Origin of the sequence: Soonwooa sp., assembly GCF_030151385.1 — a bacterium.
Classification (GTDB): Bacteria; Bacteroidota; Bacteroidia; order Flavobacteriales; family Weeksellaceae; genus Soonwooa.
The window spans coordinates 1-57,671 of sequence record NZ_JASLDS010000010.1; the positions used below are offsets into that span (position 1 = coordinate 1).

General features: G+C 34.4%; 56 protein-coding genes and 1 tRNA gene (1 of these 57 running past the window's edge). 34 read left to right on the forward strand and 23 right to left on the reverse strand.

Features of this window, described 5'->3' with window-relative positions:
- Positions 1–4: 4 nt before the first annotated feature.
- From pdhA to Q1V95_RS01460, 3 genes are all read left to right on the forward strand, one after another.
- Positions 5–1,009, forward strand: a complete 1,005-nt coding sequence (gene pdhA, locus Q1V95_RS01450) for a pyruvate dehydrogenase (acetyl-transferring) E1 component subunit alpha (protein ID WP_300669613.1) — start codon at positions 5–7, stop codon at positions 1,007–1,009.
- Positions 1,010–1,089: 80 nt separating this feature from the next.
- Positions 1,090–2,712: a 2-oxo acid dehydrogenase subunit E2 gene (locus Q1V95_RS01455; RefSeq protein WP_300669485.1), complete on the forward strand. Its 1,623-nt coding sequence runs from the start codon at positions 1,090–1,092 to the stop codon at positions 2,710–2,712.
- A gap of 132 nt (positions 2,713–2,844) precedes the next feature.
- Entirely contained in the window at positions 2,845–3,561 is a 717-nt protein-coding gene (locus tag Q1V95_RS01460) for a DUF2490 domain-containing protein (protein ID WP_300669486.1), read from the forward strand.
- Here Q1V95_RS01460 and Q1V95_RS01465 read toward each other — a convergent pair.
- The 3 genes from Q1V95_RS01465 to Q1V95_RS01475 all read right to left on the reverse strand — a co-directional run bounded on the left by Q1V95_RS01465 (position 3,558) and on the right by Q1V95_RS01475 (position 6,080).
- A complete protein-coding gene (locus tag Q1V95_RS01465; protein WP_300669488.1) occupies positions 3,558–4,016 on the reverse strand; it encodes a phosphohydrolase in 459 nt (152 codons plus the stop codon). The two genes, Q1V95_RS01460 and Q1V95_RS01465, sit on opposite strands and share 4 nt — an antisense overlap.
- A 12-nt stretch (positions 4,017–4,028) precedes the next feature.
- The gene (locus tag Q1V95_RS01470; protein ID WP_300669490.1) at positions 4,029–4,325 is read right to left on the reverse strand and encodes a hypothetical protein; all 297 of its coding nucleotides are present in this window, start codon (positions 4,323–4,325) and stop codon (positions 4,029–4,031) included.
- A 141-nt stretch (positions 4,326–4,466) separates the two neighbouring features.
- Positions 4,467–6,080 (reverse strand): M1 family metallopeptidase, encoded by a 1,614-nt coding sequence (locus Q1V95_RS01475; protein ID WP_300669491.1) that lies wholly within the window; start codon positions 6,078–6,080, stop codon positions 4,467–4,469.
- A gap of 169 nt (positions 6,081–6,249) precedes the next feature.
- Between Q1V95_RS01475 and Q1V95_RS01480 the strand changes: the two genes are divergently transcribed.
- The 13 genes from Q1V95_RS01480 to Q1V95_RS01540 all read left to right on the forward strand — a co-directional run bounded on the left by Q1V95_RS01480 (position 6,250) and on the right by Q1V95_RS01540 (position 19,231).
- On the forward strand, positions 6,250–6,666 hold the full coding sequence (locus tag Q1V95_RS01480) for an SRPBCC family protein (RefSeq protein ID WP_300669492.1): 417 nt from the start codon (positions 6,250–6,252) through the stop codon (positions 6,664–6,666).
- A 10-nt stretch (positions 6,667–6,676) separates the two neighbouring features.
- Complete coding sequence (locus Q1V95_RS01485; protein WP_300669494.1) at positions 6,677–7,531, forward strand: VOC family protein; 855 nt, start codon at positions 6,677–6,679, stop codon at positions 7,529–7,531.
- Between the two features lie 140 nt (positions 7,532–7,671).
- A complete protein-coding gene (locus Q1V95_RS01490; protein WP_300669495.1) occupies positions 7,672–8,082 on the forward strand; it encodes a VOC family protein in 411 nt (136 codons plus the stop codon).
- A gap of 45 nt (positions 8,083–8,127) precedes the next feature.
- Positions 8,128–8,535, forward strand: a complete 408-nt coding sequence (locus Q1V95_RS01495) for a VOC family protein (RefSeq protein ID WP_300669497.1) — start codon at positions 8,128–8,130, stop codon at positions 8,533–8,535.
- Between the two features lie 70 nt (positions 8,536–8,605).
- Positions 8,606–8,917, forward strand: coding sequence for an EthD family reductase (locus Q1V95_RS01500; RefSeq protein ID WP_300669498.1), 312 nt, complete (start codon positions 8,606–8,608; stop codon positions 8,915–8,917).
- A gap of 45 nt (positions 8,918–8,962) precedes the next feature.
- Positions 8,963–9,487: a DinB family protein gene (locus Q1V95_RS01505; RefSeq protein ID WP_300669500.1), complete on the forward strand. Its 525-nt coding sequence runs from the start codon at positions 8,963–8,965 to the stop codon at positions 9,485–9,487.
- A gap of 60 nt (positions 9,488–9,547) precedes the next feature.
- Positions 9,548–9,985 carry a VOC family protein gene (locus Q1V95_RS01510; RefSeq protein ID WP_300669502.1) on the forward strand — a complete coding sequence of 146 codons (438 nt, stop codon included), beginning with the start codon at positions 9,548–9,550 and terminating at the stop codon, positions 9,983–9,985.
- A 79-nt stretch (positions 9,986–10,064) separates the two neighbouring features.
- On the forward strand, positions 10,065–10,751 hold the full coding sequence (locus Q1V95_RS01515; RefSeq protein ID WP_300669505.1) for a DnaJ domain-containing protein: 687 nt from the start codon (positions 10,065–10,067) through the stop codon (positions 10,749–10,751).
- Positions 10,752–11,429: 678 nt separating this feature from the next.
- Complete coding sequence (locus Q1V95_RS01520) at positions 11,430–13,148, forward strand: sensor histidine kinase (protein WP_300669508.1); 1,719 nt, start codon at positions 11,430–11,432, stop codon at positions 13,146–13,148.
- Positions 13,141–13,788 carry a response regulator transcription factor gene (locus Q1V95_RS01525; RefSeq protein WP_300669511.1) on the forward strand — a complete coding sequence of 216 codons (648 nt, stop codon included), beginning with the start codon at positions 13,141–13,143 and terminating at the stop codon, positions 13,786–13,788. The genes Q1V95_RS01520 and Q1V95_RS01525 overlap by 8 nt, the downstream gene beginning before the upstream one ends.
- Positions 13,789–13,936: 148 nt before the next feature.
- Entirely contained in the window at positions 13,937–16,795 is a 2,859-nt protein-coding gene (gene gcvP / locus Q1V95_RS01530; protein ID WP_300669513.1) for an aminomethyl-transferring glycine dehydrogenase, read from the forward strand.
- A gap of 576 nt (positions 16,796–17,371) precedes the next feature.
- Complete coding sequence (locus Q1V95_RS01535; protein WP_300669516.1) at positions 17,372–18,349, forward strand: IS110 family transposase; 978 nt, start codon at positions 17,372–17,374, stop codon at positions 18,347–18,349.
- 222 nt (positions 18,350–18,571) lie between these two features.
- Complete coding sequence (locus Q1V95_RS01540; protein ID WP_300669519.1) at positions 18,572–19,231, forward strand: hypothetical protein; 660 nt, start codon at positions 18,572–18,574, stop codon at positions 19,229–19,231.
- A gap of 2 nt (positions 19,232–19,233) precedes the next feature.
- Here Q1V95_RS01540 and Q1V95_RS01545 read toward each other — a convergent pair whose 3' ends face one another.
- Together Q1V95_RS01545 and Q1V95_RS01550 are read right to left on the reverse strand one after the other, a co-directional pair.
- A complete protein-coding gene (locus tag Q1V95_RS01545) occupies positions 19,234–19,899 on the reverse strand; it encodes a DUF2461 domain-containing protein (protein WP_300669522.1) in 666 nt (221 codons plus the stop codon).
- Between the two features lie 74 nt (positions 19,900–19,973).
- Positions 19,974–21,281: a DEAD/DEAH box helicase gene (locus tag Q1V95_RS01550; RefSeq protein ID WP_300669525.1), complete on the reverse strand. Its 1,308-nt coding sequence runs from the start codon at positions 21,279–21,281 to the stop codon at positions 19,974–19,976.
- Positions 21,282–21,449: 168 nt separating this feature from the next.
- Here Q1V95_RS01550 and Q1V95_RS01555 point away from each other — a divergent pair, with 168 nt between their 5' ends.
- A complete protein-coding gene (locus Q1V95_RS01555; protein WP_300669528.1) occupies positions 21,450–22,889 on the forward strand; it encodes an amino acid permease in 1,440 nt (479 codons plus the stop codon).
- A 152-nt stretch (positions 22,890–23,041) separates the two neighbouring features.
- Positions 23,042–23,539 (forward strand): ecotin family protein, encoded by a 498-nt coding sequence (locus tag Q1V95_RS01560; protein ID WP_300669531.1) that lies wholly within the window; start codon positions 23,042–23,044, stop codon positions 23,537–23,539.
- A gap of 150 nt (positions 23,540–23,689) precedes the next feature.
- Here Q1V95_RS01560 and Q1V95_RS01565 read toward each other — a convergent pair whose 3' ends face one another.
- Entirely contained in the window at positions 23,690–24,109 is a 420-nt protein-coding gene (locus Q1V95_RS01565) for a PaaI family thioesterase (RefSeq protein WP_300669532.1), read from the reverse strand.
- Positions 24,110–24,220: 111 nt separating this feature from the next.
- Here Q1V95_RS01565 and Q1V95_RS01570 point away from each other — a divergent pair, with 111 nt between their 5' ends.
- Both Q1V95_RS01570 and Q1V95_RS01575 read left to right on the forward strand, forming a co-directional pair.
- The gene (locus Q1V95_RS01570; RefSeq protein WP_300669534.1) at positions 24,221–26,332 is read left to right on the forward strand and encodes a type IA DNA topoisomerase; all 2,112 of its coding nucleotides are present in this window, start codon (positions 24,221–24,223) and stop codon (positions 26,330–26,332) included.
- Positions 26,333–26,334: 2 nt separating this feature from the next.
- Positions 26,335–26,745: a hypothetical protein gene (locus Q1V95_RS01575; protein WP_300669535.1), complete on the forward strand. Its 411-nt coding sequence runs from the start codon at positions 26,335–26,337 to the stop codon at positions 26,743–26,745.
- A 286-nt stretch (positions 26,746–27,031) separates the two neighbouring features.
- Here the strand turns inward: Q1V95_RS01575 and Q1V95_RS01580 are convergent, their stop codons facing one another.
- The 7 genes from Q1V95_RS01580 to Q1V95_RS01610 form a co-directional block, all read right to left on the reverse strand.
- Positions 27,032–28,432 carry a T9SS type A sorting domain-containing protein gene (locus Q1V95_RS01580; protein WP_300669537.1) on the reverse strand — a complete coding sequence of 467 codons (1,401 nt, stop codon included), beginning with the start codon at positions 28,430–28,432 and terminating at the stop codon, positions 27,032–27,034.
- 272 nt (positions 28,433–28,704) lie between these two features.
- Positions 28,705–30,171: a class A beta-lactamase-related serine hydrolase gene (locus Q1V95_RS01585; protein WP_300669539.1), complete on the reverse strand. Its 1,467-nt coding sequence runs from the start codon at positions 30,169–30,171 to the stop codon at positions 28,705–28,707.
- An 86-nt stretch (positions 30,172–30,257) separates the two neighbouring features.
- Positions 30,258–30,839, reverse strand: coding sequence for a helix-turn-helix domain-containing protein (locus tag Q1V95_RS01590; RefSeq protein ID WP_300669542.1), 582 nt, complete (start codon positions 30,837–30,839; stop codon positions 30,258–30,260).
- A gap of 15 nt (positions 30,840–30,854) precedes the next feature.
- The gene (gene cobC, locus Q1V95_RS01595) at positions 30,855–31,409 is read right to left on the reverse strand and encodes an alpha-ribazole phosphatase (protein ID WP_300669544.1); all 555 of its coding nucleotides are present in this window, start codon (positions 31,407–31,409) and stop codon (positions 30,855–30,857) included.
- Complete coding sequence (locus Q1V95_RS01600) at positions 31,394–32,179, reverse strand: adenosylcobinamide-GDP ribazoletransferase (protein ID WP_300669546.1); 786 nt, start codon at positions 32,177–32,179, stop codon at positions 31,394–31,396. Before Q1V95_RS01600 ends, cobC begins: the two co-directional genes overlap by 16 nt.
- Before the next feature lie 78 nt (positions 32,180–32,257).
- Positions 32,258–33,262 carry a nicotinate-nucleotide--dimethylbenzimidazole phosphoribosyltransferase gene (cobT, locus tag Q1V95_RS01605; protein WP_300669549.1) on the reverse strand — a complete coding sequence of 335 codons (1,005 nt, stop codon included), beginning with the start codon at positions 33,260–33,262 and terminating at the stop codon, positions 32,258–32,260.
- A 141-nt stretch (positions 33,263–33,403) separates the two neighbouring features.
- Positions 33,404–33,850, reverse strand: coding sequence for an effector binding domain-containing protein (locus Q1V95_RS01610; RefSeq protein WP_300669552.1), 447 nt, complete (start codon positions 33,848–33,850; stop codon positions 33,404–33,406).
- A gap of 91 nt (positions 33,851–33,941) precedes the next feature.
- On the opposite strand from Q1V95_RS01610, the gene Q1V95_RS01615 reads away from it, so the two are divergent.
- A complete protein-coding gene (locus Q1V95_RS01615; RefSeq protein WP_300669554.1) occupies positions 33,942–34,463 on the forward strand; it encodes a hypothetical protein in 522 nt (173 codons plus the stop codon).
- A gap of 26 nt (positions 34,464–34,489) precedes the next feature.
- Here Q1V95_RS01615 and Q1V95_RS01620 read toward each other — a convergent pair whose 3' ends face one another.
- Positions 34,490–34,864 carry a RidA family protein gene (locus tag Q1V95_RS01620; protein WP_300669557.1) on the reverse strand — a complete coding sequence of 125 codons (375 nt, stop codon included), beginning with the start codon at positions 34,862–34,864 and terminating at the stop codon, positions 34,490–34,492.
- A gap of 144 nt (positions 34,865–35,008) precedes the next feature.
- Here Q1V95_RS01620 and Q1V95_RS01625 point away from each other — a divergent pair, with 144 nt between their 5' ends.
- The 6 genes from Q1V95_RS01625 (at position 35,009) to Q1V95_RS01650 (ending at position 40,721) form a co-directional block, all read left to right on the forward strand.
- On the forward strand, positions 35,009–35,560 hold the full coding sequence (locus tag Q1V95_RS01625; RefSeq protein ID WP_300669560.1) for an NAD(P)H-dependent oxidoreductase: 552 nt from the start codon (positions 35,009–35,011) through the stop codon (positions 35,558–35,560).
- Between the two features lie 387 nt (positions 35,561–35,947).
- On the forward strand, positions 35,948–36,937 hold the full coding sequence (gene purM, locus Q1V95_RS01630; RefSeq protein WP_300669562.1) for a phosphoribosylformylglycinamidine cyclo-ligase: 990 nt from the start codon (positions 35,948–35,950) through the stop codon (positions 36,935–36,937).
- 76 nt (positions 36,938–37,013) lie between these two features.
- Complete coding sequence (gene purN / locus Q1V95_RS01635) at positions 37,014–37,577, forward strand: phosphoribosylglycinamide formyltransferase (protein WP_300669565.1); 564 nt, start codon at positions 37,014–37,016, stop codon at positions 37,575–37,577.
- 189 nt (positions 37,578–37,766) lie between these two features.
- Positions 37,767–39,281, forward strand: a complete 1,515-nt coding sequence (gene purH, locus Q1V95_RS01640) for a bifunctional phosphoribosylaminoimidazolecarboxamide formyltransferase/IMP cyclohydrolase (RefSeq protein WP_300669568.1) — start codon at positions 37,767–37,769, stop codon at positions 39,279–39,281.
- Positions 39,282–39,392: 111 nt separating this feature from the next.
- Positions 39,393–39,818: a GNAT family N-acetyltransferase gene (locus Q1V95_RS01645; protein ID WP_300669571.1), complete on the forward strand. Its 426-nt coding sequence runs from the start codon at positions 39,393–39,395 to the stop codon at positions 39,816–39,818.
- Positions 39,819–39,890: 72 nt separating this feature from the next.
- Positions 39,891–40,721: a 5'-nucleotidase, lipoprotein e(P4) family gene (locus tag Q1V95_RS01650; protein WP_300669574.1), complete on the forward strand. Its 831-nt coding sequence runs from the start codon at positions 39,891–39,893 to the stop codon at positions 40,719–40,721.
- A gap of 270 nt (positions 40,722–40,991) precedes the next feature.
- On the opposite strand, the gene Q1V95_RS01655 is transcribed toward Q1V95_RS01650, so the two are convergent.
- The 4 genes from Q1V95_RS01655 to Q1V95_RS01665 all read right to left on the reverse strand — a co-directional run bounded on the left by Q1V95_RS01655 (position 40,992) and on the right by Q1V95_RS01665 (position 43,163).
- On the reverse strand, positions 40,992–41,645 hold the full coding sequence (locus tag Q1V95_RS01655) for a hypothetical protein (RefSeq protein ID WP_300669577.1): 654 nt from the start codon (positions 41,643–41,645) through the stop codon (positions 40,992–40,994).
- 233 nt (positions 41,646–41,878) lie between these two features.
- The gene (locus Q1V95_RS01660) at positions 41,879–42,082 is read right to left on the reverse strand and encodes a hypothetical protein (RefSeq protein ID WP_300669580.1); all 204 of its coding nucleotides are present in this window, start codon (positions 42,080–42,082) and stop codon (positions 41,879–41,881) included.
- A gap of 51 nt (positions 42,083–42,133) precedes the next feature.
- On the reverse strand, positions 42,134–42,460 hold the full coding sequence (locus tag Q1V95_RS16260; protein WP_366143262.1) for a DUF2752 domain-containing protein: 327 nt from the start codon (positions 42,458–42,460) through the stop codon (positions 42,134–42,136).
- 124 nt (positions 42,461–42,584) lie between these two features.
- Positions 42,585–43,163, reverse strand: a complete 579-nt coding sequence (locus Q1V95_RS01665) for a hypothetical protein (protein ID WP_300669582.1) — start codon at positions 43,161–43,163, stop codon at positions 42,585–42,587.
- Between the two features lie 493 nt (positions 43,164–43,656).
- Between Q1V95_RS01665 and Q1V95_RS01670 the strand changes: the two genes are divergently transcribed.
- Complete coding sequence (locus Q1V95_RS01670; RefSeq protein WP_300669584.1) at positions 43,657–44,190, forward strand: glutathione peroxidase; 534 nt, start codon at positions 43,657–43,659, stop codon at positions 44,188–44,190.
- A gap of 33 nt (positions 44,191–44,223) precedes the next feature.
- On the opposite strand, the gene Q1V95_RS01675 is transcribed toward Q1V95_RS01670, so the two are convergent.
- Positions 44,224–44,568, reverse strand: a complete 345-nt coding sequence (locus tag Q1V95_RS01675) for a DUF4377 domain-containing protein (RefSeq protein WP_300669586.1) — start codon at positions 44,566–44,568, stop codon at positions 44,224–44,226.
- 116 nt (positions 44,569–44,684) lie between these two features.
- A complete protein-coding gene (locus tag Q1V95_RS01680; RefSeq protein WP_300669588.1) occupies positions 44,685–46,352 on the reverse strand; it encodes an amino acid permease in 1,668 nt (555 codons plus the stop codon).
- 624 nt (positions 46,353–46,976) lie between these two features.
- Between Q1V95_RS01680 and Q1V95_RS01685 the strand changes: the two genes are divergently transcribed.
- From Q1V95_RS01685 to Q1V95_RS01705, 5 genes are all read left to right on the forward strand, one after another.
- On the forward strand, positions 46,977–49,952 hold the full coding sequence (locus Q1V95_RS01685; RefSeq protein ID WP_300669590.1) for a tetratricopeptide repeat protein: 2,976 nt from the start codon (positions 46,977–46,979) through the stop codon (positions 49,950–49,952).
- A 408-nt stretch (positions 49,953–50,360) separates the two neighbouring features.
- Positions 50,361–51,245, forward strand: coding sequence for a class A beta-lactamase, subclass A2 (gene bla, locus Q1V95_RS01690; protein ID WP_300669593.1), 885 nt, complete (start codon positions 50,361–50,363; stop codon positions 51,243–51,245).
- Positions 51,246–51,344: 99 nt separating this feature from the next.
- Positions 51,345–53,117 carry a TonB-dependent receptor gene (locus tag Q1V95_RS01695; RefSeq protein WP_300669596.1) on the forward strand — a complete coding sequence of 591 codons (1,773 nt, stop codon included), beginning with the start codon at positions 51,345–51,347 and terminating at the stop codon, positions 53,115–53,117.
- Positions 53,118–53,149: 32 nt separating this feature from the next.
- Positions 53,150–53,223: transfer RNA gene (locus Q1V95_RS01700), tRNA-Arg, on the forward strand.
- A 262-nt stretch (positions 53,224–53,485) separates the two neighbouring features.
- The gene (locus tag Q1V95_RS01705; protein ID WP_300669599.1) at positions 53,486–54,034 is read left to right on the forward strand and encodes a hypothetical protein; all 549 of its coding nucleotides are present in this window, start codon (positions 53,486–53,488) and stop codon (positions 54,032–54,034) included.
- Between the two features lie 194 nt (positions 54,035–54,228).
- Here Q1V95_RS01705 and Q1V95_RS01710 read toward each other — a convergent pair whose 3' ends face one another.
- The gene (locus Q1V95_RS01710) at positions 54,229–55,422 is read right to left on the reverse strand and encodes a DUF1501 domain-containing protein (RefSeq protein WP_300669601.1); all 1,194 of its coding nucleotides are present in this window, start codon (positions 55,420–55,422) and stop codon (positions 54,229–54,231) included.
- Positions 55,423–55,435: 13 nt separating this feature from the next.
- Positions 55,436–56,797 carry a DUF1800 domain-containing protein gene (locus Q1V95_RS01715; RefSeq protein ID WP_300669604.1) on the reverse strand — a complete coding sequence of 454 codons (1,362 nt, stop codon included), beginning with the start codon at positions 56,795–56,797 and terminating at the stop codon, positions 55,436–55,438.
- A 99-nt stretch (positions 56,798–56,896) separates the two neighbouring features.
- On the opposite strand from Q1V95_RS01715, the gene Q1V95_RS01720 reads away from it, so the two are divergent.
- A complete protein-coding gene (locus tag Q1V95_RS01720) occupies positions 56,897–57,565 on the forward strand; it encodes a hypothetical protein (RefSeq protein ID WP_300669607.1) in 669 nt (222 codons plus the stop codon).
- Between the two features lie 46 nt (positions 57,566–57,611).
- Here the strand turns inward: Q1V95_RS01720 and Q1V95_RS01725 are convergent, their stop codons facing one another.
- A protein-coding gene (locus Q1V95_RS01725; protein WP_300669610.1) for a hypothetical protein crosses the window boundary here: on the reverse strand, positions 57,612–57,671 show its final stretch. The gene runs 2,436 nt beyond the window's last position; the window shows 60 of its 2,496 coding nt (coding positions 2,437–2,496); its start codon lies beyond the right edge, outside the window; its stop codon occupies positions 57,612–57,614.

Below are 57,671 nucleotides of genomic sequence, written 5' to 3' on the forward strand. Positions count from 1 at the left end.
TCATATGAAAGAATTTTCCAAAGAGATTTACCTTAAATGGTACGAGGATATGACGATGTGGAGAAGGTTTGAAGACAAATGCCGTTCTCTTTACTTAAAACAAAAAATCAGAGGTTTTTTACATTTATATAACGGACAAGAAGCAATTCCTGCAGGTTTTACACATGCAATGGATTTGTCAAAAGACAGTATGATAACAGCTTATCGTTGTCATATTCATCCAATGGCAATGGGCGTTGACCCAAAAAGAATCCTTGCGGAACTTTGTGGTAAAGCGACTGGTACGTCAAAAGGGATGGGAGGATCGATGCACATTTTCAGTAAAGAACACCGTTTCTACGGAGGTCACGGTATTGTAGGTGGTCAAATTCCTTTGGGAGCAGGTATCGCTTTTGCTGATAAATATTTTGACAGAAAAGCAGTTAATATTTGTTTTATGGGAGATGGTGCAGTACGTCAAGGTGCTTTGCATGAGACTTTCAATATGGCAATGAACTGGAAACTTCCTGTAGTTTTCGTTTGTGAAAACAACCAATATGCGATGGGAACTTCTGTTAAAAGAACGGCTAACCACGAAGATATTTACAAATTAGGTTTAGGTTACGAGATGCCTTGCCTGCCAGTTGATGCGATGGATCCAGAAAAAGTTGCTGAAGCAGCTTACGAAGCTATCGAAAGAGCGAGACGTGGCGATGGACCAACTTTTATCGAAGCTAGAACTTACCGTTACAGAGGTCATTCTATGTCAGATGCTGAGCCTTACAGAAGTAAAGATGAAGTTGCTGAGCACAAAAAAGACGATCCAATCGAAATCGTAAAACATAGACTTTTAGAAAACAATTGGGCAACAGAAGCTGAGTTGGAAGCGATCGACGAAAAGTCTAGAGCTTTTGTTGATGAGTGTGTTGAGTTTATGGAAAATTCTCCATATCCAGATGTATCTCAAGTATACGATTTTGTATATGCGACACCAGATTATCCATTCTTAGATAAATTAGAAAATAACTAAAATTATTAATTTGGGATTTGATGTTTGACTTTCAATGAATTTCAAATCTCGAATCTCGAATCTCAAATCAATAAAAAAATATGGCTGAAGTAATCACAATGCCTCGTCTGTCGGATACGATGACAGAAGGAAAAGTTTCCAAATGGCACAAGAAAGTTGGAGACCAAGTTAAAGAAGGCGATATCTTAGCAGAAATTGAAACTGATAAAGCCGTACAAGATTTCGAATCAGAAATCAACGGTACTTTATTATATATCGGTGTTGAAGAAGGTGCACAAGCGCCTGTTGACAACGTTTTAGCAATTATTGGTAACCAAGGAGAAGATATTTCTGGTCTTATTGGTGGTGCTACATCTGCGCCAGCAACTGAAACTAAAACTGAGGAAGCTCCAAAAGCTGAAGCTGCTCCTGCATCTACTGATGCTCCTGCTGCTGTAATGCCAGAAGGTGTAGAAGTTATCACAATGCCAAGACTTTCTGATACAATGACGGAGGGTAAAGTGGCTAAATGGCACAAAGCTGTTGGTGACACTGTTAAAGAAGGTGATATTCTTGCAGAAATCGAAACTGATAAAGCGGTTCAGGATTTTGAATCTGAGTTCAATGGAACTTTATTATACCAAGGTGTTGCGGAAGGTGATGCTGCTGAAGTTGACAAGATTTTAGCAATTATCGGTCCTGCGGGAACTGATGTTTCTGCTGTTGTTTCGGGAGGTGGAAAGCCTGCTGCTGCGCCGGCACAAACAACACAAGCGCCAGCTGCAACTGCTCCAGTTGCCACAACATCAACAGAAGCGGCTCCAGTACAAGCATCAGCTAATGGAGAGCGTGTTCATATTTCGCCTTTGGCTAAGAAAATGGCTGAGGATAAAGGAATTGATCTTCAATCTGTACAAGGTTCTGGCGAAGGTGGACGAATTGTTAAAAAAGATATTGAAAATTATCAAGCGCCTGCTAAAGCTGCTAGTTCTGCGGATGCACCAAAAGTTGTTGCTGCGCCTGCACTTAACTTTACACCTGGTGAAGATACAGAAACTGTAAATTCTCAAGTTAGAAATATTATTGCAAAACGCCTTGCTGAAAGTAAATTTACGGCGCCGCATTACTATCTAATGGTAGAGATTAACATGGATAAAGCAATCCAAGCGCGTAAAGAAATCAACAGCATTCCAGATACGAAAGTGTCTTTCAATGATATGATTATCAAGGCGACTGCGATGGCACTTAGAAAACACCCTCAAGTTAACTCATCTTGGGCGGGTGACAAGATTATCCACCATGGTAATATCAACGTTGGTGTTGCGGTTGCAATTCCTGACGGATTGGTTGTTCCGGTTCTTAAGAATGCAGATTATATGAACTATAATCAAATTTCTGCTTCGGTTAAGGATATGGCTTCTAGAGCGAAAAGCAAAGGTCTTAAGGCTAATGAGATGGAAGGTTCTACTTTCTCAGTTTCTAACCTTGGAATGTTCGGTATTGAGACATTTACGTCAATCATCAACCAACCGAATTCTGCAATTCTTTCTGTTGGTGCTATTATCGAAAAACCAATTGTTAAAGATGGACAAATCGTTGTTGGTAACACGATGAAGTTATCTCTTGCATGTGACCACAGAGTAGTGGATGGTGCAACAGGTGCTGAGTTCTTACAAACTTTAAGATTGTATTTAGAAAATCCACTTTCTCTTTTATTAGGTTAAAATCTAGATTTCTAAATCTTTATAATATTAATCCTCTCGAATTTCGGGAGGATTTTTTTAGAACCTATATGAATTAATTGCTAATTTTTCTAAACTGGTGCTCAGATTTTAGAAAATGGATATCTTTGCAAAATGAAAAAAATCCTACTTCCTTTAGTTGTATTATTCAGTGTTTTTGGAAAATCTCAGAACAAGGAAAATCTTTCTGGCTTTAATATGGTATCATTTACCTACAAGTTTGCACCAGAATGGATGGCTTACGCCGAATTCCAAACACGTTCGATAGAAGATTACACTTATATCGATTACTACGAAGCTAAAGGTGGTGTTGGTTATAACCTCAACAAGGATAATCAAATTTTTGTGGGCGTTGGTCGTTACGGAACTTATAAAAACCACAAAATTTCTCAGGAAGAGCACCGCGTATGGTTACAATACACGCTAACAAACCGTCTTAAAAGTCTAAAACTAGATCATCGTGTTAGAGCCGAACAACGTTTTTTTCATAATGCGATTACAGACGAAAATACCAATACACAACGTTTTCGTTACCGTCTAAGTGCAACTTTACCACTTAACAACACGAAAGTGCAAGCAGGAACGGTTTTCGCAAATGCTTTTGATGAAGTGTTTTTTGGACCTAAAGATCAAGTCTTTAAGCGCAATCGTACTTTCGGAGGAGTTGGTTATCAGTTTAATGATAATATGAATGCTACAGCAGGTTATATGTTCCAAAGAGAATTTGCTTCTAAAGGGAACACAAACCTGCATTTTTTATATTTTGCACTCAACTTTACCATCGATACTTCGGATGACGAAAAAGACATCCACATTCCATTGGCAGATTAATACGTGCTGGTCAAATATTGATAAGCAGTTAAATATTTGTTGAGTCGTTTTAGATCTTTTGGTTCAATTGGTCTTGTAAAACGGCGCAAATCCATATTATCTTTTAGGTCGTTAATTTTTACTTTAACAGCTAGAGGATTTTGCTCGATTCTTTTGATGAAATCTTCGTATGGTTCTTGCAACTCAGGATTGTCGGATTCTCTCTTGGTAAGACACTCTACAGCATCAACGATATAGGGCGGGAAGCCTTGGTCGAGAAGATAGACAAAAGAAAACTCTGGATGATCTTCCACAACATCGTGGAGTGCGCCAACGATTTTTTCATCGATTGTTTTTCCTGCTTCCATAACGCGGAAAACATGTCCTAGATAAGGCGCATCATATTTGTCAGTTTGTTTTTTGTGCGCTTTTTGAGCGATTTTAATCGCTTTATATAATAATTGAATATCTGCCATTCGAGGATTTGACTATTTGTCGGTTTTTTCTTTTAAATCTTTTATGTTCAAGTTGGGAGCTGTTAACTCAATTTTGTTTTGTCTTTTTAAACTTGAATAATTTTCAGATTTCGGTCGTTTATTTAACATTTTATAATGCGATGCCTTTGCGGAATCAATGTTTTTATAAAATGGATTATTAACTGATGATTTCGGAATTATTGAAAAAGGCTTTGCTTCCAAAATTCTTACCGAATCTTTTTTAGGCTTTGTTTGTGCCGTTATTGTTAAGCTTACTCCTAAAAATACAAAAGTTAAAATCGTTTTCATATCCATTAGTTTTAAAAAAGTAAATTTATAAAATTGAAGTTCTCGACAATGATTTTTTTTGAAAATTTATCAACAAAAAAGCCATCATTTCTGATAGCTTTATTTTTTTAAATAGATCCTTGTAAAAGTTTAATTCAAAAATTATTGCTTGTTGTAGAGAATGTAATAATTTTCGTTAAATGAAACCGGACTATTTGATTTCAAATCTGTTGTTTGCCAATTATCTGTTGGTGTAATGACTTCTCCAGAGGTTAAACGCAAAGGCATTTTAAAATCCTTAACAGTATGCGTCCAACGATAACTTAATTTGTTATTATCTTGTTTGTATTCCAAAGTTGGGATGTAAGTCGTTCTTAAATATTGATCAAAAATCGTTGACAAATCAATCCCAGATTTTTGAATGAAATAATCTTCAACTTGCTTTCCAGTAACCGTTTGGTGATAAAAATCCTTGTTAAGACCTCTTAGGATTTGTCGGAATTTTTCATCGTCATTTATCACTTGTCGAATGGTATGCAACATGTTTGCACCTTTGTAATACATATCGCCGCTGCCTTCATCTCTCACGCCATAAGTCCCAATAATTGGTTTGTCATTTTTAATATTATGACGCGTTCCTATTACATATTTGTTGGCATCTTCTTTTCCAAAAGTACTTTCTGTGAATAAGGTTTCCGAGTAGCTTGTAAAAGCTTCATGAACCCACATATCAGCTTGATCCTTTGCCGTAATATTATTTGCGAACCATTCGTGTCCCGTTTCGTGAATGATGATAAAATCCCATTTTAGGCCCACGCCCGTTCCAGAAAGATCGCGTCCTAGATAGCCATTTTCATAATGATTGCCATAACCAACATTGCTTTGATGTTCCATACCGAGATGCGGCGATTCTACCAATTTGTAAGAATCTTCATAAAATGGATAAGGGCCAAACCAATATTCGAAAGCTTTCATCATCGGCTTAACTTGCGCAAATTGTTTTTTTGCTTTATCAAGATTGTAATCTAAAACCCAATAGTCGAGATCTAGCTTTCCTTTTTCGCCTTCGTAAGTCTCTTTAAAATTGACATATTTCCCAATTGATGGAATAATAGAATAGGCGTTAATTGGATTTTTGACTTGCCATAGATAGGTTTTCTTGTCACCAATTGTTTTGGTCTCTACCAATCGTCCGTTCGCAACACCAACTAAATCTTTCGGTGTCGTGATTTTAAAACTAATGCCGTTGTCAGGTTCGTCGCTCCAGATATCTTTACAAGGTAACCAAATACTAGCACCAATTCCTTCGTCAGCAGCGCTTATCCAAGGATTTCCTTTCTCATCTTTTACAAAAATCCATCCGCCATCCCAAGGTGGACGTTTTGCAATCACAGGATTACCTTCAAAATTAATGGTAAAAGATAGTTTTTGCCCTTTTCGGAATTTGCGATTGGTTTTTATAAAAATAAAATCATCTTCCTGATTGTAGTTAAGGTTTTTATCAAAACTAGAAAGGATACTAGCAACTTTCATTGGTTTTTGCAAGTCAATTTGGAAAGTCGGATTGACAACATCTTTTGTAATTTCAAAAGAGATTTTGTTGCTTCCAGCAATACTTTTGTTCTCATAATTGGCTTCTACGCTAACGTCATATTTTTTAACATCCCAAAAATTCCGAAATTCTGTATTGGAACCCTTTAAAGTATCTTGTTTTGTAAAGTTTTGTGCACCAATACTCAACGATGCAAAACTTAGGAATAATGCTATTTTCTTCATAATTAAAACTTCATTTAACACAAATGATAAAGTAAAGTTACAAATCATTTTTCGTTTTCGCATTTAATAAAGTTTGTTAAAATGAAATTAAATTGTCTTATGGCAAGTCCTCCGAATCTTCTAAAAAGCTAAATTTGATTTATTAATATTAATTCATAAAAAAATAAACATGGGAAAACTAAGAATATCTGCCGAGATTAATAAACCAATCGCGCAAGTTTGGGAAGCTTATAATGATCCAAAACATATTACCAACTGGAGTTTTGCAAATGACGATTGGCATTGTCCTAGTGCTGAAAACGATTTGAGAACTGGTGGTTCTTTTAAGTCAAGAATGGAAGCAAAAGACGGAAGTTTTGGATTTGATTTCGGTGGAATTTACGATGAAGTTAAACCTTTGGAATTGATAAAATATCACATGGGAGACGGTCGCGAGGTAGAGACAACTTTCAAAGATTTGGGGAATAATGCAACGGAAGTTGTACAGGAATTTGATGCCGAGTCTCAGAATCCCGAAGAAATGCAACAGCAAGGCTGGCAAGCGATTCTTAATAGTTTTAAAAACTATACTGAAAATAAACTTTAAAAACCTAGAAATGATAAATTCAAATATTTTTCCTTGTTTTTGGTTTGATGGAAAAGCTAATGAAGCAGCACAATTGTACACCGATGTTTTTCCAAATGCGGTTGTAACGGTTAATTCGCCAGTGGTTGTTAACTTAGAAATTAATGGTCAAAAATTAATGCTTCTGAATGGCGGGCCAATGTTTCAGCCAAATCCAAGTGTTTCGATTATGGTGATGTGCGAAACCGACGAAGAAGTTGAAAATTATTACAACAAACTATCGCCTGATGGAAAGGTTTTAATGGAATTAAATTCTTATCCGTGGAGTGACAAATTTGCATGGATTAATGATAAATTCGGCGTTAGTTGGCAATTTTACAAAGGCGATAAAATGGAACAAAAATATGTTCCGACCTTAATGTTTGTCCAAGAGAATAATGGCAAATGTAGAGAAGCAATGAATTTCTACACTTCTATTTTTCCAAATTCTAAAATTGATGGGATTCTAGAGCATACCGAAGCTTCTGGTGATTTGGCTGGGATGGTAGCACATGCTTGGTTCGTGATTGATAATTACTCTTTGTATGCGATGGATTGTGGAACAACGCATGATTTTAGTTTTACAGAGGGTGCTTCTATCGTTGTTATGACGGCGGATCAAGAAGAAACTGATAAGTATTGGAATGCTTTAACTTCCGATGGTGGACAAGAAAGTCAATGTGGTTGGCTAAAAGATAAATACAATTTGAGCTGGCAAATTGTGCCACATCGTTTAATTCATTTGATGAACGATCCAAATCGCGAAAAATCACAAAAAGTTGTTGAAGCGATGTTGAAAATGAAGAAGATTATTATTGCTGATCTAGAAGCAGCTTACAATTCTTAATTTTCAGACATTATTTTTTTGAATTGTTTAAAAAAAGTAAAAAAACTAAGTTGAACTGAGTAAAGTATAACCGAAAAATAAACAGTAATGTTTGTTTTAGAAGTACTATTTCGATTTTCTAACCTCAAAAAGATAAAAAGATGGCAATTAATCAGATTTATGTAAATCTTCCTGTAAAAAACGTGGAGAAAACCAGAGCATTTTGGATAAAATTAGGTTTTAGTATTAACGAGCAATTTTCCAACGAAAATGGAATTTGCGTGGTAATGAAAGAAGACCAAATTTACGCAATGTTTTTAGCAGAAGAATTCTTCCAAACCTTTACGGATAGACCGATTTCAAAAGGTGATACGACACAAACTTTACTAGCGTTAAGCGTAAATAGTCGAGAAGAAGTGGATGAAATGGTGAAAGTTGCAACCGAAAATGGAGGTTCAATTTATAGTGAAGCTCAAGATAACGGATGGATGTACCAAAAAGCGTTTGCGGATATTGATGGACATCAATGGGAAGTTTTCTATTCGGATATTTCCAAATTTCCAACTTCTTAAAATTTAAAGAAAACACTAAAAACAAAATACCAAACACTTGTAAAAATGGAAATCAACGAAGTTTACATTAATTTACCCATAAAAAATGTCGAAAAAACAAAAGCTTTTTGGGAAGCTTTAGGTTTTAAAATTAATACTCAAATTGTTGATGAGAAAACGGTTTGCGTGATTTTAAAGGAAAACCTTATCAATGTTATGTTTCTGACAGAAGATTATTTCGAGACTTTCTCTGAAAGACCAGTTCCGAAAGGTGATACAACCCAAGTTTTAGTAGCCATTAGTCTTAACAGTCGTGAAGAAGTGGATAGGGTAGTAAATGCAGCGGTTGCAAATGGTGCGCATCAACATGAAGAAGCACAGGATCATGGTTGGATGTATCAAAATTCATTCTGGGATATCAATGGACATGGCTGGAATGTGGTTTTTGCTGATCCATCAAAGTTGCCACAATAATATCTTTTTTCAACATTAAAAATCTTGCCAGAGGAAAAGTAATTCTAGTTTAAAATTAAAAAAAACGAATATGGTAATAATGACAGTTATTTATCAGACGCCACAGGATATTCAATTTTTTGAACAACATTATTATGAAGTTCACATTCCTTTGGCAAAGAAACTTCCAGGATTATTGAAGTATGAGGTTAATAAAAATGAGATTACTTCATTAACTCAGCACGAGGTTTATAGAATTGCAAACTTGTATTTTGAATCTCAAGATGCAATACGAGCTGCTTTTACTTCTGAAATTGGACAGCAATGTGCCGCAGATAGAAGAATTTTAGCTCCAGAAAGCAAAGATGTTCAAATTTACATTTATGAAACTGAGGAAGTGTAGTAAGTGTTAAAAAACAATAAGAATTATTACCAAAATTGAAAAACTATGGACACACCAAAATCAAGAAAATTAGATATTATTATTCCAGCTTACAGAATGCATTCCCAAAGTTTCTTGAATCTTTTAGATGGAATTTCAGAAGAAGATGCTTTGAAGCGAATCGATGATAAAACCAATCATATCATTTGGATGGCAGGGAATTTTGTCAATATGCGATACAGCACTGCTTGGGTTCTTGGACTTCGCGAAGAAGATCCGCACAGCGATTTGTTTTTTCAGGGAAAAGCTTTGAATACAGATTTTAAATATCCAACATTGGAAGAACTAAAAAAGAATTTTCATCACATTTCTCCTTTGTTATTCGATAAACTTCTTGAAGCTTCGGACGAAGAATTAGACGAAATTTTTGAAATGGGAATGAAGATTCCTTTCATCACAGAAAATAAACTCAACTTCATCGGAATGTGTATCGGTAGAGAAGATTATCTCTGCGGACAAATGGGATTAATGCGAAAGCTTCTCGGCTACGAAGGTATGAAGTATGACATAAATCCTGATCTTAATTATTAAACTCAGACCATGATTAGTCTGTTTACTTTAATCACTAACTTAACATTAAATCATAAAATTATGGCAAAATTAAATCCGTACCTTAATTATGACGGTCAAGCAGAAGAAGCTTTTAACTTTTACAAATCGGTTTTCGGTGGAGAATTCCTAGGTGGAATCCACAAAATGGGCAATGCGCCAGGAACAGAAAACCTTTCTGAAGATTCCAAAAATCGTGTGATGCATATTGCTTTGCCAATTGGTGAAGACCTTTTGATGGCATCAGATTTAATTCCAGAATTCGGACAAACTTTGGTGAAAGGTAACAACCACAATATTAGCATTTTCCCAGATAGTAGAGAGGAAGCAGATCGTATTTTCAATGCATTATCTGCAGGTGGTAAAATCGCAATGCCTTTGGAAGATCAATTCTGGGGCGATTATTTTGGTGCTTTCGAAGACAAATTTGGTATCAAATGGATGATTAACTACAGCAAAGATTCTGGCTACGAAGCATAGAATTGTATTTAAACATTAAAACTTACAAGAAACGAAGGGAAATTCTCTTCGTTTTTTTATTTTTGTGCTTCGAATTATAATGAAGAACTATTATTATTTTTTAGGTGTTGACGAAGATGCTTCTGTGGAAGACATCAAAAAAGCTTATCGAAAATTATCGATGAAGTATCATCCTGACAAAAATGATAATGATGCGTTTTTCGAATTGCGTTTTCGTGAAGTTCAGGAAGCTTATGAAGTCCTAATTGACGCAGAAAGACGTCGTTCTTACGATAGCCAGCTTAGTTCGGTTCAGAAAAATATAAAGTCGACTTTACCACCAAAGATTCAGAAGTTTCATTCGGATAAAATTCGTGCGCGTGTTGGCGATGAGATTAGATTGTATTGGCAAACTTACGATGCCGATTTGGTGAAGATTTTACCATTTGGACTAGAAAAACCAAATGGCGAAAGACGCTTTAAAATTACACAATTTGATAGTCAGGGAAAGTTTCAGTTGTTGTTACATGCGACCAATACGTCGATAAACAAAACCGTGGTGCAAGCAATAACGATTACGAAGTTGGAGGCTGGAGAAGTTGAAGAAGAGCCTCAGATTAAAGAACGATTAAATAATCGAAGAGAAGATGAGAATCCGAAACCATCGATTTCTCCATTGTATAGAACAAATTATAAGTTTTTAGCTTACAGAATGAAAATCATAGCAATTGTTCTATTAATTGCATTTATTCTTTTGTTACTTAAAAAAGTTTTTGCTTTATTCTAAGCCATTTTGGCTCTACCAGGACATTTTTTACAACGTTTTCCTTTTTTAAATTTTTTGCAGCAATTCTTTTTTTCGCAATACAATTCGGTATTGTTAGAAAATGCTGGCGTCAAAGCTGGAATTTTAAAAGCGATAGTTGGCTGATTCATACTGCAAATATAAATTAATTTAGAATAATTACAAACTATATTTTTTAATAATTCTAAATAATCCTAATGTTTTTTATCAGTTTTAGAATTTTCTAAACAAAAATTTTCCTCGTAAGCTCGTTGTCAAAACTTTTTTTCATTAAATATTTAAGTTTTAGAACAAAAAAAGTCTGTTTCAGAACATTTTTTCTTTGTTGTTGTAATACTGGATTAATTTTGTTCATGTAATTAATAGAATGATAAAAAAACGGCTGATAGTCTTAACATTTGCCAACATGCAGCAAAGACTGTTCGGAAGTTAGATGATAAAACTTATTTAAAGTTTTTAAATAGACGCATTGTCTAGAAAACAATAACCTTACATATACGAACTAAAAACCATGATGACTGAAAGCCTTAATAACAATTTTGTTATTGGGCTTTTTTTGTTTTTCAGAACAAATAAGTTGTGTTTGGTAACATTTTGATTTGATTTTGTTAAAAAGAGAGTATTTTAGTATAGAATAAATAAGCTTCTATTTTATTGAAAATGAAAGGCTTTTTCTTTTTACTAATATTTGTCTTCGGAGGTTTCTTGGCTTTCGGACAGGTTTCCTTTGATCAACTAAAAAAGGATATTGATAAGAGGATGTTGTCTTATGATTACAATACAACATTAGCACTTATCAACAAAAATAGACCCAATTATACAAGCCAACAAAAACTGGAGTTGGATGTTGTTAAAGTCAAAATTTTGGTAGAGTTTTCCTTGTATGAGGAAGCACTTAAGCTTTCTCAAAATCTTTTGGATAACCCAAAACTTCCAGAAAATGATCAATTAAAAATCCATATCCAGCGAGAATTGATTTTCGAGATAATGGGGATGGATAAAGAGGCATGGAAAGAAATTGGTATTTGTGAAAACATCTTTCCGAAATATCCAAACCTGAAACCTGAAAATTATGTACTATTTCTAATTCGGAAATCCTCATTATATCGTGTAACGGATCAGAAAAATATTGCTTTCAAAATCGCTAAAGAAGCGCTCGATTATGCGGAAAAGACAAAAGATAGTCTTAATATGTCTGACGTCGAATATATTCTGGGCAGAGGTTATAGTAGATTTGATCAAGATGCAGCAGAAAAGCATTTTAAACGGGCTTTATTTCTAGCAAAGAAATACCACCGAGATATTTCTGCGTACCATGGATATAATGTGCTTGCAGAATTTTATAAAGATAAAGCTAAATATCAGATTGCTAATATCTATGCGGATTCTGCATTATCAAGCATTAATAACATGAAGGACTTTTCTTACCAAAGTGTATTTTACTTAACGAAAAGTGATATCATGAAAAGTCAAAAAAAACTAGATTCTGCTTTATATTACTATAAATTGTCGGCAGAAAGAGCTAATGATTTTAATGCTCAGCAACAACTAGCAAAAGTGAACGAACTGGAGTTGCAGTATAATAATGAGAAAGAAAAAATAGAAAAGACACAACTCAAAAAAGATATTAAAAATACCCAAAAACTTAATACGACTTTGATCTTGTTAATTGTTGTTTTGATGGTATTGTTTGGTGGACTATTTTACTTTTTACTTCAGATTTCTAGAAATAAACGAAAGATTGAACAACAGAAACTTAAAATTTTAGAGAAAAACGAAGCGCTAAGTACAAGCTTGGAAGAAAAGCAGGTTTTGGTACAGGAGCTTAATCATCGTGTTAAAAATAATTTGTCGCTTATTTTAAGTTTAATTGATTTGCAAAAATCGTCCAGTCAGATTACGTCTATTAATGATTTGCATAAACGTATTAAATCCATATTAATTGGACACGAACTGTACTCGTACAACATTAATCGGAATGATCAATCGTCCATTGATATTAGAGATTATCTCGATAAGATATTTGATGGTCATCAACAAAGTGCAGCGCGAGAACTTGAATTTAATATTATTTCGGATTCAATTTTATGTAAAGTAGATGAAGCTTTATCCATTGGATTAATGATGAATGAGTTGGTAACAAATTCTGTAAAACATGCCAAAACAAATCCAGATATTCTGAGGATAGAATTAAAAATGTTTGTTAAAGAAAATAATTTTCTGGAATTAGAATACAAAGACAACGGAAGCGTTTTCGAAATGAAAAACAATAATGATTCTTTAGGTCTTATTATTATTGAAGGGATGATTAAGCAATTACATGGTAGTTATCATCGAGAGCGTTCCGTTTACACAATCACTTTTCCGCATCATGAATAATCAAGCCAAAATACTAATAGTTGAAGACGAAGTATTAATTGCAATCGCCTTGAAGAAAATGCTAGAACCTGATTTCTTAGCAGAGATGGCGCACGATTATGATGAAGCGAAAATGCTATTGTCGCACAAATTATTTGATATTGCATTAATCGATATCACGTTGTCTGGAGAAAAGACAGGTTTTGATGTTGCAAATTTTATCAACGAAAATATTTTTATTCCATTTATCTTTACAACGGCTTTAACGGACAACATAACTTTGGATAAAGTAAAAGGAGCCAAGCCCTCTGCTTATCTCTCGAAACCGATAGAACGAGTTAATCTGATTACCGCGATCAATCTCGCTTTGGCTAACCAAGAACAAAGTGTTCGTATAGAAGTCGGGAAAAGTATTTATTTTGTTTCTGTTAAAGATTTCCTGTATGCGGAGTCAAGCCATATATACACCGAATTGTTTTTTAAAAGTCGCAAAAATCTTGTTTTAAGAATAACAATGACACAGATCGAGCATTTCTTTCCAGAGAAATATTTTAAAAGAATTAACCGCAGCATTTCCGTGAATCCGCAATATATCAGTCAGATTGTTAATGATAAATTGTACATCGAGGATAAGGTTTTTAAAATGTCAAAAAATTTCTGATTTTTAAATTTTGACCTAAAATCTATTTTATAAGTTTTATCAATTGTGATGATAGCTAATATGTGATGAATAATAGGCTTTGTAAATTCTGTTATTTATCGTAAATTTACGCTCATTAATATTTGATAATTCCTAATAAAAAGTATAAATGAATACACAGCAGTTTGTGAACCGTCACATAAGCCTGAACGACGCTGATAAAGCGGCAATGTTAAAGAGAATAGGCGTTGATTCCGTAGAACAACTTATTTCGCAAACCATTCCAGATGCTATTAGACTAGAAAAAGACCTTGATATTTCGGCGCCACTTTCGGAGTACGAAATGTTATTGCATTCTAAAGATTTGGCGTCTCAAAATGCAATGTTTGATAACTACATTGGGTTTGGATATTTTAATACAATTTTGCCATCGGCAATCCAAAGAAACATTTTGGAAAATCCATCTTGGTATACAGCTTATACGCCTTACCAAGCAGAGATTGCACAAGGACGTCTGGAGGCTTTACTTAACTTCCAAACAGTTGTTTGCGATTTAACAGGTTTCCAATTGGCAAATGCATCTTTGTTGGATGAGTCAACTGCAGCTGCTGAGGCGATGCACATGTTCTTCAATAACAGAACTAAAGATCAAAAGAAAGCCAATGCTATTAAGTTCTTTGTTTCGGATTTGGTGTTACCACAAACGATTTCGGTTCTTAAAACGAAAGCTGAAGGTCTTGGTATCGAGCTTATCGTTGGTAATTTTGAAGAGCACCAACTTAACGATTCTTATTATGGTGTGCTTTTGCAATATCCAGGAAAGAATGGTGTGGTTATCGACTACACAGAAAAAATTGCTGAGTACAAAAACCTAGATCTTCAAGTAGTTGTTGCTTGTGATCCAATGGCGTTGGTGAAATTAAAATCACCAGCTTCGATGGGCGCTGACTGTGCAGTTGGTACAACACAACGTTTCGGTATTCCGATGGGTTATGGTGGTCCACACGCCGCTTTCTTTGCTTGTAAAGAAGATTACAAAAGAGATATCCCTGGACGTATTATTGGGGTTTCTCAAGATGTATATGGCAGACGTGCGCTGCGTATGGCATTGCAAACGAGAGAGCAACATATTAAAAGAGAAAAAGCAACGTCTAACATTTGTACTGCACAAGTATTGCTAGCAGTTATGGCTGGTATGTACGCAGTGTATCATGGTCCAAAAGGTTTAGATTTTATCGCAAACCAAATTCATTACAAAGCCAACGCTCTTCGCGATGCACTTAAAGTTTTAGGCTACGATGTTGTAGCTGAACCAGTATTTGATACGGTTAAATTTAGAATTCATGAAGAAGAAAAAGCATCTTTAAAGATGTTAATGCTTGATCAAAAAATTAACCTTAATTACTTTACACAAGGCTTTATCAGTATTTCGATCAATGAAACAACTACAATCGAAAATCTTCAAAAATTAGTAGCGGCTTTTGCTAGTTTTAAAGGCAAACAAGCTTACCAATTAGAATTAAAAGAAGAAATTACGATTCCTGCTGATATGCTTAGAAATGATGAAATCCTTAAAGAAGAGGTTTTCAACAAATATCATACTGAGACCGAATTGATGCGTTACATCAAACGTCTAGAGCGTAAAGATTTGTCATTGACACATTCGATGATTTCTTTAGGTTCTTGTACAATGAAGTTAAATGCAGCAACAGAGATGATTCCTTTATCTTGGGGAGAATGGGGAAGTGTTCATCCATTTGTACCAAGAGAGCAAGCTGGAGGTTATCAAAAATTAATTAAAGAATTAGAAAAAGATTTAGCAGAAATTACAGGTTTTGCAGGAACTTCACTTCAACCGAATTCTGGTGCGCAAGGTGAATATGCTGGATTAATGGTAATTCGCGAATATCATAAGTCTAGAGGCGATCTACACAGAAATGTGGTGGTTATTCCTCAATCTGCACACGGTACTAACCCTGCATCAGCTGCAATGGCAGGTATGAAAATCGTTGTTGTTAAAAATTTAGAAAATGGAGAAATCGATTTCGAAGATCTAAAAGCTAAAGTGGAGCAACATTCAGAAAACCTTTCTGCGATTATGATTACCTATCCGTCGACTTATGGTTTCTTTGATAAAAACATAAAAGAAATTACAGATCTTATTCACCAACACGGTGGACAAGTCTATATGGATGGTGCAAACATGAATGCGCAAGTTGGCTATACAAGTCCAGGTAACATTGGTGCTGACGTTTGCCACCTTAACTTGCACAAGACTTTTGCAATTCCTCACGGTGGTGGAGGTCCAGGCGTTGGTCCAATCTGTGTTGCTGAGCATTTAGTACCATTCTTGCCAAGTAATGCAAACATCCAAACTGGAGGTAAAGAAGCTATCGACGCGATTTCTGCAGCACCTTACGGATCTGGTTTAATCCTAAATATTTCGTATGCTTATATCAAAATGTTAGGAACTTCAGGTCTTAAAAAAGCAACTGAACACGCGATTCTTAATGCTAACTACCTTAAAGAAATTCTTGCGGATCATTTCCCAATTTTATATTCAAACGAGGACGGAAGAGTAGCGCATGAGTGTATCGTAGATTTCCGTCAGTTCAAAGCTTTAGGAATTGAAGTTGCTGATGTTGCAAAACGTTTGATGGATTACGGATTCCACGCACCAACAGTGAGCTTCCCCGTTGCTGGAACTTTAATGATCGAACCTACAGAATCTGAATCTAAGTCAGAAATTGACAGATTTGCTGAAGCTTTAATCTCTATTAAACAAGAGATTGACGAGATTGCAAATGGCGAAGCTGACAAAGAAAATAATGTGTTGAAAAATGCGCCTCACACAGAGCAAGTAATTATTTCTGATGCTTGGGACAAACCTTACGGAAGAGAAAAAGCAGCTTATCCACTAGATTGGGTACGCGATCACAAATTCTTCGCAACAGTTTCTAGAATTGATGAAGCTTATGGAGACAGAAACTTAATCTGTACTTGTGAGCCAATTGAAGCTTATATGTAATTAATTTTTCTCAACGAAAAATTTAGATATTAACAGCAGCAAATTTAATTTTGCTGCTGTTTTTTATTAAATTGAAATCAATAAGTGTCAGCCATTTTTATTGTGATTTGTAGTTGAGTGTCAATCTTGTTCGAAATTATTTAATGATTAAAATGAAAATTGTAGCGCTGCTTAACGAAGTTCCGTAGGAACGAACTGTTAATAGCAAAAGAAGATGAATGAAAGAGAGCTCCGTAGGAGCGACCTGTTAATTTTGTTTTTAATAATAATCTGAGTACTGGATAAGAAAATTAACGTCAGTTTGAGTGGTTTTCGCAGAAATCGTATCGAGAACTTATCATTAAAACTTCTCGATACAAAATCGTTCCGATTCTTACTCCTTTAGATTTGTAACAAGAAATAGAGATAACTTTAGGATAAAGAGAAAAGTGTTTAAGTAAACTAATATTTACTCAGAGTTGTAGCTCATCCTTCGATTTAGACTTAAACACTTCTTATCAAAAACTCAGATAGAAACCCATTACAAAGGAGTTGAGCTCTTGATAAGTTTCTCTTTAAAATCTTAAAATCAAAGTTATGGAAAAAGTTTTTATTGGAGTAGATGTTAGCAAGTTAACGTTGGACTTATTTGTAAAATCAAACGAAATTGAACAACATTATCAGATTAAAAATGAAGTTAAAGCGATAAGAAAGTTTCTAAAATCGTTTGAAAATGAGAGCGGAACTGTTATTGCAATGGAAAATACAGGACGTTATAACTTTGCTTTATATGAAGTTTTAGCATCGACAAAATTGTCTGTTTATGTGATTAATGCACTACACTTGAAGAGAAGTGTTGGCTTGGTAAGAGGTAAAAATGACAGTATTGATAGCCAAAGGATTTGCACTTTTATTGAACGAAATTTTATGGATCTTGAGCTTTGGAACGCCAGCTCAATCGAAATCCAAAAGCTAAGCCTACTAAACGCAGAACGTCGACATCGTGTAAAAATACGTGCAGGACTTCGAAATCAACTTAAAGATGCAGAACAGTTAAAAAACATTGCAGATAAAGACGTTACAAAGCTAAACAAGCAATTGATTTTGACTTTGGATAAGCAGATTAAAAGTATTGAGGATAAAATTTTTGAACTAATAAATTCTAACGAAGAATTAAAATCTCAATACGATCGCATACAAAGTATTCCAGGTGTAGGAAAGGTTTTAGCAACATTGATGATTATAAAAACCAAAGGCTTTTCAGATATAAAATCTGCTCGCAAAATGGCTTGTTATGCAGGGGTTGCACCATTTGAATACAGTTCTGGGAGTTCAATTTATCGAAAACCAAGGGTTTCTACAATGGCGGATAAAGAACTTAAAAAAGTACTGCATTTGGCAGCACTCAGCTCAATAAGATTAAAAAATGATTTGGCAATATACTTTCAAAGAAAAGTTGCGGAAGGGAAAAACAAAATGTGTATACTCAACGCAATTAGAAATAAAATTATACACAGAATATATGCTTTAATAAAAAACGAATCTGCGTATAATTTTAATTTGCATATGTCATAGAAATCGAAGTGATGTCTCATATAAATAAGAGTACTTTTCCTCGACCTAAAGTTAATATTGTTAATTTAGAAAAATGATAGCTCCAGCGGAGCTTTCTGTTAATAGCAAAAAGAAGATTAATATAAAGAGAGCTCCGTAGGAGCGACCTGTTAATATCAATTTTATTTTGTTCGTTAAAATGTTAAAAAACTTATTTATCTTTAAAATCAATTATTGCGATAAATGCCAAAACGAAAATTTTCTCTTAACAAACTTTTAAAAGATCCCTTATTCTGGAGCGTTGTTCTGCTGAATTTTTTTGTTGTTGTAAAGTATGGAAGCAATGCCGACTTTTTGTACAACCTAGTTGTTATACAGATTATCCAAACTTTTTGTTTGATTGTCGCGCATTATTTTTTGCTTCGAAATACGCCAATTAAATATCTCAAAAAAAAATACAGACTCAACAAAGCCCGAAAAAAAACAGATTCCAACCGCAAAGAATTTGGTTCTTACATCGACAAAGACGAAAAGGGAAATTACATCTATGCTGCTATTTTCTTGATAATGGGATGTTTTGTTACAGGATTTTTAATTTGTATTTTCTATGGATTTAATATTTGGAAAAACGATGGCAAATTTGTTTTTCAATGGTCCGATTTGTTGTCATCATTCTGGGCGATTGCTAACGGAATTATGTATTATCAAAACAGCAAAAAACGCTTGACATATTCTAATGCAAGCGCTTCCGATCTTATCGCAATACCATTTTTCAAGTTTTATATTCCGCTGTTCGCAATGATGTTTGGTTACATTTTGGTTCTGAAAGTTGTTGGTGATATTATTAGTTTTATCCTTTCAAATCCAAAATATTGGGAAAACGTGGAAGAAAATGAAGTTTAAATTTAACTCAAAGCTTCATTTAAAAATTGATTAAAAGGATAAATTTCCTTAAAGATTTTCACAGCCTTTTCCACAAATTTTTTGTCTAAAACGTCTTCGTCTGTTAGTTGATGAAAAACCGTGAACTGCTTGTATTTTAGATAATCTGCCATTGGATCTTCTTTATCAAATCCTTGTGGAACCTTTACCAATCGATCACCACGAAGTTCCAAGTTCTTCTTAAAATTTTTGTTATTGATGAGGTTTAAAAATTCCTCGGATTCAGAACTTATTTTTTGTCGAATTAATTTAAGATTCGCTGTTTCGGTCATGTATACGCCGCCAGCCAAAAAAGATTGTCCAGGTTGCAGATGGATGTAATAACCAGCATGACTTAAAGTCTTAGTTCCTTTTTCGGCTAAAGAAGCACCCATGTTGGTTTTGTAAGGCGTTTTATCTTTTGAAAATCGCGTGTCTTTATAGATTCTGAAAACACAACTTTTGGCTTCCAATTTTTGAACGCTGTCATCAAAGGCAGAAATTCCTTGGATAATCTCATCCACCACCGAAATAAAATTCTGTTGCGCATCAACATACAGATTTTTGTTTTCATTAAACCAGTCACGGTTGTTGTTGATTTCAAGCTTTGAAAGAAAATTTAAAGTTGAGGTTTTAATTTGGTTTTCCATCTTTGATTTTTTTTATAAAATTAAAATTTTTAAACAAAAAATCCTCCATTTTCACAGAGGATTTGCATTTAAAATTACATTGCAATTTCGATTTTCACTTTTTTGCCTTTCAGCTTTTTATCTTTGAGATTAGCGAGTAGCGTTCTCACTTTTGTAGCATTAACCGCAACATAAGCCGTGGTATCTTTCACTTCGATTAAGCCAACATCGTCTTTTTCCAGACCTCCAGTTTTGATGAGGTAACCAACAATATCAACTTTGTTAACTTTATCCTTTTTACCAGCACTGATGTATAAAGTTTTAAAGTCAGCAGTTTTCGGAAGTTTATAATTGGTGCTAAGACTTTCTTCTTTGATATCGTTTTTAAGGAAAGGATATTGCTCATCTTTTGTCATAATAAGATAGGCAATTCCCGAAGCTTTCATACGTGCTGTACGTCCGTTTCTGTGAATAAAAGCATCTTCTTTTGGCGGCAATTGGTAATGAATAATCGCTTCAACTTCTGGAATATCGAGACCTCGCGCAGCCAAATCTGTGGTAATCAAAATTCGGATACTTCCATTTCTAAACTTTAACAAAGCACGTTCGCGTTCATCCTGTTCCATTCCGCCGTGGAAAGATTCGTGTGTAACATTATTTTGTTCTAAAAGCTCACTAATTCTGTTAACGGCTTCTCGATGATTGCAAAATATCAAAGTATTTTTAGCACCGATTTTTCCAATTAAAGCAATTAAAGTTTCCAGTTTTTCTTCGGGAAGACTCATTACTTTTTTAAGCGTTAAATTCGGTTTAACCTGTTTTTCGCGAAGAAAATCAACGTATTTTTCATCTTTTAAACCCGTGAATTCTGGAATCTCACGCATTTCTGTAGCAGAAGTTAGAATGCGATGTTTCAGATGTTTCATTTGTCCGATGATGAAAGACATATCTTCTGTAAAACCGAATTCTAAAGATTTATCAAATTCGTCCAACACCAAAGTTTCAACACTTTTTGGGTTAAAGTTTTGATTTCTAATATGATACGCAATTCTTCCAGGTGTCCCAACCAAAACTACTGGTGGTTCTTTAAAGTTATTTTCTTCAATCTTTACAGAGTGTCCGCCATAACAAGAATTAACTTTGAAACCTGTTCCCATACTTTTGAAAACTTGCTCAATTTGGATGGCTAATTCTCGAGATGGTGCCATAATTAAAGCTTGAACACCTTTTTTGTCCTTTTTTAAATTTCTTAAAACGGGGAACAAAAAGGCTAAGGTTTTCCCAGAACCTGTTGGCGAAAGTAAAACCAAATCTTGAAAGTTATCGCTGGTTTTGTATGCAGAATTTTGCATCGTATTGAGCGATGGGATTTGGAGTTTTGATAAAATAGAATCGATTTGCATAGTGCAAAGTTAGTCTAAAGCTTTATCAATTGAAATTATTTTTTTGAAGTTTCAAAAATTGTTAACGAAACACGAATATGTTTAAAAATATAAAAGGAATCAAAATATTTCAATTGCTGAATACAATTAAATTGCTATTTTAGGGACTTTATTTCAAAACAAAAGAATTTGGAAACAAAACAACAATCGGGAGAATCTAAAACAGAGTTAAAAAGAGGTCTCAAAAATCGCCATATTCAGCTGATTGCCTTAGGTGGGGCAATCGGAACAGGATTGTTTTTAGGTATCGGTCCTGCCGCAGTTTTGGCAGGCCCGTCAGTAATTTTGGGCTATGCTGTTGCAGGTCTTATTGCTTTTTTTATTATGCGTCAACTTGGCGAAATGGTAGTTCAGGAGCCTGTTTCGGGAAGTTTTAGTCATTTTGCTTACAAATATTGGGGCTCTTTTGCTGGTTTTGCTTCTGGCTGGAATTACTGGTTGTTGTATATTCTCGTTAGTATGGCAGAGTTGACGGCAATTGGTGTCTATGTGCAGTTTTGGTGGCCAGAGATTCCGTTGTGGGTATCCAGTTTGTTCTTCTTTTTTGTTATTAACGCATTGAATCTAGCTTCGGTAAAAGTCTATGGTGAAGCCGAATTTTGGTTTTCTATCGTGAAAGTTGTCGCAATTATCGCGATGATTATTTTTGGAACTTATCTTTTAATCAGTGGAACAGGAGGCGAGCAAGCAACAGTTTCTAACCTTTGGAATAATGGTGGTTTCTTCCCAAAAGGTTGGATTGGTACCGATGCTAAAGGCGGATTTGTAGGGCTTTTGGCGGCAATGGCTTTGATTATGTTTTCGTTCGGAGGGTTGGAGTTGGTTGGTATTACAGCAGCTGAGGCAGAAAATCCTGAGAAAAATATTCCAAAAGCTACGAATCAGGTAATTTATAGAATTTTAATTTTCTATGTTGGCGCCCTGATTATCTTGTTTTCACTGTCTCCTTGGGAAAAAATTACAGCTGGAAGTAGCCCATTTGTTATGGTTTTTGAAAGATTAAACGGTTTTCAATTTGACTTATTTGGAACGACAATTCATTTTACAAAATTGATTGCTAATATTCTCAATATCATTGTTTTAACTGCGGCATTATCCGTTTATAATAGTAGTGTATACAGTAATAGTAGGATGTTGTTTGGGTTGGCAGACCAAGGGAATGCACCTAAATTTTTATCGAAATTAAATAAAAATCATGTTCCTGTTAATGCAATTTTGGTGTCAGCAGGCTTTGCAGCGATTTGTATTGTTATTAATAAAATTATTCCTGAGAAAGCTTTAGAAGTCTTGATGTCGTTGGTGGTTTCTTGCCTTGTAATCAATTGGATTATGATTAGTTACACACATCTCAAATTTAAGCAAGCTTATAAAAATACCAAAACTTTGTTCCCATCTTTTGCTTATCCGTTGACCAATTATATTTGCCTTATTTTCCTTTTGGGAATTTTGGTGATTATGTGGTTTACAGGACTAAAAATTTCGGTGGAACTGATTCCAATTTGGGTGGCATTCTTGTATTTGTGTTATCTAGGAGTAAAGAAAAATAAGGATAAAAATCTTTCAAAATAATTAAAACTAAAAGTCTCATTTTTGAGGCTTTTTTTATTGAAATTACTTCTACGATTAGCTTTTTTTGAAAAGGTTAAATTGATTCTTGTCAGCTTTCTGATGTACGTTTTGGTATGCATATTGCGAATTGGATGTTAGCAAAAAATAAAAAAATGAAAAGTACATTAACTGGCGGAATGCTTTTAGGATTGAGTTTATTATCAAGTTTAAGCTTTGCACAAATAACGCAAAAGGTAGATATCACACCTTTTCCAAAAGCGGAAAAAGCAATGAAACAGGTGGTAATTGAGGTGCCACATTCTGATAGTGATGCCAATAAGAAAATTGAAATTTTCGTAGGGAAAAATATGCAAACCGATGGTTGTAACAAAACGTGGTTATCTGGCGAGTTTTCAAAATCAGAATTAAAAGGTTGGGGATATGATTATTTGACTTTCAAAACCAATGGAGCAACACCATCTACACTGATGGCTTGTCCAAATGCGACACCTAAAAATGAGTTCGTAAAATCACAAGGATATTTCACAGATTATAATGGTAGAATGCCAATTGTGCTTTATATTCCAGATGGTTACGAAGCGAAATTTAGAATTTATAAAGCTGAAAATGACCTTTATAAGGCTCAAGAAATTATGTCGAAATCTAAATAAAGTATGTTCGGGAAAAAAAAATTAACGTCAGTTTGAGTGATTTTCGAAGAAAATTGTATCGAAAACAAGTTGATTTTTTTATCATTATTGACTACAAATGATTTCCCCGAAAATAATCTAAGTAAAAAAAGCACTCAATTGAGTGCTTTTTTATTTGATTCTCATCATGGTTACAAGCGAAGTTGCAACATGAGATTCCTTTTGGTTTTCGGTGATGCAATAGATTTCGGTGCGGACAACGCTGATGCTTTTTCCGCCTTTTATAACATAAGATTTGCTGAGAAGTGCATCGCCAATTGCAGGACGCAAGTAATTAACTTTTAATTCAACCGTTACAACATAACAATCCTCGTCATAATGCGTGACTGCAGCATAACCTGAGGAAACATCGACCAAAGAAGCCATCATCGCACCATTAAACATTCCGGCTTTGCGCGTCATGATGTCTTGTTTTGGAATTTTGATGGAGATATAATCGGTGTCCAATTCTTCCAAAGTTGCTTTATAAAACTTTAAAGTTTCGGAGTTGTTAAAACTTTTCTCAACCAATTGTCGTTTTTCAGGCGTCATAATTTTAATTTAAGTTTTCCTAATTTCTGAAAAAAAAATCAAAAGCTCAGCAATTGTCTTTTAATGAAAAATTGTCGACCTTTGTTTGTTCAAATTTAGAACTGAAAATCTATGAAGTTGTGCATTGCCGAAAAACCAAGTGTTGCCCGCGATATTGCCAAAGTTTTGGGCGCAGATATGCCAAAACAAGGCTATTACGAAGGTAACGGTTATTGTGTAACTTGGACTTTTGGTCATCTGTGTACACTAAAAGAACCACACGATTACAGTCCTCATTTCAAATCTTGGGATTTGGTGTTCTTACCGATTATTCCACAGAATTTTGGCATTAAATTAATCCCAAATAACGGTGTCGAAAAGCAGTTCAAAACCATAGAGAAACTAGTTGAAGATTGTGATGAAGTCATTAACTGTGGGGATGCTGGGCAAGAAGGAGAGTTGATACAACGCTGGGTTTTACAAAAGGCAAAGTGTAAAAAACCGATGAAACGTCTTTGGATTTCGTCTTTGACGGAAGATGCCATCAAAGAAGGTTTTGAAACTTTGAAACCCGCCGAAGATTATCAAAATCTTTATCTTGCGGGAAATGCTCGCGCGATTGGTGATTGGCTTTTAGGAATTAATGCCACACGACTGTTTACCAAAAAATATGGTGGTAACAAAGCGGTTCTATCCATTGGACGTGTCCAGACGCCGACTTTGGCAATGTTGGTACAACGTCAAAAAGAGATTGATGCTTTCCAAACAGAAGAATATTGGGAACTGAAAACCAAATATCGAGACGTTGTTTTTAATGCAGCAATTGACCGTCTAAAATCTTTGGACAAAGCTGAAAAAGGTTTAGAATATCTTAAACAACATCTGTTCGAAATTTTATCTTTTGAAATAAAAGAAGGTCGCGAAAAAAATCCTAGATTGTTTGACTTGACCGCTTTGCAGGTTGAAGCCAACAAAAAATATGGTTTTTCTGCAGAGAATACGCTTAAATATATCCAAAGTCTTTACGAGAAAAAACATACGACCTATCCAAGAGTTGATACGACTTACCTTTCGGATAGTTTGTATCCCAAAATTGCAGGAATTCTTGCGTCGATGAAGTTTTATACAGAATGGACAAGTGTTTTGCTAAGTCAGCCAATTCCTAAGTCTAAAGCGGTTTTCGACGATTCTAAAGTAACGGATCACCACGCGATTATTCCGACCGAAATTCCGCCAACATCCAATCTTAGCAAAGAAGAAAAACTGATTTATGATTTGGTAGCGAAGCGTTTTATCGCTGTGTTTTATCCTGAATGTAAAATTTCGAACACTTTGGTGGAAGCACAGGTTGGTACAATTCCTTTCAAAGCATCTGGGCGACAAATTCTAGAAATGGGATGGCGCGAAGTCTATGCAAAAGACAAAAAAGACGATTCTGAAAAGAAGGATAAAGACGAAGAGCAATCGATTCCCGAATTTGTTATTGGTGAAAAAGGAGAGCACGAACCGCTAATCCATCAAGGAAAAACGAGTCCACCAAAACCTTATACAGAGGCAACTTTGCTACGCGCTATGGAAACGGCTGGTAAACAAGTAGAAGATGAGGAACTTCGTGAAATGCTCAAAAATAATGGTATTGGACGACCATCAACGCGAGCCAATATTATCGAAACTTTATTTAAAAGAAAATATATCGACCGCAAAAAGAAGAATATTTTTGCAACAACTGTCGGCATCGAATTGATTGATACAATACAAGATGAACTTCTCAAAAGTCCAGAATTAACTGGGGAGTGGGAATTCAAACTTCGTAAAATTGAAAAAGGAGAGTACGAAGCCAACCAGTTCAAAGATGAGTTGATACAAATGGTGACCGAGTTGACGCACAAGGTTGTTCACGAAAAAGCAAAAGTTATCGCGCATCGTGAGGAAGAAGTCGTGGTAAAGGAAAAAAAGGAACGAGCACCTAGAAAAGTGACGAGCATTGTTTGGGAAGAAGAGGATTGTCCAAAATGTAAACAAAGCAAACTCATAAAGGGCAAAACAGCAATTGGCTGCACAGATTTTAAAGCTTGTGGTTTCAAGGTTACATTTGAAGTCTTTGGAAAGAAGTTGACTGAAAAACAAATTTTTGATTTAATTAAAAAAGGAAAAACTTCGAAACTAAAAGGTTTTACCACACATCCTAATAACATAGATGAAGGGATTCTAAGCTTTGACGAAAATTTTAGTTTAACTTTATAAACATGAAAAAGAATTTTCTCATTTTTAGTATTATCAGTTATGTCATTAGTTTGGTGACGCCTGTATTTTCCTACATTCCACCTGATTTTACGAGATCCGAAACTTTTGGTTATCAGTATGCGGGTTTGGGTTGGATGATGATTGCAGCGCCATTAGATTTTATAACATGGTTGTGCAATCTTTCGTTGATCGTTTCTTGGATAATATACAAAAAGGATCTTGCAAAATATTTAGCCTATTTTACGGTAATTCCAATGTTATTTTATGGATTAGATTATGTTCTAAAACCAGATTTATATGCCATGACCGAATACAGGAAGATTCCAATTGGTTATGTATTTTGGTTGCTTTCGGGATTATTAAATGCTTATTTTTTCTATGTTAAAAACAAAGAATCAGCCTCTGGCATTTAAAAAAAGAAAGTTTACTGAAACAAGTTCAATAAACTTTCTAAAATGTTCAAAAAATAATTAACTAACTATTAGAGCCTGTTTAAAAATTTTACCGAAACATATTTTTAAACTATTCAGCACATCTTTGCTAAATTTTAATGCTCTTTTAAGCCAATTTTTTGCTTCCTATTTTTGATTTAGCCCGCTAAATCTTCAAATATGAAATAAAAAATTCATCTCAAAATAGCTATGAAAATTTTATCAATAAAATTTACACAGGCTCTTTTTTTGATTGGAAATGAAGAGATTATTGTTTAATGATTTTAAAGTTTTTAGAACTTCCATCTTCGAATTTCGCTTCCATAATATACAATCCAACAGGTAAAGTTGCTAAGCTAATTCTGTTTTCATTGGCTTTCACATTAGTGCCAAGTACTTTTTTGCCATCTAGAGCAAAGAAAGAAATGCTTTCGATTTTCTTATCAGATTTTATATCTATGAAGTTTTTAGTAGGATTTGGATAATATTGGAAGTTAAAACGATTGTTTTCGTTTACTGCCAAAGCATCTTTACAATCACCATAAACATCGAATCCAGTTTCGTAGCTATCTGTATCTGCTGTAGAATATTGTGTCCAACTAGCATTCGGATCATCTACTCGAATCATAACAGGCTTCGAGTTGCTACCTGCGTCATAAGGATATGAAATCCATCTTACATTAACTTCATAATCATTATCCATAGTTCCGACTCCTTTTAGTCCAATCCAATATCTTGTACCATTACTTCCACCATTCAAACTAACTGCTTGTGGAAGAATTAGTTTGGCTAGATAAGCATAAGTTTTTACATCAGGATACAATGCAGATTTTGTTAAACTAGCTGGTTTTATTTTGCTAAAACTAGCAATAACTTGGTCTGGTGCATTGTTTTTGTCAGAATATATTGTAACATCAAAATCCTGTGGAAGCTCCTCACTGCTTGTTACGATAACTTCTGGGTCAATTCTTGTTAAATTGAATGACTTATTTTTTTCGATGAATATATCGTTTGCAGATTCGTAGTTTCCTCTTTTAATTTCTGGAGCTTCCAGCGCGAAGTTTGGCACGAATCCAGAATATGAATGTTGTGTACAGTCATAGTTAAGCACATCAGCATCACAAAGAAGCTCAAATGCTAGATCGCTTGGTACGTCATGTTTTTTCCATTTGCCATCTTCAAAAAAGGCAGCTATTCCTCTTGTTGCAGCATCATTTAAAGCCCAGCCTTTTCTCTTTGCAGAAATCCAGTATTTTTTGCCTCCTGGCAATTCTAAAGGATCGTCAAACATAACTGTTATTTGTGTTAGGTAGATATCTTTTCCAAGCATACCAATGTAAACAGCTCTTTTTACTGTACCAGAGAATTGTTTGATAACCTGTCCAGGAAGACCATTGTTATCTGCATATAGTGTATAATCCAAAGCACCATCAAGATCATCTAAGAAAATAAATGTCGTCTTCATTCCATAATACTTAAATGATTGACCAGTTGGAACTTGGATATCAAATGCTGCCTCATCGGTTGAAGCACCACTCCAATGGTCGAAAGGTGTTTTTTGCTCACATTCTCCAACAGCAGATTTTTTTGACTGTGCTTTGAAGGAAGAATTAATTAAGCATAACAAGCTCATGCATAGCAATACTTTAAAAAAGTTTAATTTTTTCATTTTCTTTTTTTTGATAAAGGTAGCAAGGATTGTTAAGGAGATGTTATGTATTTGTTACATGTCAACACATTGTATATGCCAATTGTATATGTTATCACTAAATAACTGATTACAGGTGCTTCTATTAAGGCTTTTGGTTTTTTGTTTATACTATTAAACCAAAGTTTAATATTGATTTTTAAAACTACATTCTGTTTACAAAGCGATTATTTTGAAATAATTTTAGGCTAGTTGTTACAAATTTGAAACAATTTTCGATTAACATTTTGCAATTATTTTAGCTCAATATCAATTATTTCTTCCCCAGTTTTCTTCCAAAAATGTTTAAGAATTGGTTCATAAATTTTATAGCCATCATCTTTGTTGGTAAAAATAAGTAAACCTGATTTTGATGCTGGAAGCAAAAAGAAAATAGTCTGCGCACCTATGTCAGAACCACCATGAGAAATAGCAATTTCATTATTTTTAAGTTTATAGATTTCGAATCCCAAGCCAAAAGCTTTATGGCCTTTGGTTTTGACTTGTTCGGTGGTCATTTGTTTAAAACTTGAAGCATTAAGAATTTGCTGATTCAGGATTGCTGTTAAGAAACTAGAGTAGTCGTCAATTGTGGTTAGCAAATCATCTGCAGCATTGATGTTGTTATTTTTTTCGATACCGTAATCCTCTCCAGAATTACTAAAACCACTCAACATCAAAGACTTGTCTTTTACTTTATTAAATGTGAAATGCGTGTCATTCATTTTTAAATTTCGGAAAACATAAGTTTCGGCTAGTTCTTCCAAAGATTTATTGAATTTTAATTCAATGGCTTTTCTCAAATATTCGAAACCTTCTCCAGAATATTGATATTTTGTATTTGGCTCGAATTTGAAATCCAATTTTTTATCATCGTTTTCCCATCTCCAATTCGGAAATCCTGTCTGGTGGCTCAATACACTTCGCGTTGTTACTTTATTAAGAAAAGGATGATTTTTGATATCGGGATCAATCCAATATTTAGAAAGTGGTTCATCGAGATTCCAAAGTCCGAGTTCGACAAGTTTTAAAACTGTAACTGCAGTAATCGGCTTGGCTAAAGAAGCAACATTAAAAATGCTATTTTGTGGCGCTTTGGTACCTGTACTTATTTCACCAAAAACTTTAGAAAAACTAATTTTTCCGTTTTCAATTAAAGCAAAACCTAAAGTAGGAATCTTGTTTTCCAACCTCAGATTTTCTATAAATGTTGAATCTAGTTGTGTTTGATTTTTTTCTTGATGATTATAACTTAAGACTTCGCTTAGCTTCCAAGTATTTTTATTTTTCAACCAAACAGAAGTGAATTTTGCAGTTCCTGTTATGCTGTCAGATTTATTTTCCTTTCGCAGGAAAAAATCATGTTCTCCAGATTGTATGGCACCGTACAATTGTCCATTGTTGTAAAGTGGAAAAACTTCCAAACTTTCTGGTTGGACCTTGCGAATTACTTTCTCATTTGGTTTCGAACAAATGTATTTTTTAGTTCTTGCAATAAATTCTTTTTTATCTTGAAAACCACCAGTATCATGAAAGAACTTTAAATTATCATCTGTTGCATTTTCTAAATATTGAATGTCGCATTGGTTAAATCCACGTTCGAAAAACAAACTGTCTTGTTTCTTTAATTCTAAAAAAAGCGCATCTGTTTTAGAAATTTGTGCTTTGTAAAAACCGCCAAAAAGTAGAAAAATAGAAATTGTTTTTAATAGACTTCGCATTGTATTTTTTTTGCAAATATTCTTTTAAACATGAATTTAATGCAAAAAAAGAAGCCGACAATAACCCGCCAAATTCCTGACAAGTTTTATAACAGGTTGAAATTCAGTTTGAAATATAGTTTTTGTTTTCTGTCGATTTCCATCGCATTTCTGAGAATGATGAAAATATTTGACAGGGCTAAAACGATCATTGTGACGACTGCCGAAGATTTCCCAAGCTTCATAAAGATGATAATCATAAAAATAATGGGAGCTAAAATCGACCACAAGATTTGCAACGAAATAATTTGCTTGACGATGTTTGATTTTTGTTTGTAAACCAACATCAAAATTAATGGTGGCAAAAAACAAACAATTGGCAGAAACGATACTGGAAGTGTGGAAAGATTAATGATTTTAATTAAACCAAAATTCGTTTCTATTTTTTCTTCTAAAGTCGTTGTCGTAATTTGAGAATCGTTGCTGGATGTTTCAAGAATCTCAGGTGTGTTTTCTAAAAAATCTCGTTCGGAAACGTCTAAAGATTTCACAAGTGCTTTCAAAGTAAAGCCTTTTGGCGACGTTCCTGATTCGATGCGTTGGATAGTTCGCACCGAAATCCCAGACAATTCCGATAATTCTTCCTGAGTTAGGTTTTTCTGCTCACGTATTTTTTTGAGTTTCGACATTTTGTTTAACAAAGATTAAACAAACCATTGATCCAATTGCGAGTCGTCTTTCAAATCAAATTTGTAGACTTTCCCAAATCCAACTTGGATTTTAAAAATGTTCTCCAACGGAATTTGCAACATATACGCAATCATACAACGGATAACGCCTGCATGCGCGACAATTACAATATCTTGATCATCGTACATTCTTAGTTTGTCAAAAAATTGGCTTGTACGCTCGAAAAGTTCTAGTAGGTTTTCTCCTTTTGGCGGATGTTCTGTAACAAAATTTTCGCCCCAAACTTTAAGCTCATCTTCAGGAATGTCTTGCCATAATACGCCTTCCCAACTTCCAAAATTAAGCTCCAGAAGTGCTTTATCTTTCTTGAATTTTGGATCTAAAAATTTTGCTAATTCTGTACAACGATGGCTAGGACTACTGTAGACGATATCATAAGATTTTGGGAGAAGTCGTTTTAACTTCACAAATTCTTTTTCTGCATTCTTCTTCAATGGCACATCTTTTTGCCCATAACAAGTCCCTTTGGGAACATCCACTTCTGTGTGACGAATTAAATATATCGACATACCGCAACAATCGTTAATAAAATAAATACCTCTGCAAATTGCTCAACTGCACCTAGACAATCGCCTGTAAAACCGTCTATCCACTTATTAAAGTAATATTTGGCATAGATTACCAAAAGGAATAATACAGGAATTATTGCCAAAAAATATAAGGAGAAAGTTACTAAAAATAATAATGTTAAACAACCAAAAAAATAGGCTCCGAAAACTTCTTTCCAAGTATGCGAAACCGCCAAAGGTTTACTCTTACTGCTTGCATCTTCGCGAGAATACGGAATGAGAAAACTTAATGTAATGCCTGCTGTTCTCGCTAAAGAATGATAACAAATAAAGCCAATATAGATAAACATCCAATTGTTACCACCAAACTCAACAAACTTAAGAAGTGCAAAAAACTTAAGCGCAAACATTAACAAAAGTGCGACTGTTCCGTAAGTTCCGAGGCGGCTATCTTTCATAATATCAAGGATTTTGGTCTTCGTCCAACCACCACCAAATCCGTCAAAAACATCTGCAAATCCATCTTCATGAAAAGCGCCCGTTGTCAAAATTCCAGCAACAAAGGAAAAAATAACAGCAATTTCGGTAGGGAAAAATAAACTAGAAATCCAAAAAGCGAAAAATGAAATGCTTCCCACCAAAATCCCAACCAGCGAAAAATAGCGTGTGCATTGGTTGAGTAATTTTTCATCATAGTTTTTGAAACTCGGAATCGGAATTCTTGTGAAAAACATTAATGATGTCAAAAAAATGTGGAATTCTCTTTTCATTTGCTAAAATTAGGCTTTACGAAATAGGATTTGTAAAATTAGTGATAAAAGATGCTGACTTATTCTTAAATCCAAAATTTACTTATTACTTACGCCAGCGCTTTCAAAACTTGCCATGTCATTTAAAAAATTAACCGCAGCCTGAATCAAAGGATAGGCGAGTGCACAGCCTGTGCCTTCACCCAAACGCAAATCTAAATCTAGCAAAGCTTTTTCTCCAAAGTACTCTAGCAATAATCGATGTCCAACTTCCTGACTTTGATGACAGAAAATTGCATTGTTTTTGATTTCTGGATTGATTTTGGAAGCGACTAAAAAAGCAGCACTTGCAATAAAACCATCTACCATCAACAGCATATTTTTTTCAAAAGCAGCTAACATTGCTGCCGTAATTTGTGCAACTTCATAACCGCCAAAAGTCTGCAAAGCTATTTTTGGATCAGTTATATTTTTGTGGAAATTTTTTGCTTTGGTTAGAATTTCTAACTTTTTCGAAACGCCTTCATTGTTCAATCCTGTTCCGCGACCAACACATTCTTCCAACGAAATGTCTGTCAACGCATTAACAAGCATCGAAGCCGAAGAGGTATTACCAATTCCCATTTCGCCAAAACCAATAATATTTGTCCCTTGTTTTGCAATGTTGTCAATTAAGATTTTTGAATATTCAAAACATTGTTCTAAATCTTCCTCCGACATTGCTTTTTCAGTTGAAAAACTTTTGGTTCCTTTTGCTATTTTATGGTGAAATAAATTTTGGTTGACATCAAAATCACCATTAACGCCAGCATCAACAATGGATAAATTGATATTATTTTGTTTACAGAAAACATTAATTGCGGCGCCATTGTTTAGGAAATTTAAAACCATTTGATAAGTCACTTCTGGCGGATATGCGCTGACACCTTCTTGCGCAATACCGTGATCACCTGCGAAGACAATTAAATGTGGATTTTTAAGCTCAGGTGTTAAAGTCTTTTGTGCTAAACCAATTTTTAAAGCTAGGCTTTCAAGCTGCCCCAAAGCACCCAAAGGTTTGGTTTTAAAATCTATTTTATGTTGAAGATCTTCTTTTAAAGACATTTTTTCGAAATGAATTTTTAATTTCTAATTATGAATTAATTTTGCCAATAGCCAATAGCCAATAGCCAATAGCCAATAGCCAATAGCCAATAGCCAATAGCCAATAGCCAACAGCTAAAAGCTAAAAACTAAAAACTAAAGCTATTTAATTCCAATAAAAATTTCGATTTCGGCATTGTTAGGATCTTGTGCTTTTTCGCCATAGACTTCATAATCATGAAGATAGGTTCTATTTAGTTCTTTATCTTTTGCCCAAATCTCTCCCCAAGTTTCGCCGACTGCTTTATGGATTTCACCCTTAGCTACAAATTTTTCAGATTTTTGAACATCAAAGGCTCTTCCTATTAATTCAGCAGGAATATGATCGAGCTTGTCAACTTCGCAGCCGATTATTGTGGTGTATTTCCCTTTGTAGTCGCTTTCGTAATCGGTGTAGACAGCGTAAATATTGTCAGAAATTTTATTCGGAATTTTAGAAGCAATGTGTTCACTAAAAAATTGTCCCCATAATTTTCCTAAATCTTCAATAGCGACGCCATTTTCGTTAGAAGTTCGGGTTTCAATACCGATAATTTTCAAAGCTTTCATAACAATATAATTTGTACAAATTTAAGCTTTATCAATCGCGTTTTCCAAGCTTTTCATTGTAGAATTTTCATATTTTAGCGAAAAATAAAAAATGACTAAAAAAGACTTTTTCAGAATTCTAATCAAACTTTTAGTGCTTTCTGCTTTTATTCAGAATTTTTTTGGATTGTTAACAAATATAGCAAATATTTTTTCCTCATCTTCAGAGTTTTCGTTTGGAGGATCATTGCTATATCCCATAATCATTAATGTTTTGATTGGTGGATTCTTTTTGTGGCTTTTAAGATTGGTAATATTAAAACCAGATTTTATCATCAACTTTTTTAAGTTGGATAAAAATTTCGATGATGATAATATTGTTTTAGGAAATCTAAATTCAGAAAAACTTTTGAATCTCGGACTTTTTACTGTTGGAATTTATTTTGTTGTAACTAGCCTTAGTTCGTTGATTTCCAAATTGTTTTTGCTTTCTGGTGATTCCTCGATGATGAATAATCCATACTTTAAAGATATATGGTCAAAACAGGAGCTTGTAATTTCGATTGTAAATATGTTAGTTGGTTTAGTATTAATTAGTTATAGAAAAAATATTACAACATATTTTGAAAAATAAAAGACCATTAAAAATGGTCTTTAATCTTAAACTCTCTCAGCCGTACATTCAACCTCGATAAGGCAACCACCATTTAGTGGACCAATCGGGATAATGCAACGCACTGGTTTGTGCTCTCCGAAAAATTCGGTATAGACTCTGTTAACATCCGCCCAATAAGCGATGTCTGTAATGTACACCACCATTCTGATAACAGATGTTTTATCTTGTCCAAAAGCTTTTAGGACATTTTCAACATTTTCTAGAGACAGTTTGGTTTGTGCTTCAATACCTTCGGGAACCTCTTTAGTCACTGGATGTTTTGGAAGTTGACCAGATAGATACAATACACCATTATGTTCGATAGCTGGCGAAAAATGCCCTGCTGGAGCTGGAAGCGAAGCGCTTTCTAAAATTTTCATTGAGATTTATTTTTTTTAAAGTTCGAAAATACTTTTTCTAAATGATATTTTTGGCATCAAAATAAAAAATCTTACGATACATCAATGGAATCGCTTCAAAAGTCTTCTATCTTTGCAGAGTAAAATTTTAAAATAATAAAACAAATGAAAATATTAGCACTTTCTGGTAGTAACGCAGAAAATTCAATGAACAGTGTTTTGGTTAAATACGCAGCGAAACAATTCGGTGAAAACAACGAAGTAGAATTCTTTGATATGAATGCTTTTGAAATGCCAATCTACAAACACGAAATCGAAGTGAAGTCTGGCGTTCCTGCGGAAGCTCAAAAGTTAGCTGAAAAAATCGATGCTTCGGATGTTATTTTGTTATCGTTACCAGAACATAACGGGACTTACACGACAGCTTTCAAAAATGTATTTGACTGGGTTTCTAGAATTAAAGACAGAACTGTTTGGAGTGAAGTGCCAATGTTATTGATGTCAACTTCTCCAGGAGCAAGAGGTGGTGCTGGCGTGTTAGAAGCGGCAAGCAAAAGATTCCCTTTCCATGGTGGTAATGTTATTGAAACTTTCTCAGTACCATTTTATCAAGATAATATTGACAAAGTTGAGGGACTTACTAACGTTGATAAAATCAATGAGTTAAACGAAAAAATTGCAAAGATTAAACAGCTAGAAAGTATTTTGGAAAACTAGAATTCAAAATTTTCTAGGATATTTATCCAAAAAGTTTTAATTTTGTCAAAAAGAAAGAAAGTGAATATTCAGACCAACTATTTGAAGCCGCATTGCTACTATTCCAATAAAGGAAAAGTTGTGGGCTCTGAAAGTCTGAACTAAAATACAGCCGATAATCTGAAAGATTGTCGGCTTTTTTATTGTCCTTTTTTTGAGGATAATTAGCTCGCAAACAATATAGTTTGAAATAAATCTGAAAGTCCTAGCAATTCTTTTGCAGGCAAAGTGAAAAGTGAAAATGAAATGCGGCATTGTCGGATTTCGACTGGGAGCTAAAGGCGTAAGACTTAATCTATTTTGCGTCTTTGGTTTTCCAAAAAAATCAAAAAGTAAAAGAAAAGAATCATGAGCAACACTTACAAGTCAGCTGGCGTAGACAAAGAGGAAGGTTACAAAACCGTAGACAAGATAAAATCTGCAGTAGCAGAAACGCATAACAAAAATGTTCTTAATAACTTAGGGAGTTTTGGAGCTTTCTATGAAATTGGAAACTACAAAAATCCAGTTTTGGTGTCGGGAACAGATGGCGTTGGTACAAAGTTAAAAGTAGCTTTGGATACCAAGCAATATGACTCTATCGGCGTTGACTGTTTTGCAATGTGTGCTAACGACATTCTTTGTCATGGTGCAAAACCATTATTTTTTCTAGATTATTTGGCTTGCGGTAAGTTGGATTCTGACATCGCAGCCGAAATTGTTCTTGGGATGGTGAAAGCTTGCAAAGATAATGAGTGTGCCTTAATTGGTGGTGAAACTGCAGAAATGCCAGGGATGTACCAACCAGGCGATTACGATGTTGCAGGATTTTGTGTGGGCATCGTAGAGAAAGACCAGATTATTGATGGTTCAAAAATTAAAACTGGAGACAAAATTATTGCTTTGCCAAGTTCTGGTTTCCACTCTAATGGTTTTTCTTTGGTAAGAAAAGTATTCCCAAATTTTGAAGAAGAATTTGAAGGAAAGCCTTTGTACGAAACGCTTTTGGTACCAACAAGATTGTATTATCAAGATATTCATAAATTGTTAAATGAAGTGCCTTTGCACGGTATCGCGCACATCACAGGCGGTGGATTGTACGAGAATATTCCAAGAATTATTGGTGATGGACTTTGTGCAAGTATTGAAGCTTCAAAAATCAAAATTCCGAATATTATGTTGGAGTTAGAAAAACGTGGCAATATTGCTAGAGAAGAGATGTTTGGGACTTTCAACATGGGCGTTGGGATGATTGTGGTTGTTGATGGAGAGCATGCTCACAAGGTTTTAGAATTGCTTGAGGATGCTTACGAAATTGGAGAAATCACGGAAGGTAACGAGAAAATCGTTTTATTGTAAAATGTAAAAAGTATGATGTACAAACTAAGATGGAGATAATATTCATTTTACGTTGTAGATTATACATTATACAAGTATGAAAAAGATTACAATATTAGTTTCTGGTTCTGGTACCAACCTTCAACGTATTATCGACTGTATTGCTGCTGGTGAAATTCAAAATGCAGAAATCAACCTCGTTGTTGCGGACCGCGAATGTTTTGGATTGGAAAGAGCTGCTAAACATCAGATTGATAATGTTTTAATTCCGAGAGGAAAAGCGTTTTCTGACGAGTTGGATAAGTTAGTTCCAAAAGATACAGATTTGATTGTTTTGGCAGGTTTTCTGTCAATTCTAAAATCAGACTTTTGCCAGAAGTGGGATAAAAAAATGGTTAACATTCATCCATCATTGTTGCCGAAATTTGGAGGAAAAGGAATGTGGGGACATCATGTTCATGAAGCGGTTATTGAAGCTAAAGAAAAGGAGAGTGGTGCAACAGTTCATTATGTAACGACAGGTGTTGACGAAGGCGATATTATTTTGCAAGGAAAAGTTGCATTGGATGAAAATGAAACTGCTGAAAGTTTAGCTCAAAAAATTCACATTATTGAATATGAAATTTTTCCAAAAGCTATTAATAAAGTTTTAAATTCTTAATTGAATTTAGTTAAAGTTTATTTTAAGTGATATTTTTAATTGTCTAAAAATCAGATGTTAAAAATGGTTTTAATTAAATACTTACTTTAAGTAAATTTAAATTGATATAAATCCTATAAAAATAAAAATCCGGAGTTGAAAGAACCGGTAAAACTGCAGTTTTGAAATGGCTGTAAAAAGTAAATTGAAATGAAAAAAAGAGCATTAATTAGTGTTTCAGACAAAAGTGGATTGCAAGATTTTGCAAAGTTTTTAGAGCAAAACAACTGGGAATTAATTTCTACAGGTGGAACTTTTAAACATCTAAAAGAAGCAGGTCTTAATCCAATTCAGATTGATGAAGTAACCGATTTTCCAGAGATGTTGGATGGTCGTGTAAAGACCTTGCATCCAAAAGTACATGGTGGACTTCTTGCGGTTCGTGATAATGAAGAGCACATGAACACCGTTAAAGAGCATCAAATCGGACTTATCGATATGGTTATTGTTAATCTTTATCCATTTTTCGAAAACGCTAACAAAGATATTTCATTAGACGAAAAAGTTGAGTTTATCGATATTGGTGGACCTTCTATGCTTCGTTCTGCTGCTAAGAATTTTAAATCTGTAGCAGTTATCACCAATGTAGAAGATTACGATTTGGTAAAGCAAGAAATGGAAACTTCTGGAGATACAACTCTAGAAACCAGAAAGACGCTTGCTGGTAAAGTATTCAACTTAACTTCTGCTTATGATGCTGCGATTGCAAAGATGTTATTGGATGAAGAATATCCGCAATATCTAAATGCTTCTTACAAAAAAGTGGCTGACCTTCGTTATGGAGAAAATCCACATCAATCGGCTGCTTATTATGTTTCGACAATCGAAAATGGTGCGATGAAGGATTTCGAACAACTTGGAGGTAAAGAGTTGTCTTTCAATAATTTGAGAGATATGGATCTTTGTTGGAAAGTTGTTACTGAGTTCAAAGAAGAAATGGCTTGTTGTGCGGTTAAGCACTCGACACCTTGTGGCGTTGCAATCGGTACATCGGCTTTAGAAACTTATCAAAAAACTTTTGAGTGCGATCCAGTTTCAATTTTTGGAGGAATCGTAGCAATGAATTACACTGTTGATGCGCCAACTGCTGAAGAACTTAACAAAACTTTTTTAGAGATAGTTATGGCGCCAGATTTTACGGCAGAAGCTTTGGAAGTTTTAAACAAAAAGAAAAACCTTCGCGTTATCAAAATCAAAAATGCTGTTTCGGACAAGCAAACTTGGGTTAAGGTTGATGGTGGAATATTGGTACAAGATAATGATAATCAGTTTTCTAACGATATTAAAGTTGTTACGGAAACGCAACCGACAGAAGCGCAAAGAAAAGCTTTATTGTTCTCGCAACGTGTGGTTAAATACGTAAAATCAAACGCAATTGTAGTGTCAAATGGCATCCAAGCGTTCGGAATTGGCGGTGGTCAAGTTAACAGAATTTGGGCAACACAACAAGCTATCGAAAGAGCAAAAGAAAAATTCTCTGGCGATTTAGTTTTGGCTTCTGATGCATTTTTCCCTTTCAGAGATGTTGTTGATTTCTGTGCAGCAGAAGGTATTACAGCAATTATCCAACCTGGTGGAAGTATGAAGGATCAGGAAAGTATTGATGCTGCTAATGAGCACAAAATCCCGATGATGTTCACGGGAATGAGACATTTTTTTCATTAAAAAATTAATAGATTAAGTAATAGTTTGTTGCATCGCCCGAGTTTTTGACTTGGGCGATGTTTTTTATTTAAGCCAAAAAAACTAAATTGTAACAACCTTTAAATTTTAAAAATGATAAGACCAATACAGGCAAATGACGCCAGTCGAATTTCTGAGCTTTTAGCACAAATGGGATATCCAAACACGGAATCTTTTATGTCTTCTAAGATTTCAAAATTTCTTAAAGATGAAAACGAATGCAGTTTGGTTTATGAAGAAAGTGGAAAGGTATTAGGTTTTATCTCAATGCATTTTATTCCTCAGATTGCGGTGGAAGGCGATTTTGCAAGAATCAGTTATTTGGTGGTTGACGAAAATACGCGTGGCAAAAACATTGGCAAAAAACTGTTGGATTATTGTGAAAAGCTAGCTGTTGAAAGAGATTGCGATAGGATAGAGCTGCATAGCAACTTTACGCGTGAGGCGGCGCATCGATTTTATTTCCGTGAAGGATTTGAGGATGTTCCAAAATATTTGGTAAAGTATCTAAAGAAATAAACTTTGCATTTTTTTGAGTTTTTGAAGAAGAAGTAAATTCTTCTTTTTAATTTTGTGAAAAATAATTTTTAAATGAAATATTTTAATTGGATAGTTGGCGGCGCAATGTTGTTGGGTGTAAGTTCTTGTCAAACAACACATAAGGCTGTAGAATACACACAGCAAGCAAAACCAGCTTATCAAAATCTTCAAGTTGATGGAAAGCTTTACGCAGCGTTTTTCCAGCAAAGAGCTGCCGAGTATCAAGCTTTGTGTCAACAAGCTTATAATGTTGCACAATTCCGCTTGGATGAGGCTTTAGCAAAGAAATCGGCAAAGCCTTTAGCGATTGTAACGGACATTGATGAGACCTTTATGGATAATTCTTATTACGCTGTAGAAATGGCTAAAGAAGGAAAAATTTATGACCTGCAAAGTTGGAAAAATTGGACTTCAAAAGGTGTTGCAACACCACTTTCTGGATCTTTGGATTTCTTTAATTATGCAGCGTCAAAAGGTGTTCAGATTTTTTACATTACCAACAGAAACGAAGACGAGCGTGCTGGGACGGTTGCCAATCTGGAGCGTTATAAGTTTCCTATCCAAAGTCCGCAAAATGTAATTTTCCGAAGCAAAGAAAGTAGTAAAGAAAATCGTCGCCAAGATGTTGCGAAAAAGTATGATATCGTGATGTTATTGGGAGATAGTTTGACGGATTTTTCTTCATTATTTGATAATCATCCAAGCGAAGAAAAGCGTGCACAAGCTGTGCAAACGCTTAAAAATGAATTTGGAAAGAAATTTATTGTTCTTCCAAATGTGGGTTATGGCGATTGGGAAGCAGCAATATTTGATTATAAAAATGATTTGCCTCAAATAAAAAGAGATTCGATTTTATACAATGTTGTGAAATCAAATCCTTAAGAATTTTATGAATTCTTTATTGCTAAAACTTTGGCAATATTTTCTGATAAAAAACGAATTTTAGAATGCTCGAAAGATGACTTAATATTTAAGTTTTTCTTTGGGCATTTTTTTTGTTTTTAAATGTTAGTTATCTGGCTGATTATTAATATGATACAAGCTTTGTTGAACAACTTGATGAGTATTAATTTAATCCGAATATAGTTCTTGACAAAAATTTTAAAATTTCTGTTTCCGATTTATGCCAAAGTGTTTTTAGGTTAACAATAACTATGCTGAGCAAACCTCAAATCGATCAATGGCAGTTAGATAGTATTTACCATCTATTGGCGCAACATAAAAAATAAAAGCATCTTGATTTTCATAGATTAAAATTACTTTATGGCTTTTGTTTTCAATCTCTTCGAATTTTTTGATTTCTGCATTCGACCAAGCGTCTTTATCGATGTATTCAACTTCGGACTTCGCTACATAAGATAGTGTTTTGTCATGCTTTTTCGTGTCAACATAGATGCCCTCAGGGTTATTCCAAGTTTCTGTTCCACAATCAAATTCCGGCAAAGTGCTATGGGTAATTTTATAATTGGTTTTGAAATCGACTACATAAGGCAAATAGTCAGGAACAGGCTTTGCGAATGAAAAATCTTCGGAAGTCCCAATGTTATTAAATGCGCCTCTAGCATAGAGAAAAGTGATTCCGTATTTTTTGTTAATGTAGCTGTTGATTTTCACATTATCTTTTTGCTGATAGGCTTTTATGATGTCAACAATGGCTTCGTCTAGTGTGACTTCTTGTGGCTTTTCTTGTGATACGACCTTTTCAACTTTTAAGCTATCATTGGCTTTGTTCTTTACGGATTCGTCATTTTTTTTATCACAAGAAATAATCGAAAACACGATTAAAATTGAAATCCATTTTTTCATAGCTAAAAGATTAAAAGTTAAATTGTTTGATACATGATAAATTTAAAAAATAAAACCAAATAGCTTTTAATATTTTACCACGGGATTTCGCTGTTTTTGTCAAGATATTTTCCTGTTAGATTCCGATCAAGATTTGTTGCGTATTTAACGATGATTTTTGAAAAATATAATTAAATAAAAAAAGCAGCCTTTAATAATCATAAAAACTGCTTTTATTGTTAGTTGGTTGGTTATTAAACAATTCCACCACCAACGATAAGTCTAATAAATCCTAAAACCATTGCAATAGAACACATGATAATTCCTGCCATGGCATTTGATTTTGGTTGGTCATCTTCTTTACCATAAGCCACAACGCTAAGTATTAAACCTATTACGGAAAATGGGATGTTAATCCAATTAAATGCGCCTAAACATGGGATAAATCCTAATAGCATCCCACAAATTGCTAGGATACCAATTACTAATGCAACTGTTTTCATAATCGTTTACTTTCTAAAATTTTTAAGTTGATATGTTATTAAAAATCCAGCATTAATCAATAATCCAAAGAATATGAAAATGCTAGATGAGTTGAGTTGTAAGGCTTTGCCGAAATGAAGATGTTTGATTTCGAAAAAAGCGCGAGATGATCCACAGAGGATACACGAACTGCCTTGCAGTTGCGAAGGACAAGTTGGTATTTTGCTAAGTAAAAAATCTTCGGTGGTAAAAAAAACAAGTGATAAAACCAAAATGGAAATGAGCCCTGAAATTTGCCAAACGATAAAAATGGCTTTGTGTAATTCGGTGTTATTTTTTAAGGTTTGGATCAAATGGGTTTGTGTTTCTTTTAAGAAGCTTCTAAATTAAGGAAAAATGTCGAGTTTAGAAAGATTGAAAAACAAAATCACTTATATTTTTGTAAAAAATACTTCTTTATTCTATTTCTGGCAAAGATTATTCGAAGACGCGATAGATGTCGAACCAATAATTTTTTAAACTATCCTTTGGATTATAATAAGTGTTAATGAGGACCATTGTTTTTGATATGTTGATATAATGATAAGCTGTATCTGTTTTATTCTGATAAGTTAATAGCTTGATTTTGTCACCAAAAAAACTATTATCATATTGCTCCTGTATAACTTTATACTCAATGTTTTCTTTGTTTAGTAAAGCGTAGATATCTTGTTTGGTGCTAATTTTAGATGGATTCTGTAGATATAAGTATTCACGAAAAATGATTTTTTTATTTGCGTTATCAGCAACATAAGCAATGAATTTTCCTTTGGTATTCTTTATTAAATACTTATCGAATTTTTCAAAATTTGCTGCAAAACCGATAAGTGGTTCCTTTTGAGGGGGAATATTACAATACATGATTTTGTCTTTGGGAAGTGGATAGCTATTTAATCCCACAAGTGAAATTTTATCTTTAGAAGCGAAAATCCGATCATCAAATTTCTCTTGACATGAAGATAGAAACAATGCATTTGCAATGATAAAAAATTTGAAATATCGAATGCTAGATTCCATTTGTTAATCTTTTGTGTAAGTGTTTTATTTAATTAAGTTTTATGTAGCTTGGATAAGGAAGAGTTAGCCGGATGTTTAAAACTACAAATATCTTTTCTATTTGTCAGCTTGTTTGATGATTATTATTGAATTAAATCTTTGTCCGAATTTGATTTTTAACTCAGTTAAAAAAAGCATCAAAATTTAGAAATGATTGTGATGTAGGATTAATAAAAAAAAATTAAATATGCTTTTTTGTTTTTCTCAAGCTTTTCAACAAAATTATTACACCAAAGTCAAATATTCTGCCGAAATAGCTATCTTTATAACTGTATTTGCGTGAGGGCGAAGCGCATTGTTGGAGCTCCTTTTTTGAGAAATGGAAAAAGAATTGGCAAAAAAAGAGCGACTGCGCGTAGACCGACCGCTTGCAGCGCGGGGCGAGCGAAGCGAGCCTAATGGCGGCAAGTGGGCCTAATGGCGGCAAGTGGGCACGCCCAAAATTTTATAAATTATGAAATACTTACTGATTATGTTATTTGGATTGTTTAGTTGTACAAAAGGAAATTCGCAAGCGAAGTCGATACATAGCTTTAAAGTTGAGGCTTTAGATGGTAGCACGATTGATTTTTCGAACTTCAAAGGGAAGAAAATTTTGGTCGTAAATACTGCGTCAGAGTGCGGTTTTACACCACAATATAAAGAGCTTGAATCTTTGTACGAAACTTATAAAGACAAACTGGTGATTGTGGGATTTCCGGCAAACAACTTTGGCGGACAAGAACCGGGCAGTAACCAAGAAATTGCTAGTTTTTGCGAGAAGAATTATGGTGTGACGTTTCCGATGGCTGCAAAGATTTCGGTGAAAGGAGATGATATGGCGCCCATTTATAAATTCTTGACCAAAAAGGAGGAGAATGGTGTTAAAAACACTTCTATTTTGTGGAATTTTACAAAAATTCTATTGGACGAAAAAGGTTATGTCATTGATAGTTTTATGAGTACGACCAAACCAAATAGTGATAAAATAACGAAATATTTGCAATAAAAAAAGAACCTCAATTGAGGTTCTTTTTTGTTATTAAGGTTCTCTTTTTGTTTTCGAGAGTTGTTTGATTAATGTATACTTTATCGAACTTGAATCCGCTGGTGGATTTTCGATTTTTGATGTGCTGACCGTCAACACATAATCGTAACCTGGTTGATAGTTGAATCCATCAATATTGCTGTAGAAATACGTCCATTGGTCTGTCGGTTTTTCGCGAACCAACATACATTTTTGTTGTCCTGCACCTGCAGAACAGTCTTTTTGTTCAGCGCTTACAAACAAGGTTTTGATGCTTGTGTTTTCGGAAGTTTGGACGCTACATTGTGCCAAAGAGAATAATACAACTCCCGCGAATAGACTTTTTGTAATTGATTTCATAAGCATTTATTTATTTTCAAAACTTGTGTCAAGTATTATGCCAACGGGGTTTTTTCAAAAAAAATCGGAACCTAAAAATAGATTCCGATTTGTATTTTTCTATGTTTGAAATAGTTTTAAGACTTATTCAATTTGCTATGTTTTCTGCCGTATGCAAAGTAGATAACCAAACCAATCGCAAACCATAATCCGAACCAAAACCAGTTGTTATGCGTCATACCTGTTAATAGGTAAAGACAAGAGCTTAGTCCAACCAATGGTATTAATGAAAGATTTTTGGTAAATGCTAAAAAGACTAACACAAAATTGATCAATAAAAATACAGTAACCGAAAGTCGGAATTCGCCTTCTACAGGATCGCTCCAGTCTAATAAAGTATGGAAAAACTCTGGCTGCCAAAAGTAAAAGAAGATTAAGCCGCCAAGGAAAACAATCGGAAAAATATATTTCGAATTGATATAAGGCATATGGAATCTTCCCTTGATTTTTTCTTTTGGTGGAAGCATCAAAACACCTGCACAAACCAATACAAACGCGAAAATTGTCCCAATACTTGTAAAGTCAAGAATAAAGGTTTTATCTGTAAAGAAGATCGGAATCCCTACAACAATACCTGTAACAATCGTCGCAAAAGACGGTACTTTATTCTTACTGTGCACTTCTTGGAATTTTTTCGGAATCAATCCATCGCGGCTCATCGCCATCCAAATTCTAGGTTGTCCCATTTGGAACACCAAAAGTACAGTTGTAATCGCCACAATTGCAATTAAAGCCACAACAAATTCCATCCATGGAATATTTAGATTTTCCTTTTGGAAGACAAAAGCTAAAGGATCACCAATGCCATCGAATTTTCTGTAATCTACCAATCCTGTTAGTGTTAAGGTCAATACAATATAGATTGCGGTACAAAGTCCTAATGAGATCATCATACCGCGAGGCAAATCACGTTGTGGATTTTTAGTTTCTTCTGATAAAACACTCAATGCATCAAATCCGATATAAGCGAAGAAAACGCCACTAACCGCCGACATAACACCAGAAAAACCATTAGGCATCATACTTTTAACACCTTCGTTGTTGGTCGGGAACCAGTTGCCTGTGTTAACATAAGCTACACCAACTGCAATAACCAATAGGATGACAAATAGTTTTAGAATTACGAAGAAATTGTTAACGTTTTTACTTTCTTTTATACCTTGATAACAAAGCCAAGTGATAATTCCGTTAATCATTAAAGCTGGTAAATCAAAGATAATTCTGAGGTTGCCAATAACAGGCGCAGTTGCCCAAGCATTAATTAATTCTTTGTTGAGAGAACCACTTGCTACAGCTTTTTTAGCTTCCGTATAGCTGCACGTCAAATAATCGGGAATGTGAATGCCAATTCGGCTCATAAAACTTGTGAAGTAATCGGACCACGAAAAGGCAACATAGATATTACCAAAACTATATTCCATAATAAGTGCCCAGCCAATAACCCAAGCAATTAATTCTCCAAAACTGGCGTAGGCATAGGTGTACGCACTTCCGGCAGTTGGTATTCTACTCGCAAATTCTGCGTAACAAATGGCTGTAAAGGCACAAGCAAATCCACAGATTAGATACAAAATAATAACACCAGGACCACCACGGAAAATTGCCTCGCCCAAACTGCTAAAACTTCCTGCTCCGATAATGGCTGCAATTCCAAAAAATACGATGTCCCAAGTGCCCAAAACACGATTCAGCTGACCTTGGTTAGGATCTGTTGAATATTGTTTTCTTCTAAAAAGTGAATTCATTAATAGTAGTTTATTTTTGAAAATAAAAACAAATGTAACAAAATTTTGATAGGCTGTTAGCTTTATGTTAATAAACTTAAACTTTGTTAAAGTTCAATTTGTTCGATATTTTTGATATTTCTCTGTAAAGCTTTTCTTTTTTAAGGAAAAAATCTTTTAAACATTGTTAAACAGAGAATTTGACTTTAATTTCAATATTTTTTGGATGAAGATTTTTCTTCTAAGAATTGAGGATTTTCTAATGATGTAATTTTCGGTTTTTTACAAATGCCTCTTTAAATTTTTTGATTGTCCGCTTAGTTACCCAAATTAAGAAAACAATGTCATTCAGAGCGAAGCGAAGAATCTCAAACATTTGATTCTAAGAGATTCCTCCTGCGTCGGAAATCGAAGATTCGGCGTAGCCAATGACAAGCTTTGTTAAAAAAATAACTTAGGCACAATTACGGATAATCATTTAAATTTTATTGGTGAAATTTTTTAATAGGCTTTCGGTTTTAAAGTTTATTTTAAATTAAATATTTTTGTGTTTTAAAAGCTTTTGTAAGTTGCTTAGATAATAAGTTTTCCTTATTTTCGTTTCGTAACTATAACATCAGTTTCAGCAAAAAGTTTTAGACTTAGATGAATTCAAAAAAAATAATCCTTGCGTCATTGATTTCTTTCTACGGAATCTCACAAGCGCAACAATCAAAATACTTTAACGACAAAGAGGCCTATCGCTACAACTTAGCGGAAAACCTTTACCAAACAAAAATCTACGGCGCATCTCAGTACGAGTACGCACGACAGTATTTTTATAATCAGACTTTGTCGGAGTCCAAAAAAGAAGCGGCTTTGTTTTTTAACCAAGTTATTTCGATGATTCTTCAACAAAATCATGCGGAGGAAGGTTTTGAAGCTTTTATGAAAGAATATCCAAAGTCTTCATTTTTTGCGCAAGCCAACGGTCCTTTGGCAGATTATTATTTAGCAAAGAAAGATTTTCCAAAAGCTTTGGAGACTTTGCAAAAGATTAATCAATACCAATTGAGCCAAGAGGAAAACACGCAATACATCATGAAGTTGGGGTATGCCAAATTTATGACTGGTGATTCTGCTGGAGCCATCGATGCCTTGGAAGAAGCCTACAAAAATGCTTCTAACGAGAATGATAAAGCAGGAGTTGCCTATATGTTGGGACATTTGTATTATGCCGATCATCAAAATGATAAGGCTTTTAGTTATTTTGACCAAGTGAAATTTAATGAGCAATATGCGGCGATGGTGCGTCCATATTATGTTCAGATGTATTTTAACAACAAAGATTATGATAAAGCAATTTCTGAAGCCAAAGATCTTTTAGCATCGGGAACTTCATCAGCTTACGAAAATGAAATCCAAAAGATAATAGGAGAGAGCTACTTTATGAAAGGTGACTATCAATCCGCTTATCATTATCTTAAAAAATATTTTGACAAAGCTGGAAATCCGTCGGAAAGTGATCTTTACGAAATGGGATTTGTTGCTGCAAAGGCTGGTAAATCAGAGGATGCCGTTAATTATTATAACCAATTGATTAACAGTAATTCGCCATTGGCGCAAAACGCGTACTACCAATTGGGAAATGCTTATTTACAGACCAACAAAAAGCAAGAAGCTCTTTCTGCATACAAAAATGCTGCTGATATGCAATATGATCCCAAAGTTCAGCAATTGGCTTTGGAACAATATGCAAAATTGAGCTATGATATTGGAAATCCTTTTGAGACAGCGCCAAAAGTTATTCAACGTTATGTTGACAAATATCCGAAATCGCCCAAATCGGCTGAAATGAAAAGTCTGTTGGTGAAATCTTATTTGTATTCTGGAAACTACCAAGAGACATTAAATGCTCTAAAGAAAATTGATAACAAAACACCAGAAACCAACAAAATAGAGCAGGAGGTTGCCTATCTTTTGGGTTCGGAAGAATTTAATAAAGGTAATTACGATGCAGCTGAGCAATATTTTAAACAAAGTTTGCAATACAACTTAAACAAAGAATTTGCGAAAAAAGCACAGTATTGGTTGGGGCAAACTTACTATCAAAAAGGAGATTATCGTTCTGCAATTATTGCTTATTTAAAACTAGAAAATGAGACTGCCGAAAATTTCCCAGAGCGCGAGCAATTGGATTACGATTTGGGTTATGCCTATTTTAAAAATAAAAACTTCGAATCTGCACAAGAACATTTTAAGGAATATTTGAGATTCCCAAGACCAGAGTTTAAGGCTGATGCAGAATTGCGTTTGGCAGATACTTATTACGCTGATAACAAGTTGAACGAAGCAATTGACATCTACAACAAAGCAGATGGTGCTGCAGATTATATTCTGTTCCAAAAAGCAATGGCTTTAGGTTTTAAAGGCGATACTGTTGCTAAAATCACTGAGCTTAAAAAGTTGATTTCGTCTTATCCAAATAGCGAATATAAGGATGATGCACAATACGAAATTGGGACAGCTTATGCTTCAAATGATGATTTTGCCAACTCTAATAATTATTTCGACCAAGTTATCAAAACCAGTCCAGATAAAGACTTAGTGGCAAATGCGCAAATCTATCGTGCTCAGAATTACATCGATCAAAATCAAATTGATAAAGCCTTAACTGAGTTAAAACAACTTGGAACGCAATACAAAAATTCAGCTTACGCCGATAAAATTGTTGCAGCGTCGCGTCCAGCTTATGTTAAAAAAGGAGATATTTCAGGTTACGAAAGCTTTGCTAAAAGTCTTGGTGTTAACATTTCGAGCACCGAAAAAGATCAACTTAATTTGACTTTAGCACAAGAAAGCTATGCTAAAAAAGACTTTGCAAAAGCAATTACTTATTACGAAAAATATTTAGCAAACGATCCTACAGGTTCTAGTTTTTATCAAGCACAATACGAGTTGGGCGAAAGCTATTATCAAAGTAAAAACCTAAGTAAAGCTTTATTGATTCTTCAAAATGTTGCCGATTTTCAAAATGATTATCAGCAAGATGCCCAAGTTAGGTTGGCGCAAATCTACATCAACCAAGGTAAATCTGCGGATGCGCAGAAATACTTAGAAGCTGTTGCAAACTCTAATGATGCGAGTATCAAGAATTTTGCTGCTTTAGAATTGATGAAAATCTATGCTGAGAAAAAGGAATTTTCAAAAGCTGAGCAATATGCAGATTCGGTATTAAAAAATACTAAAAACTCTGCAGCTGTTTTGGAACAAGCTAAAATTGTAAAAGCAAGAGGTGCAATGCAAAGTGGAAAAGATAAAGACGCGCAGACAGCTTTTGCTGCTCTAGAAAAATCTTCGAATCCAGAAGTTGCAGCCGAAGCACTTTATGCAAAAGCTTATTATCAGAACAAAGGAAAAGCATTCAAAAGCAGTAATGAAACGATTTTCAAACTCGCAAACAATTATGCTTCCGAAGAATATTGGGGTGCAAAAGCTTTGGTGATTATGGCTAAAAACTATTTGGCTCTAAAAGATAATTATCAAGCATCATACACTTGTGACCAAATCATCAACAATTATGGTGATTTCCCAGATGTTGTTGCCGAAGCTAAAGAAGTAAAAGCGCAAATCAAAAAGTAATACGTAAAGTCCCGAAGGGACGACTTAACAAAGAATAGGACGTAGTCCTATTATAGTGCAACAAAGGAGATCGTCCCGAAGGGACAAATATTCATAGCCTAGGATGTAATCCTAGGAAATTAACAAAGAATAGGAAACAGTCCTATTATTTTGCAACAAAGAAGATTGTCCCGAAGGGACAAACAATCATAACCTAGGATGAAATCCTAGGAAATTAACAAAGAATAGGACGCAGTCCTATTATAAAAAATAAAGATAAGTGTCCCGAAGGGACAAATATTCATAGCCTAGGATGAAATCCTAGGAGAAATAAGTAAGAAGCAGTCCCCATTGTAACAGATAAAATAATCGTCCCAAAGGGACAAACAATAATAGCCTAGGACTCAATCCTAGGAAAAAAGAGAAAAAATGAATAACATCACAAAAATATTATCAGCAGCAATTGTTGTATCATCGCAGTTTTTGTTTGCGCAGAAAGACCTTAGTGCAACGATTCAAGGGATTGTTAAAGACAAAAAAGCGAATATAGGTGTTGCAGTTTGGCATCTCGAAAAGCAAGATACATTGAGTGTTAATGGACATCGACATGTTCCTATGCAAAGTGTTTTTAAGCTTCCTATTGGTTTAGCGATTTTAGATTTGGTGGATAAAGGAAAATTTAAGATTGATCAAAAAATAAAATTTACTAAAGAAGAATTACTGCAAGGAACGCACAGTCCAATGCGCGATGCCAATCCCAATGGTGGCGAATTGCCACTTCGTGAAATGCTGAAATATCTTGTGGCAAATAGTGATAATAATGGTTGCGACATTTTACTTAATAGGATAGGAGGCGTTGATGTTGTTCAAAAATACATGAATAGAATCGGAATTAAAGACTTCCAGATTGCTACCAATGAACAAGAGATGCACACTGTTTTGGAATTGCAATATCAGAACTACTGGAATGCAAATTCGGCAAATGAACTTTTGGAAAAGCTTTATACAAAACCGATTTTAAAAGAAGCTTCAAAAAAAGAAATTATCAAAATCCTTGAAGAAACCAACACTGGCGTTAAGCGTCTAAAAGGCGAGTTGCCACAAGGAACTTTGGTGGCGCACAAAACAGGAACATCTTATACTGATGAGGCTGGAAAAACAGCCGCAACTAACGATATCGGTGTTATTACTTTGCCTAATAAAGAACATATCATTGTCAGTGTATTTGTTAGTGATTCTTATGAGAAAGAAGCTACTAATGAGAAGATTATCGCTGATATTGCAAAGGCGAGTTTCGATTATTACTCGAAATAAAATTTAGAAATAGAACTCAAATTAATTAAAAAACCGAAAGTCAATTATTAGAAAATACGTCTACAAACTATTCGATTTTTTAATCATTTAAAATAAAAAATGAACAAACTAAAATACATTGCAGTTATTGCATTTTTGAGCGGATTCGGATGCCAAAATTCTTTTGCACAGCTTAAGGAAGAAAAATTGGTGCTCGACAGAAAGCGTGAGCCAGAAGTTAAAAGAATCGAAAAGAAGAAAACTTCGGTACAGCAAGAGAAAAATTATCCGCCTGAAGCAAAAGCCAATGAAGTTGTAAAATACGATGTAACGGATGTTCCGCCAGTTTCTGATTTCAAAACTTCTGAAATCCAAGCTGAGGACATTTCTCCAAAATTCGATTTTGAAAAGCAAAATAACTATTTCCAAATCGGTTATGGCAATTACGGAAAATTCCTTGCTGATGCTAATATTTCGGGAAAAGTAGGTGACAATGTAGAAGTTGGAGCCGATGTTCATTATTTGTCAACAAGTGGCTTGAAGAAAGAATATGATTGGTCTTCCAAACAAAGTCAGTTGGGAGCAGGTTTGTTCCTGAATGCCTACACCGAAACTGGAAAATTCAATATTGATGCTAATTTCGGAATGGACAAATACAACTATTATGGTATTTATACATTTTCGCCTGATGCGAATGTAGATTTGGAACAGAAAGTTAACCGTTTTAAAATCAATGCGTTTTATGATCATTATTCCAATGAATATCTAAATAATGTTCGTGTAAAATCATCGATTCTTAGTGACCATTTTGATTCAAAGGAGACACAAGCTGAGGCTTTGGCTAACTTTTCTAAACACGATTTAGATGTATCGACAGATATCAAATTAAATGCAGATTTGGGAGTTGGGATGGATTTGGTGAATTCTAATTTTGGAATTTTGGATAAGAATCAAAACAATTTGTTCAATTTTAACCTTGGTCCAAAATTAAGCTTTTTCAAAGGAAACTCTTATTTAACAATTGGTTCTGATTTTTCATTTTTAAACCAAAAACACCAGAGTTTAATTTTGGAACAAGAAAAAAACAGCAAGTTTTATTGGTTTCCAAAAGCAGAAGTACAAATCTCTGCAACAGATCAATTCAAGTTCTTTGGTGGTGTTGAAGGTGGTTTAAAACTAAATTCTTACAATCAATTATTGGACGAAAATCCCTATATGATTTCAGATTTATACTTAAAACCAACAGAGACCAAATACCGTTTTTACATTGGAATTAAAGGAGATGTTGACCAAACTTTAAAATACAACATCAGCGCAGGTTATAGCAAACAGAATGATATTTTGTTTTTCCAAAACAACTCAATTATTGATCAAACACTGACGAACAACCGTCGTGCGTTTGACTTTGCAAATACTTTTGGTGCTATTTATGACAACGGAACGACCAGCGAAGTTAAGGCGAGCGTTCAGGTTTTTCCTTTAGAAAATTTGGTGCTTGATGGTGAGTTTCAATTTACAAAATATACATTGGACAATCTAAAAGAAGTCTATTACAAACCTTTGGTACAAACAACAATTGGTGCAAAATATTCGATGCTTGCTAAGAAGTTAAATCTTGGCTTTAAGGGAATTTTTGTAACGGATAGAACAGCGAATACCTTCGAAATTAAAGAAAATAGTGCTACTTTTCCTACAGCTTATGATATTAAAGAAAATGAGAATCAGAAAGTTGGCGGATATGTTGACCTAAACCTTTCCGCGGAGTATAAAGTCCACAAAAATTTCAGTATTTTTGTATTAGGAAATAACCTTCTAAACACCAAGTATCAGACGTTTTATGGATACAAAGTTTTAGGCGCTCAAGTTATGGGCGGTGTTAAAATTTCCTTTTAATTAATGTATTTTTACAGAAATTAAAAAATAGCGGCTGCGTAGTTCAACTGGATAGAATATCGGATTTCGGCTCCGACGGTTGGGGGTTCGACTCCCTCCGCAGTCACAACGTAGTAAACCCAATCTCACAACGGGTTTACTACACTTCATTCATAATAATAGCGATTTAATCGGTAACAATAACAGTAACGATTAATGCACAATGAAAAAATTGAATTTCGATTACATGAGATCCAGTTTTCTTGTAAGTATTTCCAACAATAATTGATTTGTTCAATGTCCGTTCCATTAACTAGGTAGAGAAAAACCATTTACTTTTAATATTAGATTTACTCGATTTAAAGCAGAATAAATTAAATTCAAATAGTATGAAAAAATTATTACTTGTTCCGATTATGGCTATTTCTTTTATGGGTAATAGTCAATTCAAATTAACGCCTGAAAATTTTGTTACTGAATATGACAATACAAAAAACTTTATTGTCTTGGAATTCCCAGATCAAACACAAAAGCAATTATTTGACAAAACTAAAATGTATATTCATTCAAATTTTAAAAACTTAAAAGGTGATGGTTATAATGAAGTAGAGTATGGTCAAATAAAATTAAGAGAAAGTGCCATTGCCAAAGTAAATAAGATTCTCGGGCTTGCCACCATAACTTATATGATCAATACTTATGAAATAAATTTCAAAGATGCTAAGATTATGATTAAACCAACTTTTGAAGATGCGTATGTTGATGACAATTATGATTCTAATATTTTTCTAACTGGAGGAAGTGTTGTTTTAGGAAAATCAATTTTCAAAAAAGATGGCAAGGTATGGATGGAAGATTTGTACAATGGAATAACCGAAAAAACAAATGAGTTTGTAAATGGTTTAAAATCCTCTATTGACAAAAAAGATGATTGGTAAAATAAACAGAGGGAAAAAGCTAGTAACAAAAAAGTAATAATAGAATAAAAATAAGTAACAAATAAACAATCAGAAAGGACGATTGATGCGTGTTAAAATATTTAGGTGATGAGGATTAAGGGTTTGAATCCTATCGAGGTTACAAAAAACGTCCTAGAAATAGGACGTTTTTTGTTTTTCATATCATAAATTATTTATATAAAATCATAAAAATTATTCTGACGTGCTAAGATTTTGGTGTCATCAGCATTGAGCCATTTTTTGAGAACTGTTGCATAAACATTTCTAAAATCTTCTTTGTAGATAAGGTCGCCGTCGTTCAAAGTGGTTAAATCTGGAAGAGGATTTAACAATCCTTTTTTCTTAAGTCCACCACCAATGAAGAACATTTGATTGGCAGTTCCGTGGTCGGTTCCACCACTTGCATTTTGTGCAACACGACGTCCAAATTCGGAAAAAGTCATTAGCAAAACATCTTGAAATCTATTGTTGGCTTTCATATCGTTTACAAAAACTTTCACTGCGTCATTTATTTGGGTAAAGAGATTCTTTTGGGTTGCCAATTGGTTAACGTGTGTGTCAAAACTTCCTATTGAAAGGTAATACACCTTGGTATTGATGTTCGAATTAATTAAAGACGAAATCAATTTTAGATCTTTACCAATTCCCGTTGTTGGATAAGTCGCTGCTGTTGCTTTGGTTTTGGACTGGTCAAGAATGTAAGAGGCGTTGTTAATCGTGTCTCCCAAGGTTTGATAAAGATAATCTACAACTTGATCTTCGTGGGTATGAGCCGTATTTAACTTTTTATAAAAAGCTTCGTTGCTGGAATTGAAAAGTCTTTTTGGGTCGGTGAGCGCAATTGATTTCTTTTGATTCCCTTTTAATGCTAAACTTAACATATCATCGATTTCCAAAGCTTGAGTAGGATGATCGCAACTGTGACAAGCTTCGTCGAGATAACGACCAAGCCAACCTGTATTCCAGATTTCTTTAGAATCGCTTGCAGACTGCCAAATATCCATACTTCGGAAGTGGGATTTATCAGGATTTGGATAGCCAACATCGTTCATAATAGCAAGTTCGCCGTTATCGTACAATTCTTTAAAGTAGGTCAAAGCAGGATTAATAGAAGCTTCATCGGTTAAGGAAAGAGCGTCGGCTTTTTTGATGGAAATTCCGTTTCTTCCTTTATAATAAATATCGTTGTTGACAGGGATTATGGTATTCAGTCCATCATTTCCGCCACTTAGTTGTAGTACGATAAGAATTCGGTCTTGTACAGGCAAAGCACTTGGAAGTGTCATCGCTTGCAAAAATTTTGGCATCATCAGCGAAGCACTTGCTAAAGAGCCTATTTTCAGGAAATTTCTTCTGTTGATTAACATAGCTGTCGTAGATTTAACAAAGTTGATATTCTGGCGTACTCATGATGTTGATAATATCGGATTCTAACGTCTTTCCCGAATATTCTTGCAACACATTTTTGGCTGGTGAAATGTTCTTTTGCAAAAGCAAATTGGTGAGATTAACACCCTTTAGCAAATCTTCGGCACTTGACCAATTGATGGTCGCCTTCGCATTTTTTGCGTTAAAACTTGGTTTGGATCCCATATTGATATCGTCGTCCTCTTTTGCTTTATATTCAAGCGGAATAATGCCACTCCAAATCTGCGGAATCTGCATCCGAAGAAGTAAAGTGCTGCTATCAATCCAATTGACGCCACTTGGCCAACCAGCAACATTCGGCGGTCTAAAGATTACTTGTCCCAAAAGATTTCCGTAATTGATGATTACATCTGGCTTTTCGAAATACAAAGGCAAAATTCTTTCAATACCAATAAATAGCTCGACAGGAGATTTTACTTTTGCACCGACATTAGCATCGTCGTAGAACCATTTGGCAGTGAAAAGATGATCCACCAATTTCGAAATATCATATTTACTTTGATAAAAAACATCTGCAAGTTCGTTGACGTGAGCGTCGTTTACAATATCATTTACAAAGAATCTATAAACTTTTCCCGAAATAAATTTTGCCGTAGCTTTTTGCTGAACGATAATATCGAGGATATCTTTTCCTGTAAAATTTCCAGTTTGCCCCAAAAATGTTTTGCTGCCAGTATCGTGTTGGTTGGCACGTTCCTGAAAAACTCCCATTTTATCATAACCCCAACCAGTAAAGGCACGAGCCGCCTCTTTAATGTCTTTTTCAGTATAGTTGCCACGTCCGATCGTGAAAAGTTCCATCACTTCTCTCGCGAAATTTTCGTTAGGATGTCCTTTTTTGTTCTGCTGATTATTTAAAAAAGAAAGCATCGATGCAGATTGACTCACGGCTACCAACAAATCGCTGAAATTACCCAAAGCTTTTTGCCTAACAGTATTCAGAAAATCTTGATTAAAATTACTGTTCTGAATGCGCGATGCAAAATGTCCCATCCAGAAAAAAGCCATCTTTTCGCGAAGTTGCTGCGGCGAGTTTACCATCCGCTTCATCCAATCTAATGCAATGTCATTGCTTTGTTTGTTAAGAAGTTTTGTCCTAGCTTTTCTGGCTTCGGGATTGTTTTTGAAATTGTCGTCAAGCATTAAATTGCTTGCATCAACAATCGTAATATTTGACACGTCTTGTGAAGATTCGTTTTGTAGTAATTTCCACACCTCTTTTGGATCTTTTTGAAGTAGATCGAGATTGCTACTTTTGGGACCAAAACCTGCCCGCCATAGAAGATGTTTATTTTTATCAAAGTTATTCATCATTGTTTTTTTTAGTTTGGATAGTATTAAAACGAGAATGTTAAGCTAAGATTTTACTAAAAAAAGATAAAATTTCCTTAAAATTGTAAATACTTTTATTTTATGGAAATATCTTTCTTTCAAGTCATTTGTTTTGTTATTGCAATTGCAGTAATTGTTGCTGTTCTAGTTGTAGTTACCAAAATGCGACCACATGATAAAACTAAAATTTCTCCATACAATTATAATAGCCAGAATGTTGTTGTCGTTAAAATCGCAAAATTGAGAATATTTCTTTTTGGAGCTCCTTTGATTCTCATTGGATTTTTTTGTTGCTTTTTGTTTTATGGAAGTTTAACATTTACTGATTTTGGACATTTGACATTTGATGCCATTTTTACACTCCTTCTTGCATTAAGTCTGCTAATTGGAGGACTTTACGCGGCATATAATGGAACCAAACTTTTGCTAAATATTAATAACGCCATTCAGCTTTATTTTGATGATGATGCTATTCATTATCTTGATGTTGATTATGATGTTAGGGGCAGAGCAGCTTCAGGACAAGTTTTAAAAATGTTTTTTTCACGACCTACTTTGGTAATCAAATTCGTAGATATCAATAAGATTGTTAAAGATGATAGTCACCCATTTACAGATAAAAAACGGATAAGAATCTATAGAAATAATGATACTAATTTTTCGTTACCATTTCTTTTTTATGATGACAATCAATTCGATGCACTTTACGATGCTTTAGTAAAACGATGGTCTGCGAAAGTTAGTAGCTAACCTAGAGTATGTTTGAATTTTATTGATAAAATTTTTAAACAAGTTTTTAGATTTTTTCTGAAATCAAAGTCTTTTTTAAACCTTCCATAATACCTTGCCACAGCAT

What these genes read in the sequence shown, in the direction of transcription:
- Q1V95_RS01495 (WP_300669497.1), top strand. Translation starts at nt 8,128, where the DNA reads ATGGAAATCAACGAAGTTTACATTAATTTACCCATAAAAAATGTCGAA.
- Q1V95_RS01550 (WP_300669525.1), bottom strand. Translation starts at nt 21,281, where the DNA reads ATGCAAATCGATTCTATTTTATCAAAACTCCAAATCCCATCGCTCAAT.
- Q1V95_RS01705 (WP_300669599.1), top strand. Translation starts at nt 53,486, where the DNA reads ATGAAAAAATTATTACTTGTTCCGATTATGGCTATTTCTTTTATGGGT.
- Q1V95_RS01600 (WP_300669546.1), bottom strand. Translation starts at nt 32,179, where the DNA reads ATGAAAAGAGAATTCCACATTTTTTTGACATCATTAATGTTTTTCACA.
- Q1V95_RS01720 (WP_300669607.1), top strand. Translation starts at nt 56,897, where the DNA reads ATGGAAATATCTTTCTTTCAAGTCATTTGTTTTGTTATTGCAATTGCA.
- Q1V95_RS01510 (WP_300669502.1), top strand. Translation starts at nt 9,548, where the DNA reads ATGGCAAAATTAAATCCGTACCTTAATTATGACGGTCAAGCAGAAGAA.
- Q1V95_RS01625 (WP_300669560.1), top strand. Translation starts at nt 35,009, where the DNA reads ATGAAAATATTAGCACTTTCTGGTAGTAACGCAGAAAATTCAATGAAC.
- Q1V95_RS01650 (WP_300669574.1), top strand. Translation starts at nt 39,891, where the DNA reads ATGAAATATTTTAATTGGATAGTTGGCGGCGCAATGTTGTTGGGTGTA.
- gcvP (WP_300669513.1), top strand. Translation starts at nt 13,937, where the DNA reads ATGAATACACAGCAGTTTGTGAACCGTCACATAAGCCTGAACGACGCT.
- cobC (WP_300669544.1), bottom strand. Translation starts at nt 31,409, where the DNA reads ATGTCGATATATTTAATTCGTCACACAGAAGTGGATGTTCCCAAAGGG.
- cobT (WP_300669549.1), bottom strand. Translation starts at nt 33,262, where the DNA reads ATGTCTTTAAAAGAAGATCTTCAACATAAAATAGATTTTAAAACCAAA.
- Q1V95_RS01620 (WP_300669557.1), bottom strand. Translation starts at nt 34,864, where the DNA reads ATGAAAATTTTAGAAAGCGCTTCGCTTCCAGCTCCAGCAGGGCATTTT.
- Q1V95_RS01485 (WP_300669494.1), top strand. Translation starts at nt 6,677, where the DNA reads ATGATAAATTCAAATATTTTTCCTTGTTTTTGGTTTGATGGAAAAGCT.
- Q1V95_RS01610 (WP_300669552.1), bottom strand. Translation starts at nt 33,850, where the DNA reads ATGAAAGCTTTGAAAATTATCGGTATTGAAACCCGAACTTCTAACGAA.
- Q1V95_RS01585 (WP_300669539.1), bottom strand. Translation starts at nt 30,171, where the DNA reads ATGCGAAGTCTATTAAAAACAATTTCTATTTTTCTACTTTTTGGCGGT.
- Q1V95_RS01685 (WP_300669590.1), top strand. Translation starts at nt 46,977, where the DNA reads ATGAATTCAAAAAAAATAATCCTTGCGTCATTGATTTCTTTCTACGGA.
- Q1V95_RS01515 (WP_300669505.1), top strand. Translation starts at nt 10,065, where the DNA reads ATGAAGAACTATTATTATTTTTTAGGTGTTGACGAAGATGCTTCTGTG.
- Q1V95_RS01470 (WP_300669490.1), bottom strand. Translation starts at nt 4,325, where the DNA reads ATGAAAACGATTTTAACTTTTGTATTTTTAGGAGTAAGCTTAACAATA.
- Q1V95_RS01465 (WP_300669488.1), bottom strand. Translation starts at nt 4,016, where the DNA reads ATGGCAGATATTCAATTATTATATAAAGCGATTAAAATCGCTCAAAAA.
- Q1V95_RS01480 (WP_300669492.1), top strand. Translation starts at nt 6,250, where the DNA reads ATGGGAAAACTAAGAATATCTGCCGAGATTAATAAACCAATCGCGCAA.
- Q1V95_RS01710 (WP_300669601.1), bottom strand. Translation starts at nt 55,422, where the DNA reads ATGTTAATCAACAGAAGAAATTTCCTGAAAATAGGCTCTTTAGCAAGT.
- Q1V95_RS01505 (WP_300669500.1), top strand. Translation starts at nt 8,963, where the DNA reads ATGGACACACCAAAATCAAGAAAATTAGATATTATTATTCCAGCTTAC.
- Q1V95_RS01680 (WP_300669588.1), bottom strand. Translation starts at nt 46,352, where the DNA reads ATGAATTCACTTTTTAGAAGAAAACAATATTCAACAGATCCTAACCAA.
- Q1V95_RS01540 (WP_300669519.1), top strand. Translation starts at nt 18,572, where the DNA reads ATGCCAAAACGAAAATTTTCTCTTAACAAACTTTTAAAAGATCCCTTA.
- Q1V95_RS01615 (WP_300669554.1), top strand. Translation starts at nt 33,942, where the DNA reads ATGACTAAAAAAGACTTTTTCAGAATTCTAATCAAACTTTTAGTGCTT.
- Q1V95_RS01475 (WP_300669491.1), bottom strand. Translation starts at nt 6,080, where the DNA reads ATGAAGAAAATAGCATTATTCCTAAGTTTTGCATCGTTGAGTATTGGT.
- Q1V95_RS01500 (WP_300669498.1), top strand. Translation starts at nt 8,606, where the DNA reads ATGGTAATAATGACAGTTATTTATCAGACGCCACAGGATATTCAATTT.
- Q1V95_RS01560 (WP_300669531.1), top strand. Translation starts at nt 23,042, where the DNA reads ATGAAAAGTACATTAACTGGCGGAATGCTTTTAGGATTGAGTTTATTA.
- Q1V95_RS01455 (WP_300669485.1), top strand. Translation starts at nt 1,090, where the DNA reads ATGGCTGAAGTAATCACAATGCCTCGTCTGTCGGATACGATGACAGAA.
- purM (WP_300669562.1), top strand. Translation starts at nt 35,948, where the DNA reads ATGAGCAACACTTACAAGTCAGCTGGCGTAGACAAAGAGGAAGGTTAC.
- Q1V95_RS01665 (WP_300669582.1), bottom strand. Translation starts at nt 43,163, where the DNA reads ATGGAATCTAGCATTCGATATTTCAAATTTTTTATCATTGCAAATGCA.
- Q1V95_RS01535 (WP_300669516.1), top strand. Translation starts at nt 17,372, where the DNA reads ATGGAAAAAGTTTTTATTGGAGTAGATGTTAGCAAGTTAACGTTGGAC.
- purN (WP_300669565.1), top strand. Translation starts at nt 37,014, where the DNA reads ATGAAAAAGATTACAATATTAGTTTCTGGTTCTGGTACCAACCTTCAA.
- Q1V95_RS01575 (WP_300669535.1), top strand. Translation starts at nt 26,335, where the DNA reads ATGAAAAAGAATTTTCTCATTTTTAGTATTATCAGTTATGTCATTAGT.
- Q1V95_RS01545 (WP_300669522.1), bottom strand. Translation starts at nt 19,899, where the DNA reads ATGGAAAACCAAATTAAAACCTCAACTTTAAATTTTCTTTCAAAGCTT.
- Q1V95_RS01520 (WP_300669508.1), top strand. Translation starts at nt 11,430, where the DNA reads ATGAAAGGCTTTTTCTTTTTACTAATATTTGTCTTCGGAGGTTTCTTG.
- Q1V95_RS01645 (WP_300669571.1), top strand. Translation starts at nt 39,393, where the DNA reads ATGATAAGACCAATACAGGCAAATGACGCCAGTCGAATTTCTGAGCTT.
- Q1V95_RS01655 (WP_300669577.1), bottom strand. Translation starts at nt 41,645, where the DNA reads ATGAAAAAATGGATTTCAATTTTAATCGTGTTTTCGATTATTTCTTGT.
- Q1V95_RS01490 (WP_300669495.1), top strand. Translation starts at nt 7,672, where the DNA reads ATGGCAATTAATCAGATTTATGTAAATCTTCCTGTAAAAAACGTGGAG.
- Q1V95_RS01670 (WP_300669584.1), top strand. Translation starts at nt 43,657, where the DNA reads ATGAAATACTTACTGATTATGTTATTTGGATTGTTTAGTTGTACAAAA.
- pdhA (WP_300669613.1), top strand. Translation starts at nt 5, where the DNA reads ATGAAAGAATTTTCCAAAGAGATTTACCTTAAATGGTACGAGGATATG.
- purH (WP_300669568.1), top strand. Translation starts at nt 37,767, where the DNA reads ATGAAAAAAAGAGCATTAATTAGTGTTTCAGACAAAAGTGGATTGCAA.
- Q1V95_RS01570 (WP_300669534.1), top strand. Translation starts at nt 24,221, where the DNA reads ATGAAGTTGTGCATTGCCGAAAAACCAAGTGTTGCCCGCGATATTGCC.
- Q1V95_RS01580 (WP_300669537.1), bottom strand. Translation starts at nt 28,432, where the DNA reads ATGAAAAAATTAAACTTTTTTAAAGTATTGCTATGCATGAGCTTGTTA.
- Q1V95_RS01715 (WP_300669604.1), bottom strand. Translation starts at nt 56,797, where the DNA reads ATGATGAATAACTTTGATAAAAATAAACATCTTCTATGGCGGGCAGGT.
- Q1V95_RS01460 (WP_300669486.1), top strand. Translation starts at nt 2,845, where the DNA reads ATGAAAAAAATCCTACTTCCTTTAGTTGTATTATTCAGTGTTTTTGGA.
- Q1V95_RS01565 (WP_300669532.1), bottom strand. Translation starts at nt 24,109, where the DNA reads ATGACGCCTGAAAAACGACAATTGGTTGAGAAAAGTTTTAACAACTCC.
- Q1V95_RS01695 (WP_300669596.1), top strand. Translation starts at nt 51,345, where the DNA reads ATGAACAAACTAAAATACATTGCAGTTATTGCATTTTTGAGCGGATTC.
- Q1V95_RS01525 (WP_300669511.1), top strand. Translation starts at nt 13,141, where the DNA reads ATGAATAATCAAGCCAAAATACTAATAGTTGAAGACGAAGTATTAATT.
- Q1V95_RS01675 (WP_300669586.1), bottom strand. Translation starts at nt 44,568, where the DNA reads ATGAAATCAATTACAAAAAGTCTATTCGCGGGAGTTGTATTATTCTCT.
- Q1V95_RS01590 (WP_300669542.1), bottom strand. Translation starts at nt 30,839, where the DNA reads ATGTCGAAACTCAAAAAAATACGTGAGCAGAAAAACCTAACTCAGGAA.
- Q1V95_RS01660 (WP_300669580.1), bottom strand. Translation starts at nt 42,082, where the DNA reads ATGCTATTAGGATTTATCCCATGTTTAGGCGCATTTAATTGGATTAAC.
- bla (WP_300669593.1), top strand. Translation starts at nt 50,361, where the DNA reads ATGAATAACATCACAAAAATATTATCAGCAGCAATTGTTGTATCATCG.